The organism is Empedobacter sp. GD03797, from assembly GCF_029842105.1.
In the GTDB taxonomy this organism is placed as follows: domain Bacteria; phylum Bacteroidota; class Bacteroidia; order Flavobacteriales; family Weeksellaceae; genus Empedobacter; species Empedobacter falsenii_C.
The window spans coordinates 1-57671 of the sequence record NZ_JAOCFS010000016.1; the positions used below are offsets into that span (position 1 = coordinate 1).

Below are 57671 nucleotides of genomic sequence, written 5' to 3' on the forward strand. Positions count from 1 at the left end.
TATTTCTTGAGGCTTTTTTATGTTTATACGTTATACTTTTTGTAAAATGTACAAAGTAAAATGTAAGCTTTACTTCAACGCATCTCAAAACTATGTTTTATAAAACAACAAGCTTCTAGTCAGTTAATAAGAGGCTTCCTTTTTACAACTAACTTAGAACTCGAAAACACCCCTATAATCCTCTCAAGGGGATATTTTGCTTAGATTTTTATTCTCTAAGCCTTAAATCTTACGTCTTATTACTTACAACCCGCGTTAGGGATAGTAGTGGAAATCCTTTTGTAGGAATTGGATTTTCTGTAATAACTTCTAATCTTCTTCTACAAAAGATTGGAACGCATAGCCCGACCGAAGGGAAGGCCCAAATTAATTTTTATTACTTACTATAAAATTATTTGAAATTTATTAACTTGTATAAATCACTTACTTTTTTAATAGAATCGTTATCTAAATAATATAGAAAAAATAGATTATTGTCTATCTCAATAAAACCAGTAACCATGTATGAATTTTCGTTTTTTGATTCAATTAATAAATCAGGTTTATAATCATTGTTAATATCTAACTCAACAATACCTTTTAAAGCATAAAGTTTGGTTTTATGATTTACTATTGAATCTATGAACTTTCCTTTTATATTATAATTAACAACCGTTTTATGTACAAAGAAGTCCTCTGGAAAGTACATTTCTTCATGTTTAGTATTTTTTAAATTATATACTTCAGGACTCCAAAAAAAAGAAGTTTTTTTCATCATTCTTTTATTAATTTCGATAATTTCTCCTATATATCCTTATTATTGATTTTACTTTATCATCAATTGTTTTAGGATTATATGTGTAATTTAAATTTACTTGCCTTACTTTATTTGATTTGGAATCGAAATTTACTGTAATATTCTTTAAGTTTTTATCGTCAACAATTGAAAACAAGTCAGAATTAAAAGATTTTAGCGATTTAAATTGTGCATTCTTTACAGGTGGAACTTTATAATAAAGTTCATTATAAGATTCAAATTCATAATTATTAAAAGTCTTACGAACTAAATATAATATATAAACTGCTGAAAGTACCAATAATAGAAAGGATAGAAATATAAATATCTTTTTCATTATTAATTTTTATTAAAATATCAATTGTAGTAGCTTTCATAGATACTTTAGTTGTATCCAATCCAGATTCATTATCATAAATATATGAATTAAAAAGAATTAAACATACAAAAAAAGCCCAACCGAAGTTGAGCTTTTAAAATATAGATGAAAGGGTAATAATTTACTCTCCTAAATATGCAACCGTTTTGGTATCACCATTTACAGTTACTTTAGTCAAGTTATATTTTGCTAAATTTTTCATTGATTTGTCCCATTTTTTACCGCTTAAAGCAGCTTTGGATTTTAATTCGTTCAAATCAATGTTTTCGTTAGCTTTTAAAATTTTAATAATTTGAGTTTCTTCTTCTGTCAATTCGTAAGCTGGTGCAGCTTTTTCTGGACGCATTTGAGGGAAGAATAAAACTTCTTGGATAGATGGATTATTTGTTAAGAACATAATCAAACGGTCCATTCCGATTCCTAAACCTGATGTTGGAGGCATTCCATACTCTAAAGCACGTAAGAAATCTTGATCGATAAACATTGCTTCGTCGTCACCTCTATCAGCTAAAGCCATTTGTGCTTCAAAACGCTCACGTTGATCGATCGGGTCATTTAACTCAGAATATGCGTTAGCAATTTCTTTTCCACAAACCATTAATTCGAAACGCTCAGTTAATTCTGGATTATCACGGTGTTTTTTAGTCAATGGAGACATTTCTTTTGGATAATCTGTAATGAAAGTTGGTTGAATGTAGTTTCCTTCACATTTTTCACCAAAAATTTCATCGATTAATTTTCCTTTACCCATCGTCTCATCAACCTCGATTCCCATTCCTTTAGCAGCCTCAAATAATTCTGCTTCAGATTTTCCATCGATATCAAATCCTGTGAAATCAATAATTGATTGACGCATTGTTACACGTTTGTAAGGCGCTTTGAAATCAATTTTATGATCTCCAAAAGTTGCTTCAGAAGTTCCATTAACAGTGATTGCACAATGTTCTAATAATCGCTCTGTGAAATCCATCATCCAGTTGTAATCTTTGTAAGCAACGTAAATTTCCATTGCTGTAAATTCTGGATTGTGCGTACGATCCATTCCTTCGTTACGGAAGTTTTTAGAAAATTCGTATACACCATCAAAACCACCAACGATTAATCTTTTTAAGTATAATTCGTTTGCGATTCTTAAATATAATGGAATGTCTAATGCATTGTGATGCGTAATAAACGGACGAGCTGCTGCACCTCCAGGAATAGATTGTAAAACAGGAGTTTCTACTTCCATGTATCCACGATCGTTGAAGAAATTACGCATTGCGTTGAATAAACGTGTACGTTTTAAGAAAATTTCTTTCACGTGTGGGTTTACAACCATGTCTACGTAACGCATACGGTAACGCAATTCTGGATCTGTAAAAGCGTCAAATACATGACCTTCGTCGTCAGTTTTTACAATAGGTAATGGACGTAAAGTTTTTGATAACAGCGTTAATTTTGTTACGTGAACAGAAATTTCACCCACTTTAGTTTTGAATTCATATCCTTCAATTCCAATAAAATCTCCGATATCCATCAATTTCTTGAAAATTGTATTGTACTCAATTCCTTCTTCAGAAGAAGAAATATCATCTCTCGAGATATAAACCTGTACACGACCTTCGCTATCTTGTAACTCAGCGAAAGAAGCTTTTCCCATTACACGAACACTCATCAATCGTCCGGCAAGCTTGACAACCTTTCCTTCTTCGTACTTTTCCTTAATTTCTTTAGAATTAGAAGTTACCACGAATTCTTCGGCAGGGTAAGGCTCAACGCCTAAGTCTCTTAATTGTTGTAGTTTTTCTCTACGAATAATTTCTTGTTCAGACAATTGCATAGTGAATATAATTTATATAAAATGAATGCAAAATTATGAAAAATAATCTTGATTCACGAAGTTTTTATGATTTAATAATGTAAGAATTATCAGTATTGATGCGAGTTTTAGTCTACTAACTCAAAACGACGCTCTAACGTGTAATCCGTATCTTGAAATTTCACCTTTTTGGTTTCGATACTATACGAAATCCAACCGTTATCTTTGATACGCGAAGTCGTTTTAACGTAATATTTTATGTCGTCTTTCAATCTTTTTTCAGATGGTTGTTCAGAACCTAATTTTGTTGCCAAATCTTTCAAATAGCTGTACCAAGAATTGGCCAACCAATCTTTATCGGCTTCCTGAAAACTTGACATAATGTAATTGGTTTGCGAAACTCCAATCTCATTCAATTTCAATTCTGTTGTCGCTGGAGTAGGAGAAGTGCTGAATAAATTGTCCATGTACGACTGATAAACAAACGGTGCACTTTCTAAAGTAAAATTACTTTTTCCGTAAAAATGATGAAATTGACGAATGTCTTTGTCAAATAATTTAACAATATTTTCTTCTGTAGAATACTGTTGAAGATTCTTTTTTATTAACGCAATCGCAGTAGGATTATCCAAATATTTATTCTCTAAATCTTCTGATGATAAAACCAATTGTTTAATCGTTTTATCTAAATCTGTATAACCCAAAAACCGTCCGTCTTGGTCTATTTTAAAGGAAATCGAAACATTATTAACTAACGAAAAAGGATTATTTAAAAATGATTTTGAATTGAATTGTACATTTCTAAAATTCCACTTTACAATGGTTTCATTTTGATAGACATTTTCAACCTGAATAATAACGTTATAAGTATATTGTTCTTGATGCGAAATCGTGTCATCTTCCAATTTCACTTCACTTGTTGTTACATTATATCGTTTCTCGTTTCCAATATTCCAATATGTTTTCGGGAAAATAATCGTTTCCTGTGGAGCATTAAAAATAGTATCATTTTTAACAACCGGTGAAATTGTATCTTGAATAGGATCTTGAGCGAATATTTTTATCGAAAAAAATAGAAAAAACAGATAATATGTAAAGTTAATTTTCATTTATAAGCAATCAAACTAATTCAAAAATAGAGCAAATTATCTAAAATGAAGTTTGAAATTCGTTAAAAAATAAAACTTAGTCATTTAAAAGTTTTATACTTAATTGATTAACTGTTTTCTTAGAACCGATGTTTAAGCTAAATAAATATTCAGATTTGATTAAAATTGAATTCAAATCGTATGTATTTTCATATTTTACTTTTAATTCAACTGTTTCTGAATATTTTTTGATTTCTTTTTTTACCTGTTCTTGTGACAAATTCAGTTTAGCATCATTCAACATATAATACGCCATTTCTTCCCATAATTTTTCAAAATCATCTTTGCTCAAATTTTGGTCAGAAGCAATTGTATACGTACCTTTTTCTTTGTTGATGTCTTTTAGATAAGTGTTTGTTGTAGAAGAAATTGGAAAACCAAAAATATTTTCTTGTACCGATTTTCCTTCATATGTTTCACCTAAACGAAAATATTGTCCATTAAAATAATTGAAAACATGAACTTCTTGTTCAAAAACATACGGAACATACGTTTTTGACTTGACCATTTCCTCGATGTACGCAATATTTGCCTTATAATCATCAGATTTTTTGCGCTGTTTGCCAAGTTTATCTGTTATTTTAAGCAATTTTTCTTCAATCTGAGGAACATTTAATAATTCTAAAAATTCTCCAGAAGGATTTGTTGTGAATTCGTATTCTATTCCTTCAGAATTATTGATAAAATCGCGGTAAAATTCATCAGGATCATTAGATTGATTTTTACCATTTACAAATGTATACTTATTGGCAAAATCATTCTTGTCAACCAATTCCATCGATTTATTTGATTGGTTGATGACTTTAGAAACCGTGTCATTTACAGAAATCGAAAAGTTACGATCTGTAAATGAGTAGTTATATACTTTATTTAATTCTAAATTTGGTTTTACCTGTACAGATTTTTCTTCAAAATTCACCTGCGCAAAAATAGCAGGAGAATATAGTAAAATCAAGGTAAATAGGCTTGTTTTCATTCTCTCTAAAAGTTGTACAAATATAGAATGATTATTGAATATCCAAGTTATTTATTGAACGAATCATTGTATCAATTGGCTTAGTTTCCGAAATTTCTTTTTCCATCAAAGTTCCACCGATTTCTTTTAGCTTTTTAACCTGCGGAATAAAACGATTTTCTAGCGAACCTATAGCTTTATTGTAACTTTGGGTTGCTTGGTTAAGATTATGACCAACAGTTGCCAAATGTTGTATCAAAACATTCACACGATTGTATAATTCTATCCCTGCATCTCGCATTTGATATATATTTTCCGCAACATTTAATTGTTGCCAGCTAAACGCAATTGTGCGAAGCATTGTAATCAAAGTAGTTGGTGTTGCAATAATTATTCTATTGTTTAGTGCATCTTCTATCAAAGTTCGCTCCAATTCTAACGCAGCACCAAAAGAACTTTCAATTTGTAAATACATCACCACATAATCAGGCGCTTCTGTGTATTGATTCCAATAAGCCTTAGAGCTCAAATTTTTTAAATGTTCGCGGACAGCTTTTGAGTGCATTTGTAGATGATGTTTTCTTAAATTCTCATCTTCCGTTTCAAATGCAAGCATATATTGATTTAACGGAACTTTAGAATCGACAATAACTTTTCTATTTCCAGGAAGATTAACGATTAAATCTGGGCGAAGCAAACCATTTTCGGACTGAACAGAAGTTTGTTCTTCAAAATCACAAAAAGACGACATTCCAGCAAATTCAACCACACGACGCAAACCAATTTCTCCGTATTTTCCTCTCGTGTGCGAAGTTTTAAGTGCAGAAACTAATGTATTGGTTTCTTTTTGTAATTTATCAGTTGTGCCACGCATCGAATCTAAGAAAACTTTAATTTCTGAATATGCGCCTTCTCGCGCTTTTTCTATTTCGGATATTTTTCCGTCAAATTTATTCAAGCTTTCATTCAATGGTTTGATTAACGAATCAATTGCTTGTTGACGTTTTTCTAAATCATTTTGAGAATTAGAAAAATGTTTATCCAATGTTGTTTTCGCTAAATCAAGAAATTGTTCGTTATTATTTTTCAAAACTTGAGCAGAAAGTGCTTCAAATTGCTCTTTTAATCGTTCATTAGTTTCGAGCATAAACGATTTTTGCTCTTCTACAGCTTTTATTGCTTCTTGATGACGAACCGTTAATTCTGTATTTTTTTCCCGCTCTTTTTGCCATTGATCCAAATTGAAATTTGCATCATCTTTTATTTCGATAAACTCATTTTTTAACGAATCATATTGTTTTTGAAGTTCTTGGTATTTAATTTCATTTCCAATGATTGCAGAATTTGCTTTCGATTTTGAATATAAAAAACTGATAACGGATCCAATGATAAAAAAAAGGATGGATGAAAGTATGATTGCGCTGTTCATAATCTTAAAATTTAAACAAAGGAACGATTTTATACGACACAATACGTCGTTATTAAAAATAAAATCATAAAAAAACGACTACTAGGAATCGTTTTTTGAAATATTGTTTTAATTAAAAATTATTAACTGTTTGTGCTTGATAGGTTGTATTGTCAGCAGTGAAAATTTTGTACTGAACCAAATAACCTTTTGGCGTATAAATAACAATTGGTAAATTGCTATTATAATCTAACAATAATGGTTGAGAGCTAACAAATTTATTTTCAGGTTTAGCATTTAAACAACCCATATTTGTTGAAGCAACATTTCCATTTGTCGTGAAATTATAATAATCTAAATAACTTTTTACAGTTTTTTTATCTAATTTTCCATTCAAATTATATTGATTACAACCATCAGTATCCATGTATTTTCCGACATATATTTCGACTTTTTTGTTTTGTGAATCATTTCCAACAATGGCTGGTAAATTGATAATATGTTGCTCGTTTGTTTTTGTTGCTTTAGGATATTGGTTGATATCTTGGTAGGCAGAATTCTGAGCAAAAGCAATAGTTCCTAATGCAAAAGCTGCAGATAAAGTAATAATTTTTTTCATCTTAAATTAATTGTTTTTATCTCATTAGACAATTTTTGTGCCTTTTATAAAATGAACTAGATAAATTAATGTTAAGAAAAAAGACAGCTCGAAAAAGCTGCCTTTGTATGATTATAAATGAATAGAATCTTGAGATTCTGTCCTTAAATTATCTTTTGTTTCGAAGATAGAATTTTTGATTACTTGAGAACTTTCGTTCAAAATTGGTAAAATCTGGCTTTCGTCTTTTGTTTCTTTAAATCCTAATTCTAAAATTGGATCGATATAATACAAAATACTTGACGTTAAAAGTAAAGAGATTATTAATCCTAAAGCCGCTCCACCAAATCGATTGACGATTCCTAAACCAACTGCTTCTACTGTTTTTTGTGTTAAACTTGACGCTAATTTTATTGTAAAAAAAGCAATTGCAAATGTAATAACTAGCGCAACCAAAGAAGTTAAGCTATCTGCAACAATATTGTATGAATCGACATAAACTTCGATGATTTGATAAAATTTGAAACTTAACCAAATTGCTACAAAAAAACCGACTAAACCAATTAATTGCGAAATAAAACCTTTGAAAAATCCGTTGATAAAACCAAAAGCTAACGCAATTAAAATCAGAATATCAAGTTGATTGAAATCAGTCATTAAGCGTTTTGTAATTGATGTTTTTCAGCGATTTTTTTCAATGTTCCAATTAAGATATCAATATCTTCTTTTGTTGTTTCGTATGAAAAAGATACGCGTAAAGGCGTCATTTGATCAATTTCTTCTTCTGTGTACAATGTTTGCATAACTAATGAAACTTTTGCTGCACCAGAACTGCACGCGCTTCCTTGAGAAACAGCGATACCAGCTAGTTCTAATTCGAATCCGATTAATGCATCATGAAATGGTAATTTGATGCTTAATAATGCATACAAACTTTTGTCTAAATCATCTGATAATCCATTGAAAGAAACGCCTGGGATAGCTGATTTTAATTGATCGATTGTATATTGTTTGATTTCTTTGATGTGATTTACATGAGCTTCTAACTCATCAATCGCTAAATCAAAAGCTTTCGAAAGTCCAACAATTCCGTATACATTTTCAGTACCAGAACGCATTCCTCTTTCTTGTCCTCCACCAGCAATCAAAGCTTTAAGATGAGAAGCTTTTTTTGCATATAAAAATCCAGCACCTTTTGGTCCATGAATTTTGTGCGCTGAGCAAGAAGCGAAATCCATTCCCAAATCTTGGAAATCTAAATCGTAATGACCAACTGTTTGCACCGTATCTGTGTGGAACAATGTATTATTTTCTTGACACAATTGCGAAATACGTTTAACATCTGTTAAATTTCCAATTTCGTTGTTGGCATGCATCAAAGAAACCAATGTTTTTTTAGATTGATCTTTAACCAATTCCTCTAATTGAGCATAATCAATGTCTCCATTTTTCTGAATATTGATACGGATTACTTCAACTTTTCCACGATATTCTAAATCTTTGATACTTTCTTGTACACATTTGTGCTCCATATCCGAAGTAATGATACGCGTAACATCTAAATCGTTTACACAAGAACGTATAATCGTATTGTTAGATTCTGTTCCGCAAGAAGTAAAATAAATTTCGGCAGGAGAAACATTCAAACGCTGCGCAATGTTCTTTCGAGCCATTTCTATAAGCGCCTTGGCTTCTCTACCAAAAACGTGGGTAGAAGATGGATTTCCGAAAACATTTCTCATCACATTTGCCATTTCGTCAACTACTTCTGGACGAATTGCTGTGGTTGCTGCATTGTCTAAATATACTCTTTGCATTATCGATTATTTACTGTATTGTTGTTTACTTTGAGGTTTTGAACAACAAATTTAAGTAAAATGTAAGGATTGAAAAAGTAAAATGCTATTTAAAACGCATCAAGTCCGAAGATAAAAATCTCCATTCGGGTGTAAGAAGTGTGCCTTCTTTTGCAATATACCATGGTGAGATTAAATCGTTGCTTGGATTAGAAAGAATATGAATGTCTTGACTTGGATAATAACTTTGAGCTAAAATGAATATTTTATTTCCATTTTTATCTTGAGCAAGATCCATCACAATTGCCGCATGATTTTTTATTGTTTCTTTCTGAAAAAAGACATCACCAATTTGAATTTCTTTGATTGAAATAGGTTTTAGAAGTTGAGCAATTGTTTGAGAATTGCTATTTTCTAAATAATGCGTCAAATAATCCATGAATTTTGGATAGGAATAATCTCCTTTTACAAATGTTGTATACGAAATTGGATTCGTTAAAACTTTCGCTAATTTATCTATTTCATTGTATTTTTTTTCACGGTAAAAATATTCTAAACGCAAGCTCATGATTGCATTTGAATTAAACTGAACATTTTTTTTGGGTTGTTCCAAATCTAAAACTCCAACATAAATATTGGGATTAGATTTTTTTTGTCCATCAAATGTATAAACAGGCGTATTGTTATTTTTTAAGGATAAATTATTTAACCATTTTTCAAAACCCATATAATTTTGATTTCTACTAAATTTTTCAGGAGTATCAAATCTCTTGAAAATCTTTAATTCACGTGTATGAATTAAACTGCTTTCTTCATTTTCAAGTAATTCATTATTTGAAGATGATTTTAAAATCTGTGTATTACAAGATGATAAAATGGTAAAAAACGATAGAGTTAAAAAAAATGTATTCTTAAAAATTTTCATTGAAATGTTGAAAAAAACGTATTAATCTTGAGTTAAAAGTTGAATTTGATCTCTTAATTCGGCTGCTTTTATAAAATCTAAATTTTTTGCAGCTTTTTCCATTTCTTTCTGCAATTTCTGTACCAATTTCTCTTTATCTTCTGTCGAATAATTTTCGTTAATCTCCGCTGCTTGTTGTATCAAATGTTTTTGTTCGTAAGGATTTTCTTCAAAATCTGCTGCAGCTAAACTTAGTTTCGTGATTTTTTTATTTAAAGCTTGCGGAACTTTATTGTGATCTTTGTTGTATTGCATCTGAATTTCACGACGACGATTCGTTTCATCAATTGTTAATTGCATACTATCCGTAATTCTATCTGCATACATAATTGCCAAACCATTCACATTACGCGCTGCACGACCAACCGTTTGCGTTAAGGAACGATGACTTCTTAAGAAACCTTCTTTATCAGCATCCAAAATTGCAACCAGAGAAACTTCGGGTAAATCTAAACCTTCTCTCAAAAGATTAACACCAACTAAAACATCAAATAATCCCGCACGTAAATCGGCCATAATCTGAACACGTTCTAACGTATCCACATCGGAGTGAATGTAACGACAACGAACACCATATTTTGTCAAATATTTCGTTAATTCTTCCGCCATTCGTTTCGTTAAAGTTGTGACCAAAACACGTTCGTCTAATTCCACGCGTTTATTGATTTCTTCCATCAAATCATCGACTTGATTTTGTGTTGGACGAATTTCAATAATTGGATCTAATAATCCAGTTGGACGGATGACTTGCTCTACAACAATTCCTTCCGATTTTTCTAATTCGTAATTTGCAGGCGTTGCCGAAACATAAATCACTTGATTTTGTAAAGCTTCAAATTCTTCGAATTTTAACGGACGATTGTCCATTGCAGCAGGAAGTCGGAAACCATATTCTACTAAATTCTCTTTACGAGAGCGGTCTCCACCATACATTGCATGAACTTGAGAAACTGTAACATGCGACTCATCAATCACCATCAAATAATCTTCTGGGAAATAATCTAACAAACAGAATGGACGAGTTCCTGGTTCGCGACCGTCTAAATATCTCGAATAATTCTCGATTCCAGAACAATATCCCAATTCTTTGATCATTTCCAAATCGAATTCAGTACGTTCTTGCAGACGTTTTGCTTCGAGATGTTTTCCGATTTCATGATAATATTCAACTTGCTTACCCAAATCGATCTGAATATCAGCAATTGCGCCATTCAAAGTGTCTTTAGAAGTCACAAAAAGATTGGCTGGGTAAATATTAATTTTATCTAATTTAGTTGAAGTTTTACCTGTTTCAACATTGAAAACAGAGATTTCTTCGATTTCATCACCAAAGAAATTAATTCTGATTCCATCATCCGCATAAGCAGGAAAAATATCTAATGTATCACCTTTGATTCTAAAATTTCCGCGTTGAAAAACACCTTCTGTTCTCGAATATAAAGCTTGAACTAATTTATGCAAAAAAGCTGTTCTCGAAATAATTTGCCCCGTTTCTATCTGAATTACATTTTTATGAAATTCTGTTGGATTTCCAATACCATATAAACACGAAACAGAAGCCACAACCAAAATATCGCGACGACCAGAAAGAAGGGAAGAAGTTGTACTTAAACGAAGTTTTTCAATTTCCTCATTAATTGATAAATCTTTCTCAATATACGTTCCTGACGAAGGAATATAGGCTTCTGGTTGATAATAATCGTAGTAAGAAACGAAATACTCGACTGCATTATTCGGGAAAAATTCTTTGAATTCCATATACAGCTGCGCCGCCAACGTTTTGTTATGCGCCAAAACCAAAGTTGGACGTTGCACATCTTGCACAACGTTCGCGATTGTAAATGTTTTACCAGAACCTGTAACACCCAAAAGTGTTTGATAACGATCATTATTTAGAATACCATTTGATAATTCTTCAATAGCTTTTGGCTGATCACCGGTTGGCTTGAATTCAGAATTTAATTGAAACTGCATTTCACAAATTTACAAATTATTCAGATAAAAAAGGATTCTTATGAATCGTGATTTTAAATAGAAGTTGATAAAAAATAAAAAGGCGACTTTAAGTCACCTTTTCATCAAAACCACAAAAAAATGAGAAAACTGTTTACTTAGTAAACAAACTTCCTTCCATTATTACAAGCTATTGCCCGCTATAACCATTGCAAATATATGTCGGTTTTCTGTGCGTGCACAATAATTTGTAATACTTTGTTTTATTGGTGTCGATAAAAGTTATTTATAATAGTGTTAAAACGTCTGATTACAACGTTTTCGTGAATTTGAATAAAATTTATAGTGTCAAGTTTACACTAGCGAATTTTCGCTAAATTCCATAAATTGTCTAATTCGGAAATGTTTAAATCAGCTATGTTTTGACCATTTTCTTTCGCGATTTCTTCTAATTTCTGAAAACGTGTGATAAATTTTTTGTTCGATCTTTCTAAAGCATCTTCAGAATTGATACCATTAAATCGTCCATAATTAATCAAAGAAAACAAAATATCACCAAATTCCATCTCTTTATCAGTAGGATTTTGTTCTTCTTTGAATTCATTAATTTCTTCGATAATTTTATCAAAAACTTGATCAGAATTTTCAAATTCAAATCCAACACCTTTTACTTTGTCTTGAATTCGATATGCTTTTACCATCGCTGGGAGAGAAGTAGGAACGCCAGAAAGTACAGATTTGTTACCTTCTTTTAGCTTGATTTGTTCCCAATTTTGAAGCACCTTTTCTTCTGTATTTGCTTCTACATCGCCGTAAATATGCGGATGACGATGAATTAATTTGTCACAAATACCATTTAAAACATCAGCAATATCGAAGTTGTTTTGTTCTGATGCGATTTTAGAATAAAAAACTAGGTGAAGAAAAACATCACCTAGTTCTTTTTTTATTTCATGCGAATCTTTTTCGATGATAGCATCCGAAAGTTCATAAATTTCTTCGATAGACAACGTACGCAACGTTTCCATTGTTTGTTTACGATCCCACGGACATTTTTCACGTAATTCATCCATTATATCCAACAATCTTTCGAAAGCCTGTAATTGATCTTTACGTGTATTCATCTCTAATTATTCAGCGTCTTTATCTTTTTTTGCTGTTGTTTTTTTAGCAGCAGTTTTTTTAGCTGGTTTTTCTTCAGCGTCTTTTTTGTCAGCAGCCTTTTTAGCAGGAGCTTTCTTTTTTGGTTTTTCTTCCACAGCAACTTCTTCTGTAGCTTCTACTTCAGCAACAGGAGCTTCTTGCGCTTGTTGAGCAGCCATTGCAGCTTCTACAGCAGCTAAGTCGATGTTTAATAATCCGTTTTTGTGTAAGATATTATACCATTGGAATAATTTTTTCAAATCAGAATCATAAACTCTTGAATCGTCATATTCTGGTAAAACTTCTTCCATATATTTACGCAAATCTGCACCAGAAGTTTTGTAATCGATCGTTTCTCCTCCGTTTTCTTTTTTGTAAATTCTGAAGAAAACTTCAGCCAAAGGAAATTCTTGTGATACTCCGTAGATTGCAACGTTGTCTAATAAACTAACATTGTAGTTAGAAGCGATTGAGATTTTTTTACCTTTTTCTAAATCTTCAACAACAAAACCACCTCTTGTTTGAGAAACTAAACGGTATAATCCTGGTTTTCCTGAAATTGCGATAACTCTTGATAAATCCATATTCTATTATGTTTAAGGGTCTATGAAGGGAATTTCATTTTGTAACTCGTGTTTACTTTCCCTTTTGTTATATTTTTTAATTTATTACTTATTAATTTCTTTTTAAAGCTCGAAATATAGTCAATAAAAAGCTTTCCTTCCAAATGATCGTATTCGTGTTGAATAACTCGAGCGCGAATATCCGAAAAAGTTTCGGTATGTTTCACCCAATTTTCATCAAAATATTCTAAAGTTACCGATTCTGGTCGTGTTACATCTTCGTGAATGTGAGGAATACTCAAACATCCTTCTGTAAAAGCCCATTCATCACCTTCAGAACTACTGATTTTTTTTGGATTGATGAAAACACGTTTGAAATCTTTCAACTCATTCTGTATATCTTCATAATCTTCATCTTCCTCAAAAGGTGAGCAATCTACAATAAATAAACGTATATCTTTTCCGATCTGTGGCGCCGCGATACCAACTCCGTTAGAGTCGTACATTGTATCGAACATATTTTGGATCAGTTCTTGTAAATTTTTATAATCTTGATCGATTTCTTGTGAAACTTTACGTAAGACAGGATCTCCGTAAGCTACAACTGGTAATACCATTTTCTGATCTTTTTTTATTAATTTAACGGCAAAGATACAATTTGTTATAGTTTATGTGATAAAAATGATTGTAAAATTATTACAGCACTCACTTTATCTACCATTCCTTTTTCTTGACGTTTTTTCTTTTTCATTCCTCCAGCAAACATTGCTTGAGAAGCCATTTTTGATGTAAACATCTCATTTTCACGATGAATTTTGATCAACGGAAATTGTTCAGAAAATTTTTTCAAAAAAGGTTGAATCTGATTTTCAATCTCATTTAATTCTCCTGAAAAACGAACAGATAATCCAACTACAAGGTCAGAAACGTTTTCTTTCTCGATATATTGTTTCAAGAAATCCATCAATTTTGATGTATCAATTGTATCAACTGGCGAAGCTATAATTTGCAATTCATCGGTTACGGCAACGCCTGTTCTTTTTCCTCCGTAATCTAACGCTAATATTCGTGACATTTGGCAAATTTAAAAAAACGATTCAATAATAAATAATCTCTATGAAATCCCTTGATTATAATTTTTATATTTGTGGCTATTATTAATAAAGATGGAGAATTTAAAACAAATCATAGAAAAAGCTTGGGACAATAGAGAATTGTTACAAGAAGAGTCAACACAAATTGCAATTCGTGAAGTAATTGAGTTAATCGATAACGGACAATTACGTTGTGCAGAACCAGTTGGAGAAGATTGGCAAGTAAACGAATGGGTGAAAAAAGCAGTTGTAATGTATTTCCCAATTCAGAAAATGGAAACTTTAGAAGCAGGAATTTTTGAATACCATGATAAAATGGAATTGAAACGTAACTATGCTGAAAAAGGAATTCGTGTTGTTCCAAATGCTGTTGCCCGCTATGGTGCGTATATTTCTTCGGGAGTTATTTTAATGCCTTCTTATGTAAATATTGGTGCGTATGTGGACGAAGGAACAATGGTTGATACTTGGGCTACTGTAGGTTCTTGTGCACAAATTGGTAAAAATGTTCATTTATCTGGTGGTGTAGGAATCGGTGGAGTTTTAGAGCCATTGCAAGCTGCGCCAGTAATTATTGAAGATAATGCGTTTATCGGATCTCGTTGTATCGTTGTAGAAGGAGTTCGTGTAGGTAAAGAAGCGGTTTTAGGAGCAAATGTTGTGTTGACAGCATCTACTAAAATTATTGATGTAACAGGTGACGAACCAGTAGAAATTAAAGGTTATGTTCCTGCTCGTTCAGTTGTAATTCCAGGTTCTTATACAAAGAAATTTGCTGCAGGTGAATACCAAGTTCCATGTGCTTTGATCATCGGAACTCGTAAAGAGTCTACAGATAAAAAAACTTCATTAAACGATGCATTACGCGAGCATAATGTGGCGGTTTAAGTAGAATAAATTTTATAAAATATAATCCTCAGCAGTTTTGTTGAGGATTTTTTATTTTCGAATCAAACATATTTTAGTAGTTTTGCTTTATAACTATGTTTTATGAAAATTTTGATTATCCAACACAAGATGATAGGCGATGTTTTAATCACATCATTGTTGTGCGAAAATATCAAAAGAGCTTATCCAAATGCTATTGTTGATTATTTAATCAATAGTAATACTTTGCCTGTTTTAGAGAATAATCCATACATCGATCATAAAATTGTTTTCGATGAAAAAGAAAACAAAGGCTTGATGAATTTGATTAAATTCTCGAAAAAAGTTAATCAAAATAGATATGATATTGTAATTGATGCTTACTCAAAATTACAGAGTTGGGTAGATGTTTTTATCAATAATGCACCAAAAAAAATATCGTACAAAAAGATTGGAAGAACGTTTTTGTATACAGATAATGTAGAAAAACATGACGAACCAAATTCATATTTAGGTTTAGCAATCGAACATCGTTTGTCTTTATTGAAGCCTTTAGGAATTGAAATTCCTTTGGCAACAGAACCGAAATTGTATTTAACAGAAGAAGAAATAAACTTTGCGAAAGATTTATTTGAAAAACATCAAGTTGATTCTACTCGTAAATCAGTTATGATTAGTTTGCTTGGTTCTGATCCTTCAAAAACTTATCCGTTGAATCAAATGGCAAAAATGGTTGATTTTATTGGTCAACATTATAATGTCAATATTTTATTCAATTATTTTCCGAAACAGTTACCGCAAGCAAAAGAAGTATATAATCAATTATCTGATGAAACCAAATCGAAAGTTTATTTTGAATTGTTGGGTAATGATTTGCGCGAGTTTATTGCAATTGCAAATGAATGTGATGTGATTGTTGGAAATGATGGAGGTGCAATTAATATGTCCAAAGCTTTAGGGAAAAAATCATTTATTATTTTTTCTCCTTGGATTGATAAAAAAGTTTGGGCAACTTTCGAAGATGGAATTAATCACACAAGTGTTCATTTGAAAGATTATTTTCCTGAAAAACTTGGAGATTTAAACAATCGTCAAATAAAAAAACAAGTAAATGAATTTTATTCAATATTTGATTTCGAGTTGTTTAAAGAAAAGTTAGAAAATTTTCTAAACAATAACTCATTGGATAGGCAATTAATAAGTAATAATAACGTTGAAATAGAAACTAAAAAAGAATATTCTATAGAATCAATGTCTACTAAAATTTCAGCTTTACTGATTACTTATAATGAAGAAAAAAATTTACATCGTTATTTAAATGATGTAGATTTTGCTGATGAAATTATTATTATTGATTCTTTTAGTACCGATAAAACAGAAGAAATTGCTCGTCAAAATCCTAAAACTAAATTTGTAAAACGTAAGTTTGATAATTTTACGAATCAACGTAATTACGGACTTTCTTTAGCAAAAAATGATTGGGTTACTTTTTTTGACGCAGATGAAGGAATCCCACTAGAATTAAAAAAAGAAATTGTTTCGGTTTTTAATCAGCAACCTACTTTTGATGCATACTTTGTTTATCGAAAATTCTTTTTTAAGAAGAAGCATATTAAATATTCGGGCATGCAAAATGATAAAGCTGTTCGAATTTTTAAAAAATCTAAATCTCAATATAAATCAGATAGAATGGTTCATGAGATTATAGAATGTAATGGTAGAACAGGTTATTTAACAAACAAACTTGATCATTTTACATTTGATAATGAAGAAGAATATTTAGATAAACTGAATAGTTATTCACGTTTGCGAGCACAAGAACTTCGTCTTAAAAATCTGAAACCATCATTTTATCATTATACGATAAAACCTGCTTATCGTTTTTTAAATTATTTCGTAATGAGACTTGGTTTTTTAGATGGAAAAGATGGTTATACAATTGCAAAATTACACGCAATTTCTGTTGCAAATCGTTATAAATATTTAGACGAAATTTATAGAAAAGAAAATCAAAACTTAGGTTAAATAAAGAAGTTTAAGATTTTATTATACATTTGTCATACATTAAAAATAATACAATGAAAGCATATGTTTTTCCAGGACAAGGTGCTCAATTCTCTGGAATGGGTAAAGACTTGTACGAAAATTCTGAAATCGCAAAAGAATTATTTGATAAAGCAAACGAAATCTTAGGATTTGATATAAAATCAATTATGTTTGAAGGTTCTGCAGAAGACCTAAAACAAACAAAAGTTACGCAACCTGCAGTTTTTTTACATTCTGTTATTTTAGCGAAAACTTTACCAGATTTTAAACCAGAAATGGTTGCAGGACATTCTTTAGGAGAAATTTCTGCTTTAGTTGCAAATGAAACGTTAGATTTTGAATCTGGATTAAAATTAGTGTACAAACGTGCTTTAGCAATGCAAGCTGCTTGTGAAGCTAATCCATCAACAATGGCTGCAATTTTAGGATTAGAAGACAAAATTGTTGAAGATGCTTGTGCAGAAATTGATGGAGTTGTAGTTGCTGCAAATTACAATTGCCCAGGTCAATTAGTGATTTCTGGAGAGATTGAAGCGGTTAACGTAGCATGTGAAAAATTGAAAGAATTAGGAGCTAAACGTGCTTTAGTTTTACCTGTTGGTGGAGCTTTTCATTCGCCTTTAATGAAACCTGCGGAAGAAGAATTAGCAAAAGCCATTGAAGAAACAACATTCAATACGCCAATTTGTCCAGTATATCAAAATGTAAGTACAACTGCCGTTACAGATCCTGCAGAAATCAAGAAAAACTTGATTGCACAATTAACTGCTCCTGTAAAATGGACGCAATCTGTACAAAATATGATTGCTGATGGTGCGACTGAATTTATTGAGGTTGGACCAGGAAACACTTTACAAGGTTTAGTGAAGAAAATAAACAGAGAGGTTGCGACTTCTTCGGCACAAATCTAAAATAAATGAAAACATACCGTTCCAATGGAAAATTATTCCTTATCGGGGAATATATTGTAATTGATGGAGCGAAAGCATTTGCATTGCCCACGAAATATGGGCAATGTTTGTTTGTAGAAAATTCATCAGAAACAGAAAATTTAATCACTTGGAAAGCGACAAAATTTGATAATTCTATTTGGTTTGAAGCTGAAATTAGATTGAATGATTTAGAAATAATTTCTTCTACAAATGATAAATTAAGTCAATCATTACAAATGATTTTAAAGCAAGCTAAATCGTTAAATCCTGATTTTTTCAATTCTAATAATAGTTATCAATGTTTAACGAAGTTAGAATATCCGCAAGAATGGGGATTGGGAAGTAGCTCGACTTTGATTGATTTGATTAGCCAATGGATTGAAATAAATCCGTTTGAATTGAATCAATTAACCTTCAATACAAGTGGTTATGACATTGCGTGCGCGCATCATTATCAACCGATTTTGTTTTCGAATAATCCAATTGAAGTAGAAGAATTGGAATTGAATTGGAATTTTAAAGATCAACTTTATTTTGTTTATCTTAATCAAAAGCAAGATACGCAAGCCGTTGTGGGAAATCATTACAAAAACAAACCAAAAGATTGGAAAATGATTCAGGATCTTTCTGATTTGGTTATTCAAGCAACTAAAGTTGAGAATTTAACTGATTTAGAAGCTATTTTAGATGAATATCAAGCACGATTAGGTGATTTTATGCAAATTCCGCAAGTCAAAGAATTGTATTTTTCTGATTATTTAGGAACTGTAAAAAGTCTTGGAGCTTGGGGAGGAGATTTTGTTTTGGTGACCTATAGAGAAGGAATGCACGATTATTTTAAAGAAAAAGGATATGAGATAATTATTCCATTTTCTGAAATGATGAAATAACAAAAAAGCAGATTTAATTTTAAATCTGCTTTTTTGTTATTGTTTTTTACTAATCATGGCTTTTAATTTCTTTTTTCGAGCTTGTTTTGTTTGAAATTTATGTTGGAATTCTTGCGTTTTATTCCACATAGCTTCAATAACTTCCTGTTCTGGTTTATTAATAAGTTTCGCATATTCTTTTCCCATAATTTCAATCATTTCCTTATGAGGAGTTAGACGAGAAAAGTTTTTCATTCGAATATCAAAACTCATTGAATTGTGAAAATTCATACGATTCAAATCAACCAAATAAAATTCATATTGATTTTCTCCAACTTGCTTGATTAAAGTATTTCCAGGAGAATGATCCAAAAACTCAATTCCAGCTTCATGTAAATCAAATGTGAATTTTGTAAACTGTTTCAAAATTTCGTTTCGGTTTTCCCAAGTTGGAATTTCAACTAATTCACGATAAGTTAAATCAGCTTCAACTAATTCACAGAAATAGTAACTATTATTAAAACTTATAGGAGTTTTATTTTCTACAAATGCAATAGGATATGGTGTCAAAAAACCTAAATCAATCAATCGTTTTGCATATTCATAAGATCGTTCTGCTTTTGATTTTCTAAAGAATCGATAAACAAATTTATTGATTATATTAGGAATCTTAAATGATTTAATCGTTGCAATTTTACCCGACTCTAATTTCTTTTTTTTGATAGAATTTCTTGTGCCTTTTGCAATATAATCATCAATCAGATCAAAATTATCAATAATAGATTTGATTTCGGTTTGCGTGGTTTTATAATTATTATTTACGACAATTCTTTGTGTCATTTTTCAAAATATTATAATTAATATAGAAAAAATCTATATTTCATTTTAATCTGTCAAAGATATGTCTATTTTTGCTGAAAAGTACTCTCAATATTATGAATAATTTGAAGAAAGTAGGGATTATTGTTCCAATTTATAGAGATTTTTTAGACGAATTTGAAAAAAAATCTTTGGAAAGTATAATTCAACATTTCAATGGTTTTGAAATTATTTTTGTGGCTCCACAAGGTTTGACAACTTCTAATTATTCATCTTTTTTTAGTAAAATCAATGATTTTCGTATAGAATATTTCAGTTCAAATTGTTTCGATTCCATTGACGATTATAATCAATTGTTATTAGAAAAATATTTTTATAAAACTTTTGAAGAATTCAAATATATATTGATTTGTCAATTAGATGTTTATGTTTTTAAAAATAAACTAAATGAATGGTGCGATAAAGGCTATGATTATGTTGGAGCACCTTGGATAGGAAGTGAACGTAATTTTATTAATTTAACTTTCGAAAAAATAAATGGATTTATTCGAAAAATAAAAGGTAAAAAACCAAAGAATATAGAGCGGCTTTTTAAAGTTGGAAATGGAGGATTTTCGCTGAGAAAAGTAGAGAAATTTATTCAAATTTCTGAAGAAGAATCGAATCAAATAAATTTATTTTTAAAAGAAAAACCTAACTCTGATTATCATGTAGAAGATGTTTTTTGGTCATTATATGTTCCAAAAATATACAAGGATTATAAAATTCCTGAATGGCAGGAAGCATTAGATTTTTGTATGGATCGTAAGCCAGAAGAAGCATTAAAATTGAATAATAATGTTTTGCCAATGGCTTGTCATCGATTTAATCAACCCAAACCGTATAAATTTTGGAGAAAATATATTAAATAATTCTCATTTCAACTTTCCTACAATACCTTTGCACTCAAATTTATAAAATAAATAAAATGTCAGATATAAACGAAATTGTAGCCAAACTAAAACAAGGAGAAACAATGCTTTATCCAACAGATACAATTCTTGGATTGGGTTGTGACGCGAAAAATGAGGCTGCAATCGAAAAAATTTATCAGATAAAAAATCGCCCTTCATCAAAATCGTTAATTATTTTGGTTGATTCTCCACGCATGTTACAAAATATTGTTGAGGTGCCAGAATTAGCTTGGGATTTGATTGATTTGAATGAGAAACCTCTTACAATTATTTACGATAATCCAAAAGGTTTACCACAATCGTTAATCGCAGAAGATAACACAATCGCTATTCGATTAACAGACGATTTGTTTTGTAAGAAAATCATAGGAAAATTAGGTGGACCAATTGTGTCTACATCGGCTAATTTATCAGGAGAACCTTCTCCAAAAGTGTTTTCGGAAGTTAATCCTACTATTTTAGAGCGTGTTGACTTTTATCCAGACGAGACAAAAACCTTTGTACCTCAGTTCACTGCATCAACGATAATTAAATTAGGTCTAGATAACGAAGTAAAAGTTATTAGAGAGTAGTTTTTTATTTCAAAACATATACTTTTGCAGAATGAAAATCTTAGAAGCCGTATCAAATCCAATTTTTAAAAATGTAGCAGAAGTTGCTGATGAAATTAATCAAGAAACTTATGTAGTTGGTGGATTTGTACGCGATTATTTATTGAATCGTGGTCAGAAAAAAGACATCGATTTTGTAACAGTAGGAAATGGAATTTTGTTGGCTAAAGAATTAGCTAATAAATTAGGACATACATCACAAGTTTCAGTTTTTAAACGTTTTGGAACAGCAATGTTCAAATATAAAGACACAGATTTGGAGTTTGTAGGTGCACGAAAAGAAAGTTATTCAGAAGATAGTCGAAAACCACATGTAGAAGACGGAACGTTGGAAGACGATCAAAAACGTCGTGATTTTACGATCAATACATTGGCAATTTCGATGAATAAAGAGAATTTCGGTGAATTAATTGATCCTTTTAATGGAGTTGAAGATTTGAATAATAAAATCATCAAAACGCCATTAGAACCGAATGTTACCTATTCTGATGATCCTTTGCGCATGATGCGTGCGATTCGTTTTGCAGCTCAATTGGATTTTGAAATAGAAAAAAAATCTTTTCAGGCAATAATTGATAATGCTGAACGTATTAATATCGTATCTTTTGAACGTGTAATGGATGAGTTTCAGAAAATTATGATGACGGATAAACCTTCGGTCGGATTATTGTTATTGGAACAATCAGGATTAATGCAACATATTTTACCAGAATTGGTTGCGTTAAAAGGAATCGAAGAGGTTGAAGGTCAAAAACATAAAGATAATTTTTATCATACATTAGAAGTCGTTGATAATATTTCTGTCAACACAGATAATGTTTGGTTACGTTGGGCTGCGTTGTTGCACGATATTGGAAAAGCGGTTACCAAACGTTTCGATAAAAATGTAGGTTGGACATTTCATTCGCATGAATTTGTTGGATCTAAAATGGTATTAAAATTGTTCAGACGATTAAAATTACCATTAGGACCGCAAGTAAAATATGTTCAGAAATTGGTGATGATGAGTTCTCGTCCAATTGCAGTTGTAACAGACGATGCAACAGATTCAGCTTTACGCAGGTTATTGTTTGATGCTGGAGAAGATTTCGACGATTTAATTACGCTTTGTAAAGCCGATATTACAACGAAAAATGAACGTAAACAGAAACGTTTCAAACAAAATTTTGAAGTTGTAGAACAAAAAATAAAAGATGTTGAAGAACGCGACAGAGTTCGTAATTTTCAACCGCCAATTTCAGGTGAAGAAATCATGAAAATATTTGATATTCAACCAGGAAAAGAGATTGGAATCTTAAAAAATGCCATAAAAGAAGCAATTTTAGAAGGCGAAGTAGAAAATAATTATAATTCTGCATTAGAATTTGTAATTAATATGGGAAAAGATTTAAATTTGGAACCGAAAAATATTTAGAAAGTGATATATAAAATTCGTGTATTCCTTGATGCAAAAGAGGATGTTTTTAGAGACATAGAAATTAAAGAGAAGCAAACATTATTCACATTGTACAAAGGTATTATTAGTGCTTTTAGTTTACAAGGTGAGGAGTTGGCATCATTCTATGAAGTAGATGAAGATGGAAACCAAACAAAAGAAATTCCTTTAGAGGATATGTCTGATGATGGAACTGATGAAACAATGGCTGATTTTTACATCAAAGAAGCTTTTGCTAATCAAGGAGATCGTATGGCTTTTGTATATGATTTTATGGAAATGTGGACATTTGTGGCTGAATTAATTTCTGTAGAAGATAAACCAGCTGTTCTTAATTACCCATTAACGGTTTACCGTTTCGGTTCAATGCCTCTTAAAGCGCCTAAAAAAGACATGATGGTTGATTTAGACGATGAAGAAGATATTGATTTTGCAGAAGATGCTGAATTAAATGATTTACAAATCGACGAAGATTTAGACGTAGACGATTTATAAAAACTACAACTAATCAACTTATATATCAAAAAATCTGAATGGCAACATTCAGATTTTTTTTTGTGCTATAAATCAATCATTTGATAATTATTTCATTTCCATAACCAACCATTTTTCCGTAACTTGCATCTACTGATAAAAGAAAGAATCTATGAAACAGCTACTGTTTTTATTATTAATTTTAACCAATTCGATTCTTATGGCTCAATCCCCAACGATTGATCAGAAGTGGAAAGAAATTGACCAACAAATGCAAAATGGTCAATTCAAATCAATCCAACCAAAAATTGATGAACTAAAAGCTTTATCAAAAAAGCAAAATAATCAACAAAGTTATCTGAAAGCTTTGTTTTATGAGGCAAAAATAAAAGTCGCAACTTCTGATGAAACAGATGATGTAAACTTCGTTTTTGATTTGTTTAAAAAAGACTTAGACGAAAAATCAAACGTAAATAATGCGATCGTTTATTCATATTTAGCCGAGTTATATCAATTGTATTACAACGAAAATCGTTGGAAAATTCAAAGTCGTACAAATGTCGAAAATCAAGCGACAAATGATGTAAGATTTTGGACAGAAGAAACATTCAATAAAACGATTAACGATTATTTTTCTAAATCAATTCAACCAAAAAATGAATTAATCAATGCAAAATCACAAGATTATAAAATGATTTTGAATCTTGCTGAGGATAAGAAAAATGCGCAACAACAATTGGATTTAACGCCAACTTTGTATGATGTTTTAGCGAAAAAATATATCAATTATCTGAATCAGAATGATAAAAAAGATAAAGCAAATCAATTGCTTACTGATTTGGTTCAATTGAATACACAAAAAAATAACGAAAATGCTGTTTTGTACAATGAATTGATTTTAATTGATTCAAAACGTGGTTCAACTTCGGTTCAAGAAATTATTAAACAAAAAGAATCTTTAGCAACAAAATATCCAAAAGCGTGGTATTCGTCTTATGTGTACGCAACTTTAGCGACAGATTATTATGGTTTGCAAGAGGATAAATTGGCGAACGTAAATAAGATTTTTGAGATACAACAAAAAGTTGCGAAGCTTTATCCAAATTCGGAGGAATTAGAGAATATAAATAATTTAGTTTCGAAGATCAAATCGCAAGAATTAAGTGTGCAAGCAGAGCGATATATTAACGAAAATCAGAATACGCCAATTCAATTAACGCATAAAAATTTATTGCAAGTTTTTGTGAAAATTTTCGCTTATAATGAAGGTTTTGATGGAAAACAGAAAATACAAGCGTTAAATGTTTACAACGAAAATCGAATTTCAGAAGCTCAAAAATTTCTGAATAGTTTAAAAGTTGTTGAGCAATATACAATTGATGTGAAATCGTTTGAAGATTATCAAAATCATTCAACAATTGTTAAGTTAAATCCACTTAAATCTGGTCGTTATATTGTCCTTTTTTCGAATAATTCTGAATTCAAAATCAACACAAAAGATGATATTGATTATTTGGATGTAATGGTTTCGAAATATGCGATAAACTCGCTGAATGAAAAGGTTTCGGTTGTGAATCGTGAAACTGGAAAACCAGAAAGTAATATTTCGGTTGAGTTTTCTAATTTGTCAGATTATAATAAAAAGGAATTTAAAATTTTAACTTCGGATAAAGATGGAATAATCACTTTTCCTGCGACTTGGAGAAACTTTCAATATCGAGTAAAAGACGAACATACTATTTATTCAACATATTACTACGATTATGATCGTTATGATCAAGCGGATGATTCTTCTGTTAAGATTTTCACAGATCGTGCAATTTATCGTCCTGGGCAAACGGTTTATTTCAAAGGAATTTATTATTCATCAAAAGATAAAACCCGAAATGTCGTTCCAAATTCTAAATTGACGATTGCTTTGTTTGATGTCAACGATAAAGAAATTTCTAAAGTAGATTTAACAACAAACGAATTTGGTTCTGTAAATGGAAGTTTTGTTTTACCTACTTCTGGATTAACAGGTAATTTCACGATTAGACCTGTAAATGTTCAAGGTTATTATTCGTTCAAAGTGGAAGAATATAAACGTCCAAAATTCAAAGTCGAAATCGAGAAAAATAAAGGTGTTTATAGTTTAAATGACAAGGTAAAAGTAGAAGGGAAAGCAATCGCTTTTTCTGGTGCTAATATCGATAATGCAAAAGTTTCGTACCGTGTTTATCGTCAAGAAATTTTTACGTTTTGGCCTTGGTATCGCTCAATTCCAGCAGGTCGTGGCGAGCGAGAAGAAATTACGTTTGGAGATACAACAACTGATGCAGAAGGAAAATTCAATTTCGAATTTGTAGCAAAACCAGCTTCGGAGAAAAAGAAAGATGAGGTAAGAACGTACAATTATTTTATCGAGGTAAATGCAACGGATATCAATGGAGAAACGCAATCGGAGTCTTCTTCGGTGAAAGTTGGTGATACGAGAATGTCGTTGAATGTGGCTGTTTCAGAGAAAACAAAAGCAGACGATTTGAAAGCGTTCAAAGTTGAAGTGAAAAACTTGAATGATGAAAAATTAGATGGAAAAGGTCATCTTGAAATTTATTCGTTAAATGCGCCAAAAGAAGTTGTTCGTCGTCAAAAATTTACAACAGATTATAACTTTTATTCGAAAGAAGAATTCAAGAAATTGTTTCCAAACGAACCTTATGGCGATGAAATGAATCCAAAAACATGGACAACCAATCAAAAGGTTTTTGAAAGTGATTTTGATACAAAAGTTTCTGATGAAATAACATTCAATCAAGCGTCAAATTTAGAAGAAGGTTATTACGTCATCAAAGGTTTTGTGCTTGACGGAACGCAAAAAATTGAAGTAGATAAATTGGTTTATGTTTCGAATGAAAAGAAAGCCAACGAAATCAAAACGCTTTTAGCAGTTTCGCCAAATCAATCAACTTATCAGCCAAAAGATGTTGCAAAAATTGATTTCAAATCAGGTTCTAAAAATACTTTTGTATATTATGAAGTAGAAGCGAATCAAACAATTATTGAGAAAGGTTTCGTGGATTTGAGCAAAAAATCGGTGGTTGAAATTCCAATCAAAGAAGAATATCGTGGCGGAATTTATGTGAATTATGCGATGACGAAATTCAATGATGTGCAAACAGGAAGTCTTAATTTGACAATTCCATTTACAAATAAACAACTGAAAGTGACGGCTGAAGTTTTACGTGATAAATTGACGCCAGGTGCAAAAGAAAAATGGCAACTAAAAATTGAAGGTCCAAATAAAGACAAAGTTTCGGCTGAGGTTTTAGCAAGTATGTATGATGCTTCGTTGGATCAATTTGCGTCGAATTCGTTAGATTTTAATGTCTATAATTTCACGAATTCAAGAAGAAATAATCCATTTAATCTTTATCAATTTTATTCAACAAATCCTTCCCGAGCAATTTATTATCGTACAAATTATGATTTTTATGCAAGAGGATATGCAGGATTAGACCTTAATTTATTTGATTTTGGATTTAACCAATATCGTATGAATCGTATGATGAGAAAATCGGTAGCTGCTACAATTCAAATGAATAATGAATTGGCTGGAAGTGTTGCTGGGGTTCAAGTTGAAGCCGAAGATGCTGAAGTTGCTTATGTAGCAAAAACTTCAAATTCAGGAGAAGCTCCAACTGTAATTAGAGGTAATGCTAATTACTATTTAGCAGATAATTCACTTGCACTTTATGTAATAGACGGAGTTGTATATGATAAAATGCCAGAACTCAATCCAGATGACATTCAGTCTATGAATGTGTTGAAAGGAGAAGAGGCGACTGCATTATATGGAGCAAGAGGATCAAGAGGAGTAGTGGTAATTACAACTAAAAAAGGAGCAATCGCAGCTTTAGATAACGTAAAAGCACGTACAAATCTAAATGAAACAGCGTTCTTTTATCCAAATCTTAAAACAGATGCAAAAGGTAATGTAATTATAGAATTTACAACGCCAGAAAGTTTAACAGAGTGGAAATTTATGGCGATTGCGCATACACCAGACCTTAAAACAGGTTATTTAGAGCAAAATGTTCGCACCCAAAAAGACTTGATGGTTGTACCAAATATGCCACGTTTTTTACGAGAAGGTGATCAAATTTCGGTTTCATCAAAAATTAATAATTTATCAGATAAGGTATTAAATGGTTCTGTGAAATTGATGTTGTTTGATGCGTTTACCAATCAACCAATTGATGCACAATTTAAGTTAACAAATGCAGTTCAGAATTTCTCTGTTGCGAAAGGAAATTCGGATCAAGTGACGTGGACAATTAATGTTCCGAAAAATGTACAAGCGGTTGTTTATCGCGTGGTGGCTTCGGCTGGAGATTTTTCTGATGGAGAAGAATCAGCTTTACCAATTTTGACAAATCGCATGATGGTAACAGAAACTTTGCCAATTTATGTGAAAGAAGGTCAAAAGAAATCGTTCCAATTCGAGAATATGATCAACAATAAATCGACTTCTTTGGATAATTTCAAATTAACGTTCGAGATGACAACGAATCCGATTTGGTATGCGATTTTCTCGTTGCCTTATTTGCGCGAATATCCTTACGAATGCGCTGAACAAGTGTTCTCGCGTTTATATGGAAACATGATTTCGGAAAAAGTGATTAATTCTAATCCAAAAATTAAAGCTGTTTTTGATGATTGGAATAAAAAAGGTGAATTGAAATCGAAATTACAATTGAACCAAGAATTAAAAAATATCATTTTAGAAGAAACGCCTTGGGTTAAAAATGCGGAAAGCGAAGAAGAGCAAATGAAACAAATTGCGGTTTTATTCCAATTGAATCAAATGCAAACGGAAATGAAATCGGCTTTCCAAAAATTGTCAGATAAACAACAATCAAACGGTGGCTTTGCTTGGTTTGATGGCGGTCGTCCAAACGAATATATCACAACGCATATTGTTTCTGGTTTCGGAAATATGAAGAAAATGGATGTGAATTTCAAAGCGTTTGAAATAGATGTAAATCCATTAATCAAAAAAGCAATTCAGTTTATTGATGATGAGAATTTAAAACGTTTCAAAGAGTTCAAAAAAGATCAAAAATCATTCAAGGATGTTACGTATTCAGACGGTTTACATTATTTATATGCGCGTTCTTTCTTCTTAGAAGATTATCCGATGTCGAAAGAGTTGGAAGAAATGAAAACGGCAATGTTAAAGAATTTGAATGATACAAAATTGGATTTATCGTTGCAACAAAAAGCGATGGCTGCAATTGTGATGAATCGTTTCCAAATGCAATCTGCTGCTAAAATTGTTGTCAATTCAATCAAAGAAAAAGCGGTAGAATCGGATGAAATGGGAATGTATTGGAAAGAAAATCAACCGGGTTGGTTTTGGTATCAAGCGCCTGTTGAAACACAATCGTTATTAATTGAAGCGTTTGATGAAGTTACTAAAGACGAAAAATCAGTAGAAGAAATGAAAGTTTGGTTATTGAAAAATCGTCAAACAAATCAGTGGAATTCTACAAAAGCAACGACAAAAGCGGTTTATGCTTTAATGAATTTTGGGAAATCTTGGATAGATGCTGATAAAGGAATCGAAGTGAAAATTGGGAATCAAAAATTTGATTTAGATAAAAATTCGCAAGCAGGTTCAGGTTATGTAAAAACTTCTTGGAACAAAGAAGAAATTAAACCTGAAATGGGTAAAGTTGAGGTTTCAAAAACTTCTCCAGGTGTTGCTTGGGGCGCAATGTATTGGCAATATTTTGAAGATTTGGATAAAATAAAATCTGCTGAAACTGGAATCAAATTCAATAAAAAATTGTTTGTTAAATCGAATTCTGCAAATGGTCCAATTCTGAAAGAAATTACAGCGTCAACGCCGATAAAAGTTGGTGATATTGTGACGGTTCGTTTAGAGATTTCTGTTGATCGTAACATGCAATTTGTACACATCAAAGATATGCGTGCAAGTGGTTTCGAGCCTGTGAATGTACTTTCTGGTTACAAATGGAAAGGAGAATTTGGCTATTACGAAAGTACGCGTGATGCAGCTACGAATTTCTTTGCAGATTATATGAGAAAAGGAACCTATGTTTTCGAGTATGATTTGAAAGCGAATAATGCAGGTAATTTCTCGAACGGAATTACATCGATGCAGAATATGTATGCACCAGAATTGAGTGCGCAAAGCGAAGGAATTCGTGTTGAGATTAAATAATCAATTCAAATTAATAATTCTAAAAGAGCTGAGAGTAATCTTAGCTCTTTTTTTGCTTCCTGAGCCCGTTTTAGGATCTCACTAATATTTAATCAATTTTTATTTATCTTTAAAATCAAATAACATGAAATGAAGAAAATTTTATTCATTACATTTTTACTATTCACTTTAGTAAATTGTACTCAAAAATCTAATACAGATAATTTTCAGAATGAAGTTTATTCACAAATATTTCATGAAATTATAGATAGTTGCGTTGTAAATATTGAACCAATAGAATTTCAAGAAAATGTTACTGAAAAAGAAAAAGATGATTACAATAATGAGATGTTAAAAATTAGAAATCAAAAAAGATTGATTGCTATTTATGATACTGTAAGTGGATATAGAAAAGATGATTTTGATGAAAATATATTTAAAAATTTTAGAACAAATTGGGTGAAATCTGATAGTTCAAATTTTGTGATTAACATCAATAATTCTAATATCAAAGCAAATAATACATTAATTAAAGCAAGTAAATTACCAAATTTAGAAAAGGCTTTTAAAGATTATAAGACTTGGGATGAATATGAAGATCTTAAAAATCTTGATGTAGAAATTAGTTTAAGAAGAATCTTTTTTAATGAGATTAAAACAGAAGGTTTTTTGCAAATAGGCGTAATATGTGGGAAACTTTGTGGACAAGGTTATGATATATGGATTAAGAAAATAGATAATGAATGGAAAATCATAAAAATTAAATCTACTTGGATTTCTTAAAAAAGAATTTCTTAATAATAAAATCAAAAAAACTAAATGAAGAAAACACTTCTACTCAATATTGTATTTATTCCATTTTTTGGATTTGCGCAATTGCAAACCATTTTTCAATCTAAAATAGATTCGATTTACGAGAAAAATAAAGACGCTGTCGGAATTATTGTTCATGTTGAAGCGCCAAAACAAAATATTTCTTGGAGTTATGCAAAAGGAGTTTCAGATATTAAGACGAATGAAGTTTTAAAACATCAACAACCGGTTTTAATCGCAAGTAATACCAAACCTTATGTGGCAGCTGCAATTTTACGTTTGGTAGAAAAAGGTCAAGTCACAATCGATCAACCAATCAAGAATTTATTGTCTAAGAAGACGCGTCAATTGCTCGAAAAAGATGGTTATGATTTGAATGCAATTACAATCAAGAATTTGTTGTCACACACTTCTGGAATACAGGATTATGTCGATGATGCGTATTTTGAAGAAGTCAAGTAAAAGCTGATTAACATCAAGTAAGATAAATTAGCAAATCGCTGTAAATGTAATGTTTACAGCGATTTTTTTATTTTCAATATTTTTTGAAAATGCTTGATTTTAATCATTTTTTATAGTATTTTTGTATCATATTTGTACCGCGCGCAATTTGGATTTAATGTGCGTCTTATGCGCTAAAATTGCAAAAAAAAACATAAAAAGGTGATAATGTACCCGATGTTATTTCAGAATGGGATTTAGTAAATTAAAAATACCAAGAGTATGTGAGCAATGCTCCAAACCCTTTGAAGCAAAGACAGTTACGACACGTTTTTGTGGTGTTTCTTGTGCGAATAAAGCAGGAAAGGAACGTAAAAAATTAGAAAAGCAACAAAAAGAAAAAGAAAATCTGTTACAAAAATATTCTAATAAAATTGCGGAAGTACAAACTCGGGAATTTATTTCTGTTTCTGAAGCAACTATAATGTATGGAATTTCAAAAGATACCATTCACAGAATGATAAAAAGAGGATTAATTAATGGGGTTAATATTGGGGTAAGATTGACTCGAGTAAAACGAGCAGACTTAGAGAACTTATTCTCTACAATAGAAATGCCTATTGAAAAGAAAAAAGCAGAAAAACCAACTTTTGAGATAGGAAATTGCTATACTCTATCAGAAGTTTCTGAAAAATATAATGCTAATCCTTCAACGGTGAGTAGTGCTATTAGGAAAAACAATATTCCAAAAAAGAAAGTTGGGAGTTTTGTATATGTTCCTAAAAAATTAATTGATGAAATATTTGACGGTAAATGAAAGAACTTTTAAAAACTAAAGTAACTGTAAGGTTAAGAAAAGCAGAATTCCGAAAAGAATGGTACATTTATTTGGAGAGTTATCCTGTGATGATTTCTGGAAATAAAATTCCACAAAGAATTCGTGAATATCTAAACCGAAGTGTGACAACTGTAGAATTTGATAAAAAAAGACCTGCAAAAACCACAGAAAATTCAATTTCATACAAACCCAAAAGAGACGACAATGGCATCATTATTTGCAAAAGTGAAAACGACAGAGAAATAATGTTTTATGCAGATTCGGTTCGGAAATTAAGACAGAGAGAATATGATAACATTGAACTTTTTAACGAAATTTACTTGATTCAGGCAGAACAAAAAGAAAAATCTCAAGAAAATTTTGTGAAATATTTCGAAGCATTAATCAAAAGTCGTCATAAGAATAATTCAGAATCAATTAAGGTAAATTGGGAAAGAGCAATTGATTTTTTAATATCTTTTGAAGGAGATGAAATTCCGTTTTCGAAAATTGATATTAAATTTTGTGAAGCTTTCAAAGCCTTTCTTTTAAGCGCACCTCGTGGTGGAAATAAAAATGGAATTTTATCTCAAAACAGTGCTTCAACCTATTTTTCTGTTTTCAAAGCTGCTTTGAAACAAGCTTTTATTGATGGGTATTTCACAACAGATATTGCTGCCAAAATAAAATCAATTCCAAGTGAAGAATCAAGAAGAGAATATTTGACAATTGAAGAACTGAATACTTTGGTTGCAACTCCTTGTGAAAATGATGTTTTGAAACGAGCTGCACTTTTTTCAGCATTAACAGGTTTACGACATTCTGATATTCAAAAACTGAAGTGGAATGAAATAAATATGGATAACGGACAGCCAAGAATTAATTTCACGCAAAAAAAGACAAAAGGCGTAGAATATATGCCTATTTCTCAACAGGCTTTAGAAATTTGTGGAGAACCAAAATCACCAAACGACTTGGTTTTTGAAAATTTAACCAATCCAGCATGGATTAATCGACCATTAAAGACTTGGGTTGCAAAAGCGGGAATCAATAAAAATATCACTTTTCATTGTTTCAGACATACTTTTGCTACGTTGCAACTTTCGAGTGGCACTGATATTTACACAGTAAGCAAAATGTTGGGACATACCAATGTGAAAACCACACAAGTCTATGCAAAAGTGATTGATGAAAAGAAAAATAAAGCGGCGGAAGCGATACAATTAAAATCTTTAAAAAATCAATCTGAATGAAAATAAAGTACTTTGAATATATCGCTATTTGGTTGTCAGTTTTTCTAGCTTGCATATTCATAGGTAATGCTGCTAGAGAATATTCTATTAGAAATGGAGCAGATGAATTTACAATTAATTTGTTTTTCTGGGGTGGTATTGGTTTGGGTGTATTAATATTCGTATTTGTAATTTTATTTCTTGATCCAATAGTAAATTGGATAGTAAAACGTTTTTTAAACAATTCAAAATCCAAATTAGTTGAAGAACAAGAAGACGATTCAAAGAATATCCAAATAGTTAATTCTACGGAGAATTTTGAATTGAATGAAAAACACATGCAAAGTTTCCCAAATATTAACGAAGAAGAACCAACTTTTGAAGTTGAAAAAAAAATATCCGAAACAATATTGGAAAATGAAGAACCTATTGAAATATCTGATATTGAAAAAATAAGAATTAAGGCAAAATCTGAAAGTGAAAAAATCGTCCAGGAAAAGCTGGGTTTTATTGTTCAATACACTAAAGAAAAATTTGCACCATACTCTTCGGATGAAGAAATCAATAGATTTAGCATTTATTTAATAGAATTTTTGAAAGATAGTAAGATTGATACTGTTACCCCAATAAGAGTGAATACTCTTAAAACGATTGATCTAATGCATTTCGGATGGAATGTGTGGCACCATTATAGAGGAAACAATCAGAGAAAAGATGTCGCTAAATTTTTGAAAATTGTTTTTTCTGAAAGTTTTAAAGAAATGGAAGAATCAACAATAGAAAAATTACTCTCTTCGAGAAAAGAGGAAGGATTAATAAAAATTGAAGATAACCGCCTTTAGTAAAGGAAAATACAATTAATATTGAGCAGAAAACCATTTATGTTATTAGTATGATTTAAACATTCTTTATCATACAAAAAACATACGTATAACATAAATTATCATTGCACCATAACAATCATAAACGATAATTATGGACGTAAATGAAATTTCTTTTGAAAACCTGCCAAAAGCAGTTGCTCACTTAACGAACGAAATTGCCGAAATTAAATCTATGGTTCAGAATGCGAAAATTTCTGAACCGAAAGAAAAACGCATTCCTATTGGAATTGAAGATGTATGTAAGATAATAGGGAAAGCCAAACCTACAATTTATACTCTTGTAAGGCAAAGAAAAATTCCGTGTTACAAAAACGGTAAAAAACTCTATTTTTTTGAAGATGAACTTTTGGAATGGATTTCTAAAGGTAAAAAGAAAACCTTACTAGAAATAGAATCCGAAGCTCTGAAATATCATAACCGAAATAGATAAGGTTATGAACGAACAAAAATTCTTGTATCAATCAGACACTCCTTCCAAGACCATTTACGATAGAGCGATGAATTATTTAGACGAAAAATACAACATTCGTTTTAATACCATTGCTTTGGAGTTGGAAATTCAGTTGAAAGAGCAGACTGGAACTTGGACTGTTCTCAACATCAATTCTTTATTGATTGAGTTGGCGCAGTCTGGAATTGAAATTAATATGAATAAGTTGGAAATTTTGGTTAGAAGCCATATGATTCAGCAATACAATCCAATTCGTGAGTATTTTGAAAATTTAGAAACTTGGGATGGAGAGGATTACATCAAAAAGCTCAGTCAATACCTCAAAACCAATGATGATGAAGTATTTTATTATCATTTTGAAAAATGGCTGACAAGAGCGGTTTTATGTTCGCTTACAAAAGGCTATGTCAATAAACAGTCATTGGTTTTAGCATCTCATCAAAATTCAGGGAAATCCTCATTTTTACGATTTTTAATTCCGCCAAAATTAGAGAATTATTACACCGAAAATATCTCCATCGACAAAGATGGCATTATTTCCATTTGTAAAAATTTGATTTGTAACCTCGATGAATTGGCGGTTTTATCGAAATCAGATGTCAATACGTTGAAATCTTTCATATCAAAAAGCAGTGCAAATATTCGTTTGCCTTATGCAAGAAAAGCTGAATTTTTAGAACGGATTTGCTCATTTGTAGGTTCTACTAATCGGACAGATTTTCTTACCGATGAAACAGGAAGTATAAGATGGTTAATTTTTGAGGTGTATTCTTTTGATTTTGAATATTCCAAAGAAATTGATATGGACAAAGTCTGGGCTCAAGCTTATTACAATGCTTTTGAAAGAAAAAATTACAATCCCGAATTAACCGCAACAGATATCACCGAAAACGAAAAAAGAAAAGAGAAATATGCACAAGTTTCAATGGAGCAAGAACTCATTTCCGCTCATTTTGAAAAATCTGAAAAAACAGAAGAATTTCTCACAGCAACTGATATTATGTTGGCGATGAACAATGCTTTAGGCTTGCGATTGAATAATGTAAAAATCGGAAAAGCACTCACCAGTTTAAAATATCAAAGGATAAAACATCCTCAACTTCAAGTGTACGGATATCTCATCAAAAGAAAAACAGAGTAAAACTTTCTTACCAAAGTTACCAAGTTACCTTATTGTTTTAAAAGTCGAACAATCAGTTATTTATTAAGGTAATTAAATTTTAATGATAGTTACCTAAAGTTACCTTAATTAAAGATTAATGGTAAGAAGGTAAAAACAAGTAATTGTAAAAATTTGCCTTAAAGTTCTGTTAATCAGTGAAAAGGTAATTAGGTAAGAGTAATTAAAAAAACATAGAAAAACAAATAAAAAATGAACTGCAACCAATTCAACTCTATAAAGTTGGAAGAAGTCCTCGTTTCACTCGGACACCATCCAACCAAGCAAAATGAAAAAGAAGCTTGGTATCTCAATCCTTTTTCCACAGAAACCCAAGCCTCTTTTAAACTCAATAAAAAAAACAACGTTTGGTATCTCCATTCCGAAGGAATAGGCGGAAATAATATTGATTTTATGAAAAAATATCTAGACGCTTCCATAAAAGATGTCTTAGCTTGGGCAGAACAACAAAATTTCTCTTCTTTTCAACATCAAAGTAATTCTAATCTGAAGCAAGAAGCTCTAGCAAATCATTATACAATAGTTGAAGTTAAAGACATTCAACATCCAGCACTTTTGGAATATTTAAAAAGTAGAAAAGTAGAAAATCAAACCGCATACTTAAAAGAGATACATTACCAAATCAACAATAAAAACTATTTCGGAATAGGCTTCAAAAATGATTCTGGAGGTTACGAAATTCGGAATAAATACTCAAAAATATGTTTAGGGAAAAAAGACATTTCCACCATTAAATATGGGGATAAATCACTTCGAATATTCGAAGGTTTTTTCGATTTCCTTTCCTTTAAAAATATAGAAGATAATTTGCAAAAAGAGCCTTCAGATTATATCATCCTAAACTCCGTTTCGATGATTCCAAAAATCAAAAATTTAATTCAGAATTATCAAAAAGTAGAACTGTATTTTGACAACGACAACGCTGGAAACCGAGCAGTCGAAATGATAAAGAATATAGGAGAAAACATAGAAGACTGTCGGATTCTATACAAAAACCATAAAGACCTGAACGAGTTTTTAATGAGTTGGGAAATACGTAAAAGAGATACAGGTAGAGAATATGAAGACCTGAATAAAATAAACACACGCAAAATCGGCAGATAGTTAGTGCAAAAAGTACCCAAAGTTTACAATAAGCGTAGCCGCTAATTGCAAAATTGGGATTTTTGATTTCTTCCTATCGTCAGAAATGTATTGAAAAACCTTTTTAAAAACAAACTAAAATTCAATTAAAAACTAAATGCACACCAATATGGAAAAAGACTTTTTAGAAGAATTTGTCAAGAAAGCCTTAGAAGAAAATGAAAAGAAAGAGGATGGTGAAAAGAGAAAAAAACACTTTCAGGAAATCGGCAGAAAAGGAGGTTTAAAAAAGAAAACATCACAACAATTTTCAAAAGTTATCTCCGTAAGATTAACCGAAAAAGAGTTTGACGAAATAGAAAAACAAGCCTTAAAATATCACTTGAAAATATCAAAATATGTAAGGATGATTCTAACCGAAAAAGAATTAAAAATCAATGAATTTAAAACCGAAGAAATCCTTCTTCAATATGGAAATCATTTCATCAGAATTAAAAATTTATTGAGACATAGAGCGTTTTCCGAATTTGAAAATAAGAAACAAATCCTCCATGAAATAGAAAATATCACCAAACTGATTTATCAATATCTGTATGAAAAACAAAACAAGCAGAAACCCACATAACTGAAATTCAAAAATGAATAACAGCGCAACCACCAGACGAATTACCAAAATCGCCATCGAATATAATGGCAATGACAAAGGAACAGCAGAACGAGTATATCAAAACAATCTATTAAGTCAGAACCCAGAACAACAGTTTATAGAAATGAAAACCGTTGCAGACCGCAATAAAAATGTAAAAAACTGGGCATTGACAGGATATATTTCTCCAGAAAAATCTATAGGAGACCAATTATCCAATGAAGAACTCACACAGTTGGCATTAAGAGCTTTGAAGAAAATTGGAGTAAGGGATAACAACCAAATGGTTTTAGATATTCATTCCTCAACCAAACAAAAACACATCCACTTTATTGTCAATAGAGTAAATACACACGGAGAGAATACCATTAAAGCCCACAACATTGGAGAACTCTTTGGGAAAGCCGTTCGTGAAGTTTGCAAAGAAATGAACCTGAAAACCGATATTGAAATTGGCAAAGAAAAGAAAAAGCAAATGTTGAAAGCACTCACAACTTCCCTTAGAACTTCAAGAAATTTTGAAGAACTGATTAATAATATGAAAAAGCTAGGTTATAGGGTAACACTTTCACAAAATGAAAAAGTAGGAATCTCGGGAATGAGAATAGTAAAGTTTGAAGATATAAACCATCAAACCGAGAGAGAATACAAACCAGGATATAAACTCTCCGAAATCACCAATACATTAAAAATTAAAGATATTAAGCAGAAACTTCAAGAAAATCAGGAAAGGACAATCATTTTCAACTCAACAGCAACAGAACAAATCAATAAAGATGAACAAGAAAACTCACCATCTGTGAGTAAACAGTTTGAAAATATAGCAAAAGAACTATTAAAGCCCACCTACACTTCATCACCAGAAGACGAACTATTAAAAAAGAAAAAACGAAAATTTAGATAAAATGGAAAATCAAGAAAAAAACCAAAAAGGAAACCAAGAGTACAATCAAGAACGTAATCAAGAACACAATCAAAACAATGGCTTAGAACTATTAAAAAAAGTCATTGAAACCAATGAAAGAAACATTGAACAAGGAATAAAAACAGAATTTGTGTATGAAGATTTATTGAATATAAAAGGAGCAACAGAATCTACGATGAGGAGATTTAACGCTACAATTTTAAAATTATCAGAATCTTTAGAAAAAGAAGGTCAAGAAAGGAATGAATTTATAGAAAGGATACCGAAAACCATTGAAATCAGACCCTCTGAAGATTATTTGAATCTAAATAAAGCACTTGAAAAGAATTCAAAATTTATTAAAACTATCTTTTATGGGATGATTACGACATTATTCCTTTCAGTTTTAACAACAGCAGGAAACATCTTTTTTACCAAGCAATGGTATGTGGAAAGCATTAAATCAAAAAGTGAAATTCGCCAAGAGATTTTGGATGAAATTAAAAAAGATGGTCAATCTATTTATAAAGATGAAGATTATCTACAACTACAACATAATACTGAGCTGATGAATAAATGGATAGAGAAAAACCCGAAAGATGCAAAGAATTTTTTGAGATTTAAGGATGGATTTGAGGCTGGTAGAAAATAAGGATATTCAACCATTTAATAGGGTCTGATACTAAAGCGGTGTGATGAGAAATTAAATCAGGTAACAAACGATACGGTAATTTGAAAATTTTACTAATCAATACTTTGCAATAGGTTTCATTCGTCAACCCATTATCATTGTAAATATCAAAATTTGAATTTTCAGCAAATTCCTTTAGAACTGCTGAGAATTCTGTAAATATTACATATTTTTTTATTTGGTAAGTGTGTGGCATATAGAAATAATATTATAATTATAAAAGTTTTATAAGCTAGGTTTGAGATACATATCCCTCAACAGTTGCTTGATATCACTATTACCATAAAATCATCCTCGTTAACACAAGCAATATACATAACATAAGACCTCACAATTAAGTAAGGTCTTATGTTAATATTCACAATAATTATTTCGTATTCAGCCAGTCAAAATTATTTTTTGAATATGCCTCTAACTTTAATTTTGCATTGTCTAATAATGTATTGCGGTCAGTTACAATTTTTGCCAATTTTTCTTCCCATCTATCTTTATCAGCTTGATCTAATTTATTAATTTCTGTTTCTAAACCTGAAATTTCCTCATCAAAATCATTTACTTCATTTCTCAAATACAACATCGTGGAATAAAAATTTTGGTCGTCTGCTCTATCTACACGTTTTAGCGCGGCATTTAATTTCAACTTTAATTCTCTAAAATCTTCTCTCACGTCATGGTATTCATCCAATAACTCCTCTTTATCGTCTTCAAAATAATCTGATATATTATCTTTAAGTTTTATGAGATTTGTCTTTACATTATCTATCCACTTATTGTATTTGTCTTCAGAATTTTCCATAGGAATATCCTTAGTTAAAATTGCCGAGCTCACTTGTAATTTAGATAGTTCATACTCCAACTTGTCTTTTTCTTCCTCTGATGAATTTTTAATTTTATGCTGTAATGCATCAATATCAATATTTATTTTCTGCTGCTCTTCTTCAGCGAAATTAGCGAGAGCTTCATCTATCGATATTCTTTGAATTTGAGATTCAAAAGGTTTCAAAGTGGTATTTAAAGGTATTTCCCAAGTTTCGATAATATTACCTAAAATAGCGGTTTGTCCTTGTGGAATTGCTTTAGTTGCTTTATCTACAAATTTCTTTGACTTAGACATTCTGATTAAATCTCCGATACCACCAGCCATCATCCCGGTCGTCATCCCAAATAAAACACCTATAGGTCCCCCTAAAATCCCTAATAATCCGCCAATCATACTACCTGAGGTTGTATAAGGAACTTTTCCCGATTTAACATCTAGAATTTTTATCTCACCATTCTCTTTACGTGTAATAATAAAAAGTTCGTTGACCTTGATTTCGCCTTGCTCCGCTAGATTAACTATTTCTTGCGATGCTTTAAACGCCTGTTCTTCATCATTTAAAATAACTTTAAAGAATTTTTCCATGATTACTTATTTATTTATAATTGATTAATTTTATTTCTTGTTCTATTAGTATAAACTCTTTATCAAAGTGCGACCTTAACGTTGCCATCAAGATTAAATATTAACTCAACTGATTTTTTGATAAAATCCAATGAGCCTATATATCTTACATTATCTGTATCATTTTGATTATTACAGCTAGCCACAAGTGCATTTTTTAGATTTAAAAAAAATGTAAAATATTGCCAACGCATTACTTCTAATTCTAAGCCTAATGGTGGGTTTGGATTACTTTTAATATTTATAAAAGTTTGAAAGTGATGTTTCTCAATAGAAGCAATAATATTTTTTATAGTAAAAGAAGTTCTAAATATTTGCTCTGAAAAAATCAAAATGCTCATTTTTTTATTCTTAGCTCCAAACTCAATTGAATTACTTATGAATTTTTTTAAGGCTTCGTCTTCAGTTTGAAAAATTGAATGATCATCAAATTCTTTTAAATAGTCTACTTCAAACGTTTTAAATAAGGAAATGTATAAGTTTTCTTTAGATTGAAAGTAATAACTCACCATTGAGCTATTCAATTTTGCTTCAATCGCAATATCCCGAATTGACGTTGAATGATATCCTTTTTTTGAGAATAAATCGATAGCAACTTCCTGTATATGAGTTTTGGTATCCATATCGTAGTTTATTTAATTTTAAATCCTTTGATTGAGTTCCCACGAATTGCTCTTCTAAATAACACCAATCTTCTATGTTTAAACACCCCATAATGGTGCGTAAATACCAACACTAAAATTGGAATGATTAGCCATAATAATGTTCCTAATATAATTTTGCCTGAAGACATTAAAGAATTAAGCATAGCGGATTGATACATCTGCATCCCATTCGCTATCTGTGTTGCATCCCAATAAACAGATACATCACTTAAACTTTGCCATTGTGCTTGATAACTTGCCCATCCGATTAAAGCTCCACCAAATGCTGTTGCTACAAATGATCTAAATGATAAAATAATTGGCATCATCCCCATCATTTCAGACATATCCAAATCTAAACATGCATAAAACCAAATACCAATAAATAGTATACCCATTCCTAAACCTTTAATCATCATTGAATATTTCAAATAATCAATATCCATTTGAGGGCTAATCAGAAAATACAAACACAACGTATGAAGAAAAAAGGCTATAAAACCAGCTGCTATGTAATATTTCATTGGCCATTTATTTTTAAATCCATAAAAGGCCATCACACCAGCGATAATTATACCAGGAATCATCCATAGGTTAATTTCCGCATTGATTAAATTATTATATCCAAGTACCCCTACAGAATATTGCATAAATACCGAAGAACTCGCTAAATAAATACCTAAGAAAACAAGTAGGATAAATGAATGTTTTACATTTGATCTTTTAAATACACTAAAGTCAATCAACTTCCTTTTTATAAATTTTTGGCGATAAATCAGAAGTCCAAATAATAGCATCCCCAAAATTAGAGAACCTATAATATAAGGTGAGTTGAACCATGCTTGTTGTTTCATAAAAACAAAGAAGTAGTTGAAACTCATAAATGAACTGGATAATAGTATGATTGACAACCAATCTATTTGATATAACGGAAGCTTACGACAAAATCTTTGATTATGCTGAAATATCAATGAACAAGCAGCAATAAGCAACATGATGATAGCCATATAGTAGTATGGAGTTTCCCAACTATTATTAAAAACCATTTTTGCAAAATAATAGGACGATAATTGACCAAACCCTATTGCTAGTGGATAAAATATAGCATAAAACTTCCCTCTATCTCCTGTTGGAGATAAAATAAACATGACAGGAAGAATCATTTCTATCATTGGAAACATTTTAAAAAATCCAATTAGAAAGCTACACACAATAAGCACATACGGATTATCTGTGGTTGCACACATGATAGACAACGTTGCTAATATTATTGAAGATCCAGCTATAATTTCTTTGGATCGAAAACGCATTTTAACACGCATTAAAATCGTAATTGCGATCCCCATACCAATGGTATCAGCATTGTTAGCCATAGATGCGTATTCAGAATAGGTTGCTAATGCTCCAGTCAAATCTGTCAGTACACTGGTATATACTCCCGATACAGTCAAGATTGCGAATAAGAAGAAGATTATTAGTAGAAGCATTAAAGGTTTGGGAACCCAGTCTGCAAAAGGACCTCTATTATACATTTTTTATTAGTTTATTGTTACTTGCACGTTCATTCCTGCACGTAACTGTTTTAAATCTTCTATTTTATTTTTGTCAGTAAACTCAATACGTACAGGAATTCTTTGTTGAACTTTTACGAAATTTCCTGTAGAGTTATCAACTGGGACAGCTGAATATCTTGCACCTGTGGCACCCGAAATAGCAGTAATTTTACCTTCGAACTCTTTACCACCTAATGCATCTACAGTTACCTTAGCTAATCCTCCAATCTTTACATTCTCCATTTGATTTTCACGATAGTTAGCCGTAATCCACACATTGTTGATATCTACAATTGTTGCAACCTGCTGACTAGGATTTAATAATTGACCAACATTAACTGATCTTCTACCCATTATACCATCATGAGGTGCTGTAATTACAGTATAAGACAAATTCAACTTCGCCATTTCTAAAGCACTTTCAACACGTTTGATTTCTGCATCATTCAAACCGATACGAGATTTCACCTCATTTACTGTTAATTCACTAGATGTCTTTGTATTTACTACAGATTGTAATTGTGCAATTTGCACCTCTAATTGAGCTTTTTGAGATTCGTACTCTGTTTTAATCTGATCAAATTGTTGACGTGTAACTGCTTCATCTTTTAATAAATTTTGATAGCGTTTAAAGTTTTGTTCCGCATTCCATAATCTTGCTTTAGCAGCTTTGATCCCTGCACTAGCTGCCTGAACATTAGCACCTACTGTATTGACATTATTAGATGCTGTGTTTACGGATTGAGAGGTTACATTTTTAGAAGCCAATGCAGCCATGTAAGCTGCTTCTGCTTGACCAACTTGCGTTAGAATCTCTCGATTATCTAATATTAGTAAAGTATCTCCCTTTTTTACGGGTTGATGTTCTACAAATCTAATTTCTTTGATGTATGCTGATACTCTAGTATTAATAGGATTAATAAATGATTCTACTTGAGCTGCATTGGTATATTTATCATTACCAAAATTGAAGTACGATTTTACAACCCAAAATAATCCTCCTAGTACCATTACTAATACTACAAGATTGATCAATTTTGCAAAATTTGATTTTTTCTTTTTTTGTTCGTTTTTAGCAACAGTTTTATTATTTGACTGTACTGTTTTATTATTTTCTGTATTTTCTGCGTTTTGTGACATTTCTATATTGAGTTTATTTTATTAATACTTTATTTTATAATTTTAACTAAAGCGTACCTGCTTCTTTTAATAATTTATAGTAAGCAAATACAATATTGATTTCTGAATTCGCGAATTGAAGTTCAGCATCTAGTTTAGCGTTACTCGCATCAATTAAATCTAATAATATGGCTAATTGATTGTTGTACTTACTTTCCATAATACGGTAGTTTTCCGCTGCTAAATCTTTATTAACTTTCAATGTGTTATTTTGCGCTAATGCTTCATTGTATTTAATGTATGCAGCATTAACAGCTACTTTCATCATTTCTGAAACTTCATTAGATTGACGTATAGCTTTTTCCTTTTCTAGACGATTTAATTGAATTTTCTTTGGTGCTTTAAATAATGCATCAATATTAAAATTTAAAGATAGCCCAGCACTCCATCCATAGGTATACATATCCATTGCAGGATTTGAAGTCGTAATAGGTCTTTGTAAAGTATTACCTGCGAAAGCTGACAGCGAGGGCATCATATCAGATCTCGAAATTTTCTCTGAAACAGCATAGATATCTACCGCCTTTTCTGTTTGCTTAATCGTTGGATGATTCACTAAATCGCCATAGTAACTAGCTAGAGGAAGTATTTCTAAACTTTCAGTTACAATACTTTCATCTGGTATAATTTTTACACCCTCATCCAAGCCTAATGCTACCGTTAGTTGCTTATTCAGAATACTTTGGTTATTTTGAACAACCTGTAATGCCAATTTCAGATTAGACAGTTGCAGTTCTCCTCGAATAACATCATTACGAGTAACCATTCCTTGTTTATAAAACCTGTTGATGTTATCTAATCTTTCTTGAGCTAACTCAATATTCTTATGATAAACTTTTTCTTGATTGTAAAGTTTAAAAAGATCTAAATAGTACCCTGCGCTTAGGAGTTTTATATTAAGTTCATTAGACTCATAATTCAATTGTGAAAGATCTTTTTTAAGATTTTGAATTTCGACAGCATTTTTCACTACGCCACCTTTCCAAATGAGTTGACGTGCTTCAACGGAAAATTTGTTACCAAAGTTTGGCATATCTACACGTGAGGAATTAGAAAAGTCTTTATCAATGATATGTGCATCACCTAAATAATATCCTTGTAATCCGGTAGAAATCTCTGGTAAAAATTGATTTTTTGCAACATTTATATTTTGCTCTGCAATTTGAACATCAGATTCCGAAACTTTTAATGTTGGATGATTTTTTTTCACTAGGTCAAAAAGCTCAGAAACAGAAAGTTTCAATGCACTATTTTCTTGAGCTTGTAAGTAAATAGGCGATATTAAAATCCCTAAAGCAAACACCATTTTTTTTAACTTACTATGTATCATTTTTATACTTTAAATTTTATGATACAAAGGTCAATCAATCAGTTGATTGAGAAAAGGTCTGTAGAACTTCAAAAGAAGTCCAAATGGTAGGTTGTTTAAAAAGATTGAATTAAAGTGTTTTCCAATCGATAATGTTTAGGACTTAGACCTGTGTGTTTTTTAAAGAATTTCCCGAAAGTATATTGGTCTGCAAAGCCTAATTGATTGGCTATCTCTTTTATAGAAGTGTTATTATCTAATAGGTTAATTTTAGCTTCGTTGATAACAGAATCCGTGATAAAATATGTAGGTGGTACTTTTGTTATTTCTCTAACTGTATTGGATAAATACTTAACTGTAATATATAATTTATCAGCATAGAATTTTAACTCTTTTTCATTCTTGAAGTGTAAGGAAACTAATCTAATGAAGTCAAAAGCAATTTCTTCTTTTCTAGAACTGGTAGCATTTGAATCATTAAAACCCATAATAAGTTTTCCAAAGACACTGTATATTATTATTGAAACAATATTCCACATTATTTCATTTTTAAATGAGAATTCAACTCCTGAATCGTAATAGGACTTAAGTTGTATAAATTGGTTTATTAAATACTGTAATTCTAAACTGTTATGATATATCTTGTTTTTATTGGTTTCATCGTTTGCTATTCTATATGCATCGTATCTGTTGATATTGATATTAGTGTACTTTCTTATCGTCTCTTTATTACTAGATAATAAGTAAATTTTAAGGTCTAAAGAAGTATCAATTAGCTTATATAGATTATTAGATGAAATAATAATCACATTTCCTTTTTGAAAGCAAAGACCATTACCATTTACTTCTAAAGTAATCGAACCTTCATAAACCAATATAAAAGCAAAATTTTCAGGACAAAAGAATTGTCCTATTTTTGTATTCTCAAAATAAAAATTTCTCATCAAGGATTCGAAGCATATTCTAATTTATCAAAAATATTTTTATATTATTTTAAGGATTAAATGTATGATTTTTAAATGTATTATCATTCCACGAATCCATAACAATTAATACACGAATTTTTCAACTGCTTTATCCAATTCCTCGCTAATTACTTTGGCGTAAATCTGCGTAATACCGATATCTGAGTGATCCATTAATTTTGAAACATATTCAATACGCATTCCATTATTTAACGCATTGGTAGCGAATGTATGACGGCTTAAATGAAAGGATAAAGGGAAGGGAAGTTCCATTGTTTTACCTAATCTTCTTAATTTTTGACCGCATAAAATGTTCTTGGCATTGATGATATGTGCTTCAGTATTTTTATTCATCTCAAATAACTCTTGGTCTTCGATGATTGGAAAAATAAAATCTGTTGGCTTGGTTAATTCTGATTTATAGTTTTGTAATATATCTAAAGCTTGTTGCCCTATCTTAAAACTATGTTGACGACCAGTTTTACGAATGGTTTTAGTGATTCGATTTTCTTTTGCATTAAAATTTTCCCATTTCAACGTTACTACATCGCTAAAGCGTAATCCACCTGCATATACCGAAAAAAGAACATATCCCGAAAAACTTCGTCTTTTCCTTCATATTCTATCTTATAATTTTTCAATTGCTCCAACTGCTCTTTGTTTGACTTACTTTTGGGTTCGGGACAAAACGCAATCATCAGCAGAGGTGGATTTGCTTATTGCTCACGGAAAATTCTTGATTCCTATTGAAATTAAATCGGGGAAAACAGGAAGTTTGAAATCTTTGCATCAATTTGTGAATCAAGCCCCTCATCAATTCGCAGTCAGAATGTATGGGGGAAAATTCAACATTGAAGAAACCGTTACACCAGAAGGGAAACCTTACTTGTTAATGAATTTGCCCTATTATTTAGGGACGTATTTAAAACAATATATCAATTACTTTATCACTAAATACAATGTCGAATAATTTTATTACCAATATAAACAACAAAAAACACTAAAAGGAAGATTGAATACTTTGATTTCTATTCGTGATGAGCTGAAATTTCTAGTAGGTTATTTTTATTTTTCAGGATGGTCGGATATCTACTTGAGTCTTCAAAAAAATCCTCAACAAAAAATAAAATTGTTAGTGGGATTACAAGTTTGTAATTATTTAGGCACTCAAACGAAAAACTCCTAAAAACAATGAAGTTTATAATGTTGATATTTTTCATAGGCGACAAGAGATTTTAGATGATATAGATTCGGATATTCAATTATTTAAAGATATTCAAAAGCGACTGAAAGACTTAAAATTAGTAGAGAATGATCCTAAGCAGGAAGAAATTATAAAAAAAATAAAACGCCTTCTAGCTAATGAGCCGAACAGAAAAATTGTTCTGTTTTCAGAATATGTAGATACAATTCATCATCTTGAGAAACGATTCAAATCAGAATTTAAGAATGAAGTATTGGTTTGTGATGGTAAAGTTTCAAAAGATTTAGCAAGACATTTAAACAGTGATTTTAATGCACAATATAATAGGGGTTAAAAACAACTCATTTTAAAATATTATTAACTTCAGACAAGTTATCCGAAGGGTTTAATAGTATAAAGTCTTTATTTGTTAATTGATAATGAATTTAATACTAAATTTATATATGTAATTGCATATAATTATTGTAAATTTAATTATTTTATACGCTTTTACATATAATTTAATATATTTGCATAAAATATTTGCAAAAGCATATAATTATGTACGTTAACTTAGCCAATTTTATAAAGACAAAAAGGAAAGAAGCCAATCTTACCCAACAAGAATTTGCTGAAAGAGCAGGTGTTGCCCTTACAGTGGTACGGAAAATAGAACAGGGAAAAGAAAATCTCAGTTTGTCAAAAGTAAATCAGGTACTTCTGATGTTTGGGAGTAAACTTGTTCCTGCCAATTTAAAAGAAATTGAAAAATGAGACAGGGAAAAGTTTTTTATCAAAATCATTTTGCAGGAGTCGTTACGGAAACCAACGATGGAGATTACACCTTTGAATATGATAATGATTATATTCAAAAATTTCCGTATCAGTTCATTGCCTTTTCAATGCCGGTTTCCGAGAAATTATATAGAGAAAATAGGTTGTTCCCTTTTTTTGAAGGATTAATTCCGGAAGGTTGGCTGTTGGAAATAGCTTCCGAAAGTTGGAAAATCAACAAAAACGACAGGATGGGATTGCTTTTGGCGTGTTGCAAAAATTGCATTGGTGCAGTAAGTGTAGAACCTATAATTGTGAAAAGTGATGGGTAAAAAATGTCTATATTGCTATCAAGAAGTAATGGGCGAAGAAGATTTTCATCCGCATTGCAGTCAGAAATTCTTCGGAACAACTAATCCTCCAATTTTAGATTATACGTTGCAGGAAATGGAAATTTTGGCAAAGCAAGTCATTGAAACTTCTGTTGCAGTTCCAGGAGTCCAGCCAAAATTATCAATGGGCTTCATTAAAGATGTTCTAAAGGATGCAACCAGAGGTAGATTAACGGTTGTTGGTGCTTTGGGTGGAAACTATATTTTAAAACCGCAAAATTCCACTTTTTCTGAAATGCCCGAAAATGAACATCTGACGATGAAAATGGCTGAAATATGCGGTATTACTACCGTGATGTCCTCACTCATTCGTTTAAAATCTGGCGAGTTATCCTACATTACAAAACGAATTGACAGAGACGATAATGGAAACAAAATTCATATGCTGGATATGTTTCAAATCTTAGAAGCATTTGATAAATATCGTGGTTCAGTAGAGAAGGTTGGAAAAGCGATTAAAGAGCATTCTGCAAACACTTTATTAGATTTGATGAGGTTTTATGAAATAGTAATTTTCTGTTACATTACAGGAAATAATGATATGCATCTCAAAAATTTTTCGCTCATATTAAATGGTGAAAATTGGGAAATATCTCCTGCTTACGATTTGCTCAACGTTCAACTTCATTTACCTGAAGATAAGGAAGAATCTGCATTAACTATTGGTGGAAAAAAGAAAAAACTTTCCAAAAGCGATTTTATTAATTTAGGATTAAAATTAGGATTAAACCAAAAACAAGTGGAGAATACCTTTAAACGTTTTCTAAAATCAGAGAAGAAAATGTTATCACTCATTCCTCAATCCTATTTAAGTAAAGAACATCAAGAAAAATACATCAAACTGCTCCAAAATAGATTGCTAATCTTTCAATAAAAAATTATATTTTTTTTTACCGACAAATTTAATGTATGAAATAATACGCGTTAATCTTTAATTTTGATATTTATGAATTATTTTTCATACATTAAAAAATTAAAGAAAACGGCAAAAGAATAAAAAGGAAGACAATGTTCACGATCTTTTATCTGTACCATATTTGTACCATAAAACCATAACTAACTGATTTTCATATATCGTTATTTTTGAATTAGTGAATCAGCGTACGAAATATAAATGGACGAAAGAGGAACAAATCAAGCGTGCAATGGAAATTGGAAGTCCGCAAAAAGTTGGAGAAAAGTTTAGTTATGGCGATATTAATTATTTGCTTTTAGCAGAAATTATTGAGCAAAAAACGCATCAACCTTTTTATACAGCAATGCGAGATTTGTTAAAGTATAGAGAATTAGGTTTGACACAAACGTGGTTTATCGATTTGGAGAAATATCCGCAACAAACGCTTCCGCTTGTTCATCAATACGCAGATAAATATAATTGGGATTCGTATGATTTGAATCCATCTTGGGATTTGTACGGAGGTGGTGGAATAGCTTCTACAGCCAAAGAATCGGCTTTGTTTTTTCAGTATTTATTTGATGGCAAAATTATTCAGAATAAACAAATTTTAGATTCGATGTCGACCTATGTTTTACCTTCAGATCAATCCAAATATTGTTTAGGAATTTATCACTTTGATCTAGGTTTTAACGCTTATTATCACGGTGGTTGGTGGGGAACAGATGTGATTTATTCACCAGAATCAGATGCGACAATTACAGTTTTTACGTTACAAAAAGGCTTTCAGCATATCATCAATCCTTTTATTGGAAAAGAATTTCAGAAGTTGTTGATGAAGTAGAGTTAATCAAAAAGACTCGCTACAAATCGTAGCGAATCTTTTTGATTGAAAGTCATCTCAAACTTGTTCAGGATGACATAATATCTTACTTCTTACTATCTTGTGCTCCAAAAACCTGCTGTAACAATGATGTTGTACGCAACGCTTTATTTCCGCGAATTCCTTCTTCTTTTTCTGCAACCATGTTAAACACACCATTTATTGTTTGTTGTGTCACATAAGCATTCAGATTTGGATCGATTTGGTTTCCAGTTAAAGTATTGTACTTTGTAATCAAATTATTCCAAACTTTATCCGCACCAACTTTTCCTAAAGAAGCTTCCACTTTTGGTTGAAAAGCCTTTGTTAACTCAGATGTTGTTTTTAGTTTTAAATAATTTGTAGCCGAATTATTCCCACCTAATAAAATATCTTTCGCATCAGTAATTGTCATTGATGTCACAGCATTTACGAAAATAGGAGCAGCTTCAGAAACAGCATCTTCAGCAGCAGAATTCAATAATTTGATCCCTTTATCCGCCAAACTTCCCATTCCCAATGAACGTAAAGTTTTTTCTACATTTTGTAATTCTTCTGGCATCAAGATTTTTGCAACCGAATTATTGTAAAAACCATTCTTTTGACCCAATGATTTTATTCCGTCCGTTAATCCTAATGACAAAGCTTCTTTCAATCCAGAAGCAACTGTTGCGTTAGATAATCCACTTAATTTTGTTAACGATTCGGCAGAAATTGTTTTAGATTCAGTTGAACCATTTACAACTTTTATTGAATCAACTTTTACAGTTGAATTACTTTGTGTTGTCGGTTGAGTATTTACTTTTTCGACTTCTTTTTTTAATGTTCCAAAAATTGATTTCAAATCTTGAGCTTTTGCATTTACTGCAAACGCTGAAATCAAAGTTAAACTTAATATGATCTTTTTCATTTAGATTTTTTTCTAAAAAATATTTCAGTCCTTAATTCAATTATCTGACCAAAATTTAAAACTCACTTACAAAATGCAATTTCACTGACGGAAATTTATCTTGCGTCATTTGAATTGTAAAAGCAGAATCTGCTAAAAATACCAATTGATTGAATTTATCTCTCGCTAAATAACGTTGTTTAACACGTTTAAATTCTAAGAATTCTTCTGATTTTTCATCTTCAACTTCTACCCAACATGCTTTGTGAACAGAGAAAGGTTCGTACGTTGCTTTTGCACCATATTCGTGCTCCAAACGATATTGAATTACTTCGTATTGTAATGCACCAACCGTTCCGATAACTTTACGATTGTTCATTTCTAATGTAAATAACTGCGCAACACCTTCGTCCATTAATTGATCAATTCCTTTTTCCAATTGTTTTGCTTTCATTGGATCAGCATTGTTGATGTAACGGAAATGTTCTGGCGAGAAAGCTGGAATTCCTTTGAAAGAGAATTTTTCACCTTCCGTCAATGTATCACCAATTCTAAAGTTTCCTGTATCGTGTAAACCAACAATATCACCTGCAAACGATTCGTCAACCACTTCTTTTTTATCAGCAAAGAAAGCATTTGGCGCAGCGAATTTCATGTTTTTACCTTGACGAACATGGAAGTAATTTGTGTTACGTTCAAATTTTCCAGAAACGATTTTGATAAACGCTAAACGGTCACGGTGCTTAGGATCCATATTTGCGTGAATTTTGAACACGAAGCCAGAAAATTTATTTTCATAAGGTTCGACAATTCTCAAATCTGTTTCTTTAGATTGAGGTGTTGGAGCGATATCAACGAAAGCGTCTAACAATTCACGAACACCAAAATTGTTAAGAGCAGAACCAAAAAATACAGGTTGTAAATTTCCGTCCATATATTCTTGCATATCAAATTCTGGATAAACTCCATCAATCAAATCAATCTCATTACGAAGATTTTCTGCGTAAGTTGTTCCAATTAATGTGTCTAAATCTGGACTTGATAAATCTTCAACTTTCGTTGTTTCAGAAATTTTTTGTTTATTATCTCCAGAAAAAATATTGATGTTTTTCTCCCAAATATTATAAATTCCTTTGAAAGTTGCTCCAATACCAATCGGCCAAGAAAGAGGTGTAACCTGTAAGTCTAATTTTTGTTCAACTTCGTCCATTAAATCGAAAGCATCCTTTCCTTCGCGGTCCATTTTGTTAATGAAAACCAACATCGGAATTTTGCGCATACGACAAACTTCTACCAATTTGATTGTTTGTTCCTCAACCCCTTTTGCAACGTCGATTACCACAATCGCAGAATCTACAGCAGTTAGCGTACGGAAAGTGTCTTCGGCGAAATCCTTGTGACCAGGCGTATCTAAGATATTGATTTTTTTTCCTTTGTACTCGAAAGCCAAAACAGAAGTTGCAACAGAAATCCCACGTTGACGCTCAATTTCCATAAAATCGGATGTTGCTCCTTTTTTAATTTTGTTACTTTTTACAGCTCCAGCCTCCTGAATTGCACCTCCAAAAAGTAATAACTTCTCCGTTAAAGTTGTTTTACCAGCATCGGGATGGGCGATAATTCCAAAGGTTTTTCTTTTATTTATTTCTTGTTCTAAAGACATCTTAATCAAATTTTCAGGTTGCAAAGATAGTTTATCTCAGTAAAATTAGAAACATTATGGTTGATAGAATATTCTAAAGTAAATTGCGTTATTCTAAAATAGATGACGAAAGACGTATGAAAAAGATTTTTTACTTTTTACTGTTGATGATTAGTGGGATTGTTTGGGGGCAATATCCGACAATTCATCCATTGACTGGAGGTTTTACTTTTGAAGGAGAAAAACTAGAAACTCATTTAACTGAATTTACATCAACTACTTCACAGTGTGGGTTTAATTCTGGAAAAATTTATAAATTCTATTCTTTTGAAGCTAATTTTGATATGGTTTTTGCATTTGATTTAACAGCGAAAAAACCAGATTTTAGATTTTTAGTTTGGAAAATACAAAAAGGTAAATTACCTGAAACAATTTTTTATAATGGAGGAACAATAAATGCAGATAGGTCAGTTCAAGGAGCGTCGTTATTAAAAGGAATGAAAGAAGGTGACCCTGATTTGTGCGAAACGTTTTCGGGAGCTAATGGTTATGCTAAAGCATTTGAAGGATCAGAACTTTTGAAAAGAGGTGAGATTGTTGTAATAGCTGTTTATGGAGGAAGTGATACAGAACCTTTTGATATAAAAGTAAATGTAGCTGAAGAGAGAACGATTACAAACTTTAATAATTTATGTTTTGGTCAATCTTATTCAGCAAGTCAAATTTATAATGCTATACAAAGTGATTCTGGTTTTAATGATATTAAATTATTTACAGATAATACATTTAGTACAGAGGTCCCGATTGGGGCAAATATAAGTTCAGATACTACACTATATGCACAAGTAAGGGATACTGCTGGAAATTTAAAATTTATTTATACAATTCCGATTGCTTTTATTCCAGAACATCAATTTAATTTTAAAACTAATATTGAAACTGAATATGCGTGTACAATAAGCTATACTATTCCAAGTGAAGCAGATTTATTGAAGAAGCTTTTTACTGTAGTAAATACAGATTATTCAATCTCTTCAATAGTTATCAATGGAACAAATTATACACCAGGTCAAAATGTAAATTTAGCAGTTGGTCTAAACACTTCGATGAAAATAAAAGTTCATTACGGAGGCGGTTGTCCAATCGATTCTAATGAAGTTTCAATTCCTTTAGTTCAGGGAAAACCAATTTTGACTGATGATATTTCTGATGCAACTTGTGATTCTTCTTATAAAATAAATTTTGATCGAATTTATTCTAAGTTAGGAAAAGATAAAAATGCTTTTGACGTAATTGTAACCTTAGGCGGTTTACCTATTTCTGATGGACAATCAACTGTAATTACGACAACTTTAACGTATAAAATTAAAATAAAATCAAGAACAGGAGGAGGTTGCGAAAGTGATGAGGTTGATTTTGTAGTTACTAAAAATTCTCCTGCAAAGATTGTAGATGCTTCAATTAATGGAATTTGTTTAGCAGATTTTAATCAAACAGATTTGGATAAAGCCATTCTTATAATCAATCCAGGGAAAATATATAATCTGAGATTTTATAAACAAGATGGAACAGAAATTTTAGAATCAGAATTATTTAATTACATCAAAACAAATAAAACAGGAAAAATCATTGTAAAAGCATTGGCTGTTGATAATGGAAATACAATTTGTGATACAGATGTTGAGTTAACATTTAAATTAGATGAATCGACATTTCAAACTGTAAGTAATATTCCGACTTTAAATTCTTCTTGTTCAGAAGTTGGCTTAGGACATACTTTTACAATTTCTGAAATCGAAGCTTATTTAAAATCGAAATTTGGCAGAACAGATATTACATTTAATGGAATTTCAGATGAATTTCTTACAGATAATCAATCAAAGACAATCACTTTTCAAGTGAAAATAAATGGAGAACGTTGTTGGTCAGAGGAAATGACATTGAAATTACAAGTCATTACAAAACCTAATGTAAACAACACCTTGCATGAATTAAAAGCTGATTGTGATGATAAAATTACAATCGATGCACAAGTTTTGATCAATTTATTTGGGGCAAATTCTATTGTTGATTATCATTATGAAATTTTGCATATTAATTCAACACCATTAACTTTCGATGCAAGTGGAAAAGCCAGTGTAAAAGTTCTTTTCAAAAATAAATTAGACAATTCGTGTTTTATAGAAAAAGAAATTATTATCAATAAAAAACAAGATTTAGTTGTTAATGTAGCTACTTTAGAAACGTATACAAAGGATCATTCTGTTATTTATTGTGAAGGAGCTGATGCGGATGCAAAAAATCAAATACAAACTATTTTAGATTACATTAAATCAAAATATCCAACTTTAGTTGAGAAATCTACAGTTGACGAAATTTATACGATGTTCAATTCTAATAATGGGTTTGTTGAGATTGTTTTTGAAGATCCAAATTATTGTGGAATAGAAAAAATAAAATTCTATTATCAAAAAAATGCATTACCAGACTTTGCTATTCCAACTTCTGCAGAAATTTGTTCTGCTACAAAATATGAGTTAGATTTTGAACAATTAGCAAAAGAGAAAGGATTGGACGTTACTCAATATGATTTTTCGGTTGTTGGAAATGATGTTATCAAAGTTTCAACATATCAATATGAATTAGGAGTTGGTGATTATATGATTACAATTAAAAATATTAATTCAGGTTGTCCGAAAGAATTTATTTTGAAATTGACAAACTCAGAAACGGCAACTATTAACAAAATTACCATCAATGAAAAGAGTGTTATTGTATCTGCAAAAGGAAATGGAAAGTTAGAATATGCGTTGTTTGATTCTGATGGAAAAGTAATCGTAGATTGGCAAACAAAGAATGAATTAATTATTCCAGATAATATCAAAAATAATAATTTTAGAGTAAGAGTAAGATTGAATAATTGCGGAGTTTCGGAGCGTAAAAATGTTATTTACCTTGCTTTACCAAATGTTGTAACGCCAAATAATGATGGTTTTAATGATATTTGGCAACCAATGACAAAAGATGGTAAAGTTAACGATACATCAAATTCGTACAAATTGATTATTTTTGATCGTTACGGAAAACAGATATTGTCACAAGAAGGAACAGATATTATAAAATGGGACGGAACGCTGAATGGCAAACCTGTTGCAGATGGAACGTATTGGTATTTGTTAGAGTTCTCGAAGCAATCAGACGATTTGCAAGTTTTATATTCTGGTAGTATATTAGTTAAAAGAAAAATCAATTAATTGATTGAAAAATATTTATGAAAAAAATCACACTATTCATATTAACACTATTTTCACTTTCGAAAGTAGAAGCACAACAAGGGTTACCTTTTTACAATCACTATTTGGTGAGTGATAAAATGTTGATTAATCCTTCGTACGCAGGGCAGGATCCGAATGTGATTTCTATAACAGGAACGCACCGCAATCAGTGGGACGATTTGCCCGAAAGTCCAAGTACACAAACGGTAAGTGCGCACGGAATTATTGTAGATCGTTTAGCAGTGGGAATGCAATTTTTCAACGATAGAAATGGAGCAGTTAAGATGACTGGTTTCGGAATTAATGCGGCTTATCACATTCCTATTGATGACAGAAGTTATGATGGAAACGAAATCAATGTTTTTTCGTTTGGAGTTGGAGCTTCTAATGTTTCGCAACGTTTTGATTATTCAAAAATTATTGCGGAAGATCCAAATGATCCTGCTTTACAAGAAGATAAATATTCTACTTATTTTGCGAATTTGGGATTGTCTTTCAAATATGCTGGTTTCTCTGCAGGAGTGTCGGTTTTGGATATTCCATTGAGCCAAAATGTGTATTATATTAACAATGTAGAACCTTTGCCAACGTGGTATTATTTCAATGTTGGATATAAATGGAACGTTTCCGAAGGAATTGCGTTAGAACCTTCGTTGGTGTATAATTTGAACTCGAATTCGGAGCGTCATTTGGATATCAATTTGATGTCGCATATTGGTTTTGGAGACAATAATCAAGGTGTAGACATTGGAGTAGGGTACAAGCAAGGAATGGATTCTAAAAATAGCAATCCGTTGTTTGTTTCTCCAATTCTAAAGTTTAAAGTTGGTTCTTTAAAAGCTGGAATTTCTTACGATATTGGCTTGTCAGATTATCAAGTTGATGGTCGCAAGAACGGAATGTTATTTAGTTTAGGGTTCGATTTGCAAAATCCTTGGGGAGCAAGATTTGATTAATATTATGAATAGTATTTTACTTTTATTTTTCTTACCTATTATTTCATTTGGGCAATTATCTTCGAAGAATCAAAGATTAATTAAACCTTTATTAATTGAAGAGAATGCAGAATCTTCTCATGTAGGGATAGGAGGAAGTAAAAGCAAAGTCTATCAAAAATTTGAGAACATCAAAAATCAATTATCGAATGATGATTTGTTCTATTTAGCAAAAAATTCTAATGATGTTTTAAGAATTTATTCAAGTGAAGAATTAGTTTACAGAGATGATATTCGAATTGTGGAATTGTATAAACATTATAAAGATTATCCGATGGTCGTTTCTTACACTTTAGGTTGTGTAACAATGCCTAATGATTTGGGCCGATTAATTTTGATACTTTTGAAAATATTATAGAAATAGATAAAAGAGCAACAGAATTATTAAGTGAAATTGATGCAACTAAAATAAATAAAGGAAGTCCGATAGAAGATTGGTTGATTAAGCAAAAAGAAATAAAAAAGTTGTTTAATGGGAATTTTAATTCAAATTTCGAAAAGATTAAAAAGATAAAAGAAAATCATAAAGATTTCCCCGTTAAAAAGTAAAAAAACCTTCCAATTCGGAAGGTTTTTTGTTTTATTGTAAGGGTTGTTCTAAATTGTTAATCTGAACTTCACGTTTATAAATATAATAAGGTTGAAGACTTTCGCGCGTTACAATTTTTTGACCACGCTGCGAACCTGCAAACCTCGTAAAACCTGCTCCAATTCCGAAACCAACTTCATTTTTCAAA

The 57671-nt window shown here is 31.1% G+C and carries 52 protein-coding genes and 1 pseudogene (1 of these 53 running past the window's edge); 28 read left to right on the forward strand and 25 right to left on the reverse strand.

All coding sequences use genetic code 11. The annotated features are described in order from the left end of the window. Positions 1 to 391: 391 nt before the first annotated feature. From N5D90_RS10885 to ruvX, 14 genes are all read right to left on the reverse strand, one after another. Positions 392 to 757 carry a hypothetical protein gene (locus tag N5D90_RS10885; protein WP_280062447.1) on the reverse strand — a complete coding sequence of 122 codons (366 nt, stop codon included), beginning with the start codon at positions 755 to 757 and terminating at the stop codon, positions 392 to 394. 518 nt (positions 758 to 1275) lie between these two features. Next, positions 1276 to 2976, reverse strand: a complete 1701-nt coding sequence (lysS, locus tag N5D90_RS10890) for a lysine--tRNA ligase (protein WP_280062448.1) — start codon at positions 2974 to 2976, stop codon at positions 1276 to 1278. Positions 2977 to 3083: 107 nt separating this feature from the next. Then, entirely contained in the window at positions 3084 to 4064 is a 981-nt protein-coding gene (locus tag N5D90_RS10895; protein ID WP_280062449.1) for a hypothetical protein, read from the reverse strand. Between the two features lie 76 nt (positions 4065 to 4140). Then, the gene (locus N5D90_RS10900) at positions 4141 to 5079 is read right to left on the reverse strand and encodes a hypothetical protein (RefSeq protein ID WP_280062450.1); all 939 of its coding nucleotides are present in this window, start codon (positions 5077 to 5079) and stop codon (positions 4141 to 4143) included. Positions 5080 to 5110: 31 nt separating this feature from the next. After that, the gene (gene rmuC / locus N5D90_RS10905; RefSeq protein ID WP_280062451.1) at positions 5111 to 6487 is read right to left on the reverse strand and encodes a DNA recombination protein RmuC; all 1377 of its coding nucleotides are present in this window, start codon (positions 6485 to 6487) and stop codon (positions 5111 to 5113) included. A gap of 112 nt (positions 6488 to 6599) precedes the next feature. Further along, positions 6600 to 7085: an ecotin family protein gene (locus N5D90_RS10910; protein ID WP_280062452.1), complete on the reverse strand. Its 486-nt coding sequence runs from the start codon at positions 7083 to 7085 to the stop codon at positions 6600 to 6602. A gap of 111 nt (positions 7086 to 7196) precedes the next feature. Further along, a complete protein-coding gene (locus N5D90_RS10915) occupies positions 7197 to 7721 on the reverse strand; it encodes a CvpA family protein (protein ID WP_038333487.1) in 525 nt (174 codons plus the stop codon). Next, positions 7721 to 8881, reverse strand: coding sequence for a cysteine desulfurase family protein (locus N5D90_RS10920; RefSeq protein WP_280062453.1), 1161 nt, complete (start codon positions 8879 to 8881; stop codon positions 7721 to 7723). The genes N5D90_RS10915 and N5D90_RS10920 overlap by 1 nt, the downstream gene beginning before the upstream one ends. A gap of 85 nt (positions 8882 to 8966) precedes the next feature. Beyond that, on the reverse strand, positions 8967 to 9785 hold the full coding sequence (locus tag N5D90_RS10925; RefSeq protein WP_280062454.1) for a DUF4846 domain-containing protein: 819 nt from the start codon (positions 9783 to 9785) through the stop codon (positions 8967 to 8969). 21 nt (positions 9786 to 9806) lie between these two features. Further along, positions 9807 to 11798, reverse strand: a complete 1992-nt coding sequence (uvrB, locus tag N5D90_RS10930) for an excinuclease ABC subunit UvrB (RefSeq protein WP_280062455.1) — start codon at positions 11796 to 11798, stop codon at positions 9807 to 9809. Positions 11799 to 12136: 338 nt separating this feature from the next. After that, positions 12137 to 12901, reverse strand: a complete 765-nt coding sequence (mazG, locus tag N5D90_RS10935) for a nucleoside triphosphate pyrophosphohydrolase (RefSeq protein WP_280062456.1) — start codon at positions 12899 to 12901, stop codon at positions 12137 to 12139. A 6-nt stretch (positions 12902 to 12907) separates the two neighbouring features. Further along, positions 12908 to 13504, reverse strand: coding sequence for a DUF5606 domain-containing protein (locus tag N5D90_RS10940; protein ID WP_280050157.1), 597 nt, complete (start codon positions 13502 to 13504; stop codon positions 12908 to 12910). 20 nt (positions 13505 to 13524) lie between these two features. Then, positions 13525 to 14100, reverse strand: a complete 576-nt coding sequence (def, locus tag N5D90_RS10945; protein WP_038333508.1) for a peptide deformylase — start codon at positions 14098 to 14100, stop codon at positions 13525 to 13527. Between the two features lie 44 nt (positions 14101 to 14144). Next, on the reverse strand, positions 14145 to 14558 hold the full coding sequence (gene ruvX, locus N5D90_RS10950; protein WP_038333513.1) for a Holliday junction resolvase RuvX: 414 nt from the start codon (positions 14556 to 14558) through the stop codon (positions 14145 to 14147). Positions 14559 to 14649: 91 nt separating this feature from the next. Here ruvX and N5D90_RS10955 point away from each other — a divergent pair, with 91 nt between their 5' ends. From N5D90_RS10955 to N5D90_RS10970, 4 genes are all read left to right on the forward strand, one after another. After that, positions 14650 to 15465, forward strand: a complete 816-nt coding sequence (locus N5D90_RS10955; protein WP_125350148.1) for a 2,3,4,5-tetrahydropyridine-2,6-dicarboxylate N-succinyltransferase — start codon at positions 14650 to 14652, stop codon at positions 15463 to 15465. 102 nt (positions 15466 to 15567) lie between these two features. After that, entirely contained in the window at positions 15568 to 17469 is a 1902-nt protein-coding gene (locus N5D90_RS10960; protein ID WP_280062457.1) for a glycosyltransferase, read from the forward strand. Between the two features lie 53 nt (positions 17470 to 17522). Beyond that, entirely contained in the window at positions 17523 to 18401 is an 879-nt protein-coding gene (gene fabD, locus N5D90_RS10965; RefSeq protein WP_280062458.1) for an ACP S-malonyltransferase, read from the forward strand. Between the two features lie 5 nt (positions 18402 to 18406). Further along, positions 18407 to 19312, forward strand: a complete 906-nt coding sequence (locus tag N5D90_RS10970) for a GYDIA family GHMP kinase (protein WP_280062459.1) — start codon at positions 18407 to 18409, stop codon at positions 19310 to 19312. 36 nt (positions 19313 to 19348) lie between these two features. Here N5D90_RS10970 and N5D90_RS10975 read toward each other — a convergent pair whose 3' ends face one another. Beyond that, on the reverse strand, positions 19349 to 20131 hold the full coding sequence (locus N5D90_RS10975; RefSeq protein ID WP_280062460.1) for a lipopolysaccharide kinase InaA family protein: 783 nt from the start codon (positions 20129 to 20131) through the stop codon (positions 19349 to 19351). Between the two features lie 95 nt (positions 20132 to 20226). On the opposite strand from N5D90_RS10975, the gene N5D90_RS10980 reads away from it, so the two are divergent. The 16 genes from N5D90_RS10980 (at position 20227) to N5D90_RS11055 (ending at position 38894) form a co-directional block, all read left to right on the forward strand. After that, positions 20227 to 21021 (forward strand): DUF5672 family protein, encoded by a 795-nt coding sequence (locus N5D90_RS10980; protein WP_280062461.1) that lies wholly within the window; start codon positions 20227 to 20229, stop codon positions 21019 to 21021. A 56-nt stretch (positions 21022 to 21077) separates the two neighbouring features. Further along, complete coding sequence (locus N5D90_RS10985) at positions 21078 to 21635, forward strand: L-threonylcarbamoyladenylate synthase (protein ID WP_407932365.1); 558 nt, start codon at positions 21078 to 21080, stop codon at positions 21633 to 21635. Positions 21636 to 21666: 31 nt separating this feature from the next. Then, entirely contained in the window at positions 21667 to 23088 is a 1422-nt protein-coding gene (locus N5D90_RS10990; RefSeq protein ID WP_280062462.1) for a CCA tRNA nucleotidyltransferase, read from the forward strand. A gap of 3 nt (positions 23089 to 23091) precedes the next feature. Further along, positions 23092 to 23604, forward strand: coding sequence for an IS1096 element passenger TnpR family protein (locus tag N5D90_RS10995; protein WP_038333549.1), 513 nt, complete (start codon positions 23092 to 23094; stop codon positions 23602 to 23604). 151 nt (positions 23605 to 23755) lie between these two features. Then, positions 23756 to 29812 (forward strand): alpha-2-macroglobulin, encoded by a 6057-nt coding sequence (locus tag N5D90_RS11000; protein ID WP_280062463.1) that lies wholly within the window; start codon positions 23756 to 23758, stop codon positions 29810 to 29812. Between the two features lie 129 nt (positions 29813 to 29941). After that, positions 29942 to 30574, forward strand: coding sequence for a hypothetical protein (locus N5D90_RS11005; RefSeq protein WP_280062464.1), 633 nt, complete (start codon positions 29942 to 29944; stop codon positions 30572 to 30574). Between the two features lie 36 nt (positions 30575 to 30610). Further along, positions 30611 to 31066, forward strand: a complete 456-nt coding sequence (locus tag N5D90_RS11010; protein ID WP_280062465.1) for a serine hydrolase — start codon at positions 30611 to 30613, stop codon at positions 31064 to 31066. Between the two features lie 229 nt (positions 31067 to 31295). After that, positions 31296 to 31862 (forward strand): helix-turn-helix domain-containing protein, encoded by a 567-nt coding sequence (locus N5D90_RS11015; RefSeq protein ID WP_280062466.1) that lies wholly within the window; start codon positions 31296 to 31298, stop codon positions 31860 to 31862. After that, positions 31859 to 33115, forward strand: a complete 1257-nt coding sequence (locus N5D90_RS11020; protein ID WP_280062467.1) for a site-specific integrase — start codon at positions 31859 to 31861, stop codon at positions 33113 to 33115. Before N5D90_RS11015 ends, N5D90_RS11020 begins: the two co-directional genes overlap by 4 nt. Further along, positions 33112 to 33936, forward strand: a complete 825-nt coding sequence (locus tag N5D90_RS11025) for a hypothetical protein (protein WP_165136021.1) — start codon at positions 33112 to 33114, stop codon at positions 33934 to 33936. Before N5D90_RS11020 ends, N5D90_RS11025 begins: the two co-directional genes overlap by 4 nt. A gap of 133 nt (positions 33937 to 34069) precedes the next feature. Then, positions 34070 to 34408: a helix-turn-helix domain-containing protein gene (locus tag N5D90_RS11030; protein WP_058877525.1), complete on the forward strand. Its 339-nt coding sequence runs from the start codon at positions 34070 to 34072 to the stop codon at positions 34406 to 34408. A gap of 4 nt (positions 34409 to 34412) precedes the next feature. Continuing rightward, positions 34413 to 35570 carry a VapE domain-containing protein gene (locus N5D90_RS11035; RefSeq protein WP_280062468.1) on the forward strand — a complete coding sequence of 386 codons (1158 nt, stop codon included), beginning with the start codon at positions 34413 to 34415 and terminating at the stop codon, positions 35568 to 35570. Between the two features lie 261 nt (positions 35571 to 35831). Next, entirely contained in the window at positions 35832 to 36713 is an 882-nt protein-coding gene (locus tag N5D90_RS11040; protein ID WP_280062469.1) for a toprim domain-containing protein, read from the forward strand. A gap of 148 nt (positions 36714 to 36861) precedes the next feature. After that, positions 36862 to 37317, forward strand: coding sequence for a plasmid mobilization protein (locus N5D90_RS11045; protein ID WP_280062470.1), 456 nt, complete (start codon positions 36862 to 36864; stop codon positions 37315 to 37317). A gap of 13 nt (positions 37318 to 37330) precedes the next feature. Further along, the gene (locus tag N5D90_RS11050) at positions 37331 to 38242 is read left to right on the forward strand and encodes a relaxase/mobilization nuclease domain-containing protein (protein WP_280062471.1); all 912 of its coding nucleotides are present in this window, start codon (positions 37331 to 37333) and stop codon (positions 38240 to 38242) included. 1 nt (position 38243) lies between these two features. Next, positions 38244 to 38894, forward strand: a complete 651-nt coding sequence (locus N5D90_RS11055) for a hypothetical protein (protein ID WP_280062472.1) — start codon at positions 38244 to 38246, stop codon at positions 38892 to 38894. Between the two features lie 406 nt (positions 38895 to 39300). On the opposite strand, the gene N5D90_RS11060 is transcribed toward N5D90_RS11055, so the two are convergent. From N5D90_RS11060 to N5D90_RS11090, 7 genes and pseudogenes are all read right to left on the reverse strand, one after another. Next, positions 39301 to 40338 carry a hypothetical protein gene (locus N5D90_RS11060; RefSeq protein WP_280062473.1) on the reverse strand — a complete coding sequence of 346 codons (1038 nt, stop codon included), beginning with the start codon at positions 40336 to 40338 and terminating at the stop codon, positions 39301 to 39303. A 62-nt stretch (positions 40339 to 40400) separates the two neighbouring features. Next, on the reverse strand, positions 40401 to 41000 hold the full coding sequence (locus tag N5D90_RS11065) for a TetR/AcrR family transcriptional regulator (protein WP_280062474.1): 600 nt from the start codon (positions 40998 to 41000) through the stop codon (positions 40401 to 40403). Between the two features lie 8 nt (positions 41001 to 41008). After that, positions 41009 to 42472 carry an MFS transporter gene (locus N5D90_RS11070; RefSeq protein WP_280062475.1) on the reverse strand — a complete coding sequence of 488 codons (1464 nt, stop codon included), beginning with the start codon at positions 42470 to 42472 and terminating at the stop codon, positions 41009 to 41011. Between the two features lie 87 nt (positions 42473 to 42559). Then, a complete protein-coding gene (locus tag N5D90_RS11075; protein WP_280062476.1) occupies positions 42560 to 43714 on the reverse strand; it encodes an HlyD family secretion protein in 1155 nt (384 codons plus the stop codon). Between the two features lie 46 nt (positions 43715 to 43760). Then, a complete protein-coding gene (locus tag N5D90_RS11080) occupies positions 43761 to 45083 on the reverse strand; it encodes a TolC family protein (protein ID WP_280062477.1) in 1323 nt (440 codons plus the stop codon). A 95-nt stretch (positions 45084 to 45178) separates the two neighbouring features. Next, positions 45179 to 46006 (reverse strand): helix-turn-helix domain-containing protein, encoded by an 828-nt coding sequence (locus tag N5D90_RS11085; protein ID WP_280062478.1) that lies wholly within the window; start codon positions 46004 to 46006, stop codon positions 45179 to 45181. A 105-nt stretch (positions 46007 to 46111) separates the two neighbouring features. Then, positions 46112 to 46591 (reverse strand): annotated as a pseudogene (locus N5D90_RS11090) (tyrosine-type recombinase/integrase); the annotation flags it as partial. Positions 46592 to 46688: 97 nt separating this feature from the next. On the opposite strand from N5D90_RS11090, the gene N5D90_RS11095 reads away from it, so the two are divergent. The 5 genes from N5D90_RS11095 (at position 46689) to N5D90_RS11115 (ending at position 50115) form a co-directional block, all read left to right on the forward strand. Beyond that, a complete protein-coding gene (locus tag N5D90_RS11095; RefSeq protein ID WP_280062479.1) occupies positions 46689 to 46997 on the forward strand; it encodes a hypothetical protein in 309 nt (102 codons plus the stop codon). 774 nt (positions 46998 to 47771) lie between these two features. Continuing rightward, on the forward strand, positions 47772 to 47984 hold the full coding sequence (locus tag N5D90_RS11100) for a helix-turn-helix domain-containing protein (protein WP_078703592.1): 213 nt from the start codon (positions 47772 to 47774) through the stop codon (positions 47982 to 47984). Next, positions 47981 to 48316, forward strand: coding sequence for a HipA N-terminal domain-containing protein (locus N5D90_RS11105; RefSeq protein WP_280062481.1), 336 nt, complete (start codon positions 47981 to 47983; stop codon positions 48314 to 48316). Before N5D90_RS11100 ends, N5D90_RS11105 begins: the two co-directional genes overlap by 4 nt. Beyond that, complete coding sequence (locus N5D90_RS11110) at positions 48309 to 49250, forward strand: HipA domain-containing protein (protein WP_280062482.1); 942 nt, start codon at positions 48309 to 48311, stop codon at positions 49248 to 49250. The genes N5D90_RS11105 and N5D90_RS11110 overlap by 8 nt, the downstream gene beginning before the upstream one ends. Before the next feature lie 217 nt (positions 49251 to 49467). Then, positions 49468 to 50115: a serine hydrolase gene (locus tag N5D90_RS11115; RefSeq protein WP_280062483.1), complete on the forward strand. Its 648-nt coding sequence runs from the start codon at positions 49468 to 49470 to the stop codon at positions 50113 to 50115. Between the two features lie 85 nt (positions 50116 to 50200). On the opposite strand, the gene N5D90_RS11120 is transcribed toward N5D90_RS11115, so the two are convergent. Together N5D90_RS11120 and N5D90_RS11125 are read right to left on the reverse strand one after the other, a co-directional pair. Further along, complete coding sequence (locus N5D90_RS11120; protein ID WP_280062484.1) at positions 50201 to 51043, reverse strand: DUF4197 domain-containing protein; 843 nt, start codon at positions 51041 to 51043, stop codon at positions 50201 to 50203. 55 nt (positions 51044 to 51098) lie between these two features. Beyond that, positions 51099 to 52685 carry a peptide chain release factor 3 gene (locus tag N5D90_RS11125; RefSeq protein WP_038333563.1) on the reverse strand — a complete coding sequence of 529 codons (1587 nt, stop codon included), beginning with the start codon at positions 52683 to 52685 and terminating at the stop codon, positions 51099 to 51101. Positions 52686 to 52801: 116 nt separating this feature from the next. Here N5D90_RS11125 and N5D90_RS11130 point away from each other — a divergent pair, with 116 nt between their 5' ends. From N5D90_RS11130 to N5D90_RS11140, 3 genes are read left to right on the forward strand one after another with little or no spacing between them, the layout of a single operon-like run. Beyond that, positions 52802 to 55918, forward strand: coding sequence for a T9SS type B sorting domain-containing protein (locus tag N5D90_RS11130; protein WP_280062485.1), 3117 nt, complete (start codon positions 52802 to 52804; stop codon positions 55916 to 55918). Positions 55919 to 55935: 17 nt separating this feature from the next. Beyond that, positions 55936 to 56895, forward strand: a complete 960-nt coding sequence (locus N5D90_RS11135; RefSeq protein ID WP_114999844.1) for a PorP/SprF family type IX secretion system membrane protein — start codon at positions 55936 to 55938, stop codon at positions 56893 to 56895. A 4-nt stretch (positions 56896 to 56899) separates the two neighbouring features. Further along, positions 56900 to 57292 (forward strand): hypothetical protein, encoded by a 393-nt coding sequence (locus tag N5D90_RS11140; RefSeq protein ID WP_280062486.1) that lies wholly within the window; start codon positions 56900 to 56902, stop codon positions 57290 to 57292. A gap of 222 nt (positions 57293 to 57514) precedes the next feature. On the opposite strand, the gene N5D90_RS11145 is transcribed toward N5D90_RS11140, so the two are convergent. Further along, positions 57515 to 57671, reverse strand: the end of a protein-coding gene (locus N5D90_RS11145; RefSeq protein ID WP_280062487.1) for a PstS family phosphate ABC transporter substrate-binding protein. 785 nt of this gene lie beyond the right edge of the window; only the last 157 of its 942 coding nucleotides appear in the window; its start codon lies beyond the right edge, outside the window — the gene reads right to left on this strand; its stop codon occupies positions 57515 to 57517.

Excerpts from the sequence above, each read along its gene's own strand:
- N5D90_RS10975 (WP_280062460.1), bottom strand. The coding sequence starts at position 20,131 with ATGACACAAAGAATTGTCGTAAATAATAATTATAAAACCACGCAAACC.
- N5D90_RS11135 (WP_114999844.1), top strand. The coding sequence starts at position 55,936 with ATGAAAAAAATCACACTATTCATATTAACACTATTTTCACTTTCGAAA.
- N5D90_RS11000 (WP_280062463.1), top strand. The coding sequence starts at position 23,756 with ATGAAACAGCTACTGTTTTTATTATTAATTTTAACCAATTCGATTCTT.
- N5D90_RS10895 (WP_280062449.1), bottom strand. The coding sequence starts at position 4,064 with ATGAAAATTAACTTTACATATTATCTGTTTTTTCTATTTTTTTCGATA.
- N5D90_RS11105 (WP_280062481.1), top strand. The coding sequence starts at position 47,981 with ATGAGACAGGGAAAAGTTTTTTATCAAAATCATTTTGCAGGAGTCGTT.
- N5D90_RS10980 (WP_280062461.1), top strand. The coding sequence starts at position 20,227 with ATGAATAATTTGAAGAAAGTAGGGATTATTGTTCCAATTTATAGAGAT.
- N5D90_RS11080 (WP_280062477.1), bottom strand. The coding sequence starts at position 45,083 with ATGATACATAGTAAGTTAAAAAAAATGGTGTTTGCTTTAGGGATTTTA.
- uvrB (WP_280062455.1), bottom strand. The coding sequence starts at position 11,798 with ATGCAGTTTCAATTAAATTCTGAATTCAAGCCAACCGGTGATCAGCCA.
- fabD (WP_280062458.1), top strand. The coding sequence starts at position 17,523 with ATGAAAGCATATGTTTTTCCAGGACAAGGTGCTCAATTCTCTGGAATG.
- N5D90_RS10970 (WP_280062459.1), top strand. The coding sequence starts at position 18,407 with ATGAAAACATACCGTTCCAATGGAAAATTATTCCTTATCGGGGAATAT.
- N5D90_RS11025 (WP_165136021.1), top strand. The coding sequence starts at position 33,112 with ATGAAAATAAAGTACTTTGAATATATCGCTATTTGGTTGTCAGTTTTT.
- N5D90_RS11045 (WP_280062470.1), top strand. The coding sequence starts at position 36,862 with ATGGAAAAAGACTTTTTAGAAGAATTTGTCAAGAAAGCCTTAGAAGAA.
- N5D90_RS11010 (WP_280062465.1), top strand. The coding sequence starts at position 30,611 with ATGAAGAAAACACTTCTACTCAATATTGTATTTATTCCATTTTTTGGA.
- N5D90_RS11110 (WP_280062482.1), top strand. The coding sequence starts at position 48,309 with ATGGGTAAAAAATGTCTATATTGCTATCAAGAAGTAATGGGCGAAGAA.
- N5D90_RS11050 (WP_280062471.1), top strand. The coding sequence starts at position 37,331 with ATGAATAACAGCGCAACCACCAGACGAATTACCAAAATCGCCATCGAA.
- N5D90_RS11030 (WP_058877525.1), top strand. The coding sequence starts at position 34,070 with ATGGACGTAAATGAAATTTCTTTTGAAAACCTGCCAAAAGCAGTTGCT.
- N5D90_RS10940 (WP_280050157.1), bottom strand. The coding sequence starts at position 13,504 with ATGGATTTATCAAGAGTTATCGCAATTTCAGGAAAACCAGGATTATAC.
- N5D90_RS11125 (WP_038333563.1), bottom strand. The coding sequence starts at position 52,685 with ATGTCTTTAGAACAAGAAATAAATAAAAGAAAAACCTTTGGAATTATC.
- lysS (WP_280062448.1), bottom strand. The coding sequence starts at position 2,976 with ATGCAATTGTCTGAACAAGAAATTATTCGTAGAGAAAAACTACAACAA.
- N5D90_RS10925 (WP_280062454.1), bottom strand. The coding sequence starts at position 9,785 with ATGAAAATTTTTAAGAATACATTTTTTTTAACTCTATCGTTTTTTACC.
- N5D90_RS11035 (WP_280062468.1), top strand. The coding sequence starts at position 34,413 with ATGAACGAACAAAAATTCTTGTATCAATCAGACACTCCTTCCAAGACC.
- rmuC (WP_280062451.1), bottom strand. The coding sequence starts at position 6,487 with ATGAACAGCGCAATCATACTTTCATCCATCCTTTTTTTTATCATTGGA.
- N5D90_RS11120 (WP_280062484.1), bottom strand. The coding sequence starts at position 51,043 with ATGAAAAAGATCATATTAAGTTTAACTTTGATTTCAGCGTTTGCAGTA.
- N5D90_RS10990 (WP_280062462.1), top strand. The coding sequence starts at position 21,667 with ATGAAAATCTTAGAAGCCGTATCAAATCCAATTTTTAAAAATGTAGCA.
- N5D90_RS10960 (WP_280062457.1), top strand. The coding sequence starts at position 15,568 with ATGAAAATTTTGATTATCCAACACAAGATGATAGGCGATGTTTTAATC.
- mazG (WP_280062456.1), bottom strand. The coding sequence starts at position 12,901 with ATGAATACACGTAAAGATCAATTACAGGCTTTCGAAAGATTGTTGGAT.
- N5D90_RS10955 (WP_125350148.1), top strand. The coding sequence starts at position 14,650 with ATGGAGAATTTAAAACAAATCATAGAAAAAGCTTGGGACAATAGAGAA.
- N5D90_RS10885 (WP_280062447.1), bottom strand. The coding sequence starts at position 757 with ATGATGAAAAAAACTTCTTTTTTTTGGAGTCCTGAAGTATATAATTTA.
- N5D90_RS11015 (WP_280062466.1), top strand. The coding sequence starts at position 31,296 with ATGGGATTTAGTAAATTAAAAATACCAAGAGTATGTGAGCAATGCTCC.
- N5D90_RS11005 (WP_280062464.1), top strand. The coding sequence starts at position 29,942 with ATGAAGAAAATTTTATTCATTACATTTTTACTATTCACTTTAGTAAAT.
- N5D90_RS11020 (WP_280062467.1), top strand. The coding sequence starts at position 31,859 with ATGAAAGAACTTTTAAAAACTAAAGTAACTGTAAGGTTAAGAAAAGCA.
- N5D90_RS11055 (WP_280062472.1), top strand. The coding sequence starts at position 38,244 with ATGGAAAATCAAGAAAAAAACCAAAAAGGAAACCAAGAGTACAATCAA.
- def (WP_038333508.1), bottom strand. The coding sequence starts at position 14,100 with ATGGTATTACCAGTTGTAGCTTACGGAGATCCTGTCTTACGTAAAGTT.
- N5D90_RS10900 (WP_280062450.1), bottom strand. The coding sequence starts at position 5,079 with ATGAAAACAAGCCTATTTACCTTGATTTTACTATATTCTCCTGCTATT.
- N5D90_RS10910 (WP_280062452.1), bottom strand. The coding sequence starts at position 7,085 with ATGAAAAAAATTATTACTTTATCTGCAGCTTTTGCATTAGGAACTATT.
- N5D90_RS11075 (WP_280062476.1), bottom strand. The coding sequence starts at position 43,714 with ATGTCACAAAACGCAGAAAATACAGAAAATAATAAAACAGTACAGTCA.
- N5D90_RS11140 (WP_280062486.1), top strand. The coding sequence starts at position 56,900 with ATGAATAGTATTTTACTTTTATTTTTCTTACCTATTATTTCATTTGGG.
- N5D90_RS11065 (WP_280062474.1), bottom strand. The coding sequence starts at position 41,000 with ATGGATACCAAAACTCATATACAGGAAGTTGCTATCGATTTATTCTCA.
- N5D90_RS11100 (WP_078703592.1), top strand. The coding sequence starts at position 47,772 with ATGTACGTTAACTTAGCCAATTTTATAAAGACAAAAAGGAAAGAAGCC.
- N5D90_RS11085 (WP_280062478.1), bottom strand. The coding sequence starts at position 46,006 with ATGAGAAATTTTTATTTTGAGAATACAAAAATAGGACAATTCTTTTGT.
- N5D90_RS10920 (WP_280062453.1), bottom strand. The coding sequence starts at position 8,881 with ATGCAAAGAGTATATTTAGACAATGCAGCAACCACAGCAATTCGTCCA.
- N5D90_RS10985 (WP_407932365.1), top strand. The coding sequence starts at position 21,078 with ATGTCAGATATAAACGAAATTGTAGCCAAACTAAAACAAGGAGAAACA.
- N5D90_RS11060 (WP_280062473.1), bottom strand. The coding sequence starts at position 40,338 with ATGGAAAAATTCTTTAAAGTTATTTTAAATGATGAAGAACAGGCGTTT.
- ruvX (WP_038333513.1), bottom strand. The coding sequence starts at position 14,558 with ATGTCACGAATATTAGCGTTAGATTACGGAGGAAAAAGAACAGGCGTT.
- N5D90_RS11130 (WP_280062485.1), top strand. The coding sequence starts at position 52,802 with ATGAAAAAGATTTTTTACTTTTTACTGTTGATGATTAGTGGGATTGTT.
- N5D90_RS10915 (WP_038333487.1), bottom strand. The coding sequence starts at position 7,721 with ATGACTGATTTCAATCAACTTGATATTCTGATTTTAATTGCGTTAGCT.